The sequence below is a fragment of the Acinetobacter sp. SwsAc5 genome, assembly GCF_013391485.1.
Classification (GTDB): domain Bacteria; phylum Pseudomonadota; class Gammaproteobacteria; order Pseudomonadales; family Moraxellaceae; genus Acinetobacter; species Acinetobacter towneri.
On sequence record NZ_JACAXD010000022.1, the window covers coordinates 1 to 49,053 of the forward strand.

Sequence of the window (49,053 nt, forward strand, 5' to 3'; positions counted from 1 at the left end):
TAGCAAGAGTGAACCACCTGATCCCTTCCCGAACTCAGAAGTGAAACCTCTTCGCGCTGATGGTAGTGTGGGGTTACCCATGTGAGAGTAAGTCATCGCCAGCTCATTATTCTAAACACCCTCAACTCACGTTGAGGGTGTTTTTTATTCGGGAAAGAAAATATTAAGAAGAAAAGTAGAAAAAGAAAGGAAAATAAAACCATCTGAGGATGGCTTTAATTCAACGGATATTGGCTACTTTATTAAGCTAGTAAGTCAAAATTAAAGTGCATCTTTTAAGTTTTTTTGGTGCTGTTTGACTTGTTTCGCGTAGCGTTTACCTTGCTTTTTCATTTTTCGATTACTATTGTAGCCAGTAGGTCCCACATTGTAATAGGCCAAAGCTTTAGGCCATTTACCCGACTGATTTTTATAATGATTTAAAATAAATGTACCACAGTTGATATTGGTATGTTCATGGAATAAATCGCCAGGACAAGTCTGCTGCCAATAACGTGGAATAATTTGTGTGAACCCAACTGCACCTGAAGGTGAAACAGCATAGGCACGATAATTCGATTCTTGTCTAATAACTGCAGCGACAAGCAGAGGATCAACATTATGTTGTTCTGCACTTTGTACAATGATTGGTGCTACACGATTTGCTGTATCAGGATGCACAGCATAAGCCTTTTGGATCCCTGTAGAAAGTTTAGCTGAGCGTTTTGCAAGAGAGCCACCTCCTAGTGGAGAGCAGGCTGCTAACGTTAAAACAGTACAACCAATACTGAATATTTTTATAGATGGATATTTTCTAAATGCATTAAAAATCATATTAAAACTATATCTGTCATTTTGGCGTATGTGAGTATATATACTGATTTTGAGGTGAGCGATTGGTTCAGTCAAGTGAACTGAAGATTTGAATTGTATCGTGTCAGCATAATACAGAGGTTTCGTTTTGTTTTATCGAATGATTGGATAAACCAATGGAGTCTGATCTATCCTTAGGTTTTAATAATATGTCAAATTGATGACAAGTTTTTTATTTAATATAAACTATTGGAATAGAACAAATAAACTGCAATTTTAAGATAAAAGTACGTACAATATCGGCTTTTTAGCACTTTGAAAATTGCTTATTGCACAGGGAGTAAGTGTGTTAGAAGTCTTTGTACAATTATGTGGTGGTATTGGCCTATTTTTGATTGGTATGACCATGATGACGGACAGCTTAAAAGATATGGCAGGGGAAACCTTGCGTATTTGGTTGTCTAAGTTCACAGGTTCACCCATTAAAGCTGTGCTTTCAGGCATCGGTTTAACTTTAATTGTACAGTCTTCTACGGCAACAACTTTAGCCACGATTGGTTTTGTTAGTGCGGGGATTCTTACTTTTGCTCAGGCAATTGGTGTCATTATTGGTGCGAATATTGGCACAACCAGTACGGGTTGGATGGTGGCATTTTTAGGTGTTAAATTTTCCATCACCAGTTTTGCATTACCTTTGCTGGGTTTGGGTGCAATGCTCAAATTATTTAGTCAGGGGCGAGTTGCATTATTTGGAATGACATTGGCAGGTTTTAGTCTGATTTTCCTTGGCATTGATATGTTGCAAGTTGCCATGTCAGGTTTTGCTGAACGTGTCGATTTATCAGTATTTTCAAGTAGATCTTTGATTGCGCAACTCAGTTTGGTTTTGGTCGGTATTATTATGACCATTCTGTTGCAATCTTCAAGTGCTGCAATTACCGCGACCTTAGCAGCATTGGCCAGTGGTGCGATTGATTTGCAACAGGCTTTAGGTTTGGTGATTGGACAGAATATTGGTACGGTGGCGACAGCCATTATTGCTGCAATTGGTTCAACTGCAAATGCCAAACGTACTGTAGCGGTTCATGTGATTTTTAACATCATTTCAGCCATTTTTGCTTTTATTATTTTAAAACCGTTATTTCTTGAGCTAACACAAAATCAACGTCTTATGGCAACATGGGACAATGTGGTGATTGTTGCTGCATTTCATACAGCATTCAGTATTTCTGGTACTTTGATTATTTTGCCTTTTATCCGTCAGTTCGAAAAACTGATTATGAAAATTATCCCCGATCAAACTCAATCGGTTTTATGTTATCTCGATCAAGCGAGTTTATCTGTGCCCGCCTTGGCTATTCATGCTGCATCAAAGGTGATTTACCATAGTTTGTATGACGTTTTGGTGATGCTAAAACTGGCTATCCAAGAGGGAAGATTACCTTCAAAAGTACGTTTATTACAGCTAGATGAAGTACTCATTCAAGTCCAACGCTATTTGGAAGAAATGTCGATTTCAGAAAATGAAGCCGATCAACAGCGTTTAATGGCGATGCTTCGTTTGATGGTGTATTTACGTGTTTTACGAAGTGATTTGGAAAATATTACTTTAGCAAAAGAAATACGCACCCAACCTGCAATTTATCAAGTTGGCTTAGATTTTGTACAAATTCTTGATGAACATCTAAAAGAAAAGGATGATTTTGATGTGCATAAACATGTACTAAGTCTAAATACCGAATTATCTAATTTGAAAAAATGGACAGAAGATCAACGTGCCGAAAACCGTGAAAAAATGCTGCAATATATTGCCGTGAATCAGCTCAATGCTGCGACAGGTTTAGAGTTGTTGGCGGCACAACGTTGGTTGGATCGCGTGATTGCGCATGCACAGCGCTTAGCTAACGTGTTGGTTGAAAATTCACGTAAACCAAGTTAATGATTTTAGGCTATTTTTTCGATAGTTACTTTTATATTTAAAAATGGCCTAAGCGAATTCACTTTTAATCTCAATCAAGCGTATAATTTGAGCATCGTTTTTTACAGTATTTTTTCAATGACTCCAGCAGCTAAACTTTTAAAAGCCAAGAAAATTCAATTTTCTATGCATGAATATGAACATGATCATAATGCTAAAAGTTTTGGTTTAGAAGCTGCGGAGAAGTTAGGCTTAGATGTCACAGAAGTATTTAAAACTTTATTGGTCAGTGATGATAAGCATTATTTTGTGGCGATTTTACCTGTCCATTACCAATTAAATCTTAAAAAAGTTGCGGCTGCTTTTCAGTGTAAAAAAGTACACATGGCTGATCCTAAAGATGCTGAGCGTTTGACAGGTTATTTGGTTGGGGGCATTAGTCCAATTGGGCAGAAGAAACAACTGAAAACAGTGATTGATGCATCCGCTCAACAGCTTGCAACTATGTATGTGAGTGGAGGGAAGCGGGGATTAGATATTGGTTTAACACCAAGCGATTTGGCAAAAGTTTTAAATGCTAATTTTGTAGATATTGTAGATGCATGATATGTTGAACTTTATATTGTTTTGAGTCCAAAGCACACAGATGCTTGTTCTTGTATGAATGTAGCAACTATTCCTATTCGTTTCATCTCAGTGATTCTTGTTCCAAGCGACCATTTAATAACAAAAAAAGTTATCTTTAAGCAATAAATAGGGTAATTAAAAACTCGTATTGATGATTTTTTAACAAACTAAATTTTATGTTATATTAGTGAAAGTTAAGAAATTCTGAGAGGTGCAGTATGGGTAAGCGTCTTAAAGACTACACAATCGAAGATCGAAAAGCTCGTCCAATGTGTCCAGCTAAACCTATTGACTTTGGTGATGATGAGACTACCAATCGCATTATGTTAGATGCTGCTAAACGTGTAATTCGTCGGCATAAAAAAGAACTTATTGCGCTTGCTCACAAATGAGTCTAATGCCCTCAACTTTTGTCGTTGCTGTCTATTTTGATATATCTTTATTACGTTATGAGGCAGTCATTTAGAATGACTAAATTTTCTGCCTTATGACTTAATATCAGCCAAAAACTTGCGAAATCTCTCTCACATCGCAAACATAGACGAATAGTCAGATGAAGTTTACAAAACTTACAAGAGAATAGTTGAATAATAATTACAATAATATATTATAAAAACATATATTGTTTTGGGTGTTCAAAATGCATGATTATCTGCTGGCATTAATCGGTGGTGGATTGCTTGGTCTTGCAGTCGTGGGCTATTTATATGTTCATGGTCGTATTGCAGGCATTAGTGGTTTACTGGCTCAAGTATTAAATCCGCAAACGCTGTTCAAAACGCCTGCATTGTGGTTTGTGTTAGGTATTTTCATTGTGCCTTTTTTCTATGGCATCGTGGCTCAACCTAAAGTTGAATTGAATGCAAGCCCATTGATGATGATTGTGGCGGGATTGTTGGTTGGTTTCGGTACTCGTTTGGGTTCGGGTTGTACCAGTGGACATGGTATTTGTGGCATGAGTCGTTTATCTAAGCGCTCCATTGCAGCAACAGCTACCTTTATGTTAGCTGGCTTTATTACCGTTTATGTTATCCGCCATATCACAGGAGCATTCTAAATGAAAAATTTCTTAGCCTTTGTTTTCGGTGGTATTTTTTCAGCTGGATTGATTCTTTCTGGTATGTCGAATCCTGAAAAAGTTTTAAACTTCCTCGATCTTTTCGGTACATGGGATGCAAGTCTGGCATTTGTTATGATGGGTGCAATTGCGGTTGCCTTTATTCCATTCCAAAGAATTATGCGCCAAGCTGAACCAAAAACCATTTTAAATGAACCAATTGATTTGCCTAAACAAACTCAAATTGACTCTAAACTGATCACAGGTAGTTTTATTTTTGGTATCGGTTGGGGCGTTGCAGGAATTTGTCCAGCGCCAAGTCTAACCTTGATTGGTTTAGGTTATTATCAAGCAATCTATTTCATTGTTGCAATGTTGGTGGGGATTCTCATTCATCGTAAGGTTGCAGGAGCATAAGATGCACGCAGATATTCAGCATTTTTTTGATGAAAATACTAATACATTCAGTTATGTGGTAAGTGATCCTGTAACGCGTCAATGTGCCATTATTGACAGCGTGTTGGATTATGACCCTGCATCTGCGACTACTTCAACAATTCATGCCGATGAAATCATTGCTTACATCCAAAAAAATGAATTAACGGTTGAATGGATTTTAGAAACGCATGTGCATGCCGATCACCTGACAGCTTCTCAATATTTAAAAGAGCAGTTGGGTGGTAAAATTGCCATGAGCCATAAAATTTCGATTGTGCAAGAAACATTTAGTGCTATCTATAACTTGGATATCAAGTATTTCAATTCACATCAATCATTTGATTATCTGTTTGACGATCATGAAACTTTTACGATTGGTGAATTACAAGCCTATAACATCCCTACACCGGGGCATACGCCTGCTTGTTTAAGCTATGTGATCGGTGATGCTGTATTTGTAGGTGATACTTTGTTTATGCCTGATTATGGTACGGCACGTTGTGATTTCCCGAAAGGCAGTGCAGGGCAGTTGTACGATTCTGTGCAAACGCTATACGCATTGCCTGAAGAAACACGAGTGTTCTTATGCCATGATTATCTACCAGAATCACGTGAACAATATGAACATGAAACACTGCTCAAAACTCAAAAAGAGCAGAATATTCATATTCATACAGGGGTAAGCAAAGCTGAATTTATTGAGATGAGAACTCAGCGTGATGCTACTTTAACGATGCCTAAATTGATTCTGCCATCAATTCAAATCAATATGGACGCAGGTAAGTTCCCACAACCTGAGGCCAACGGCATTCGTTATTTGAAGTTGCCTTTGAATTATTTTAAATAAAATTTTAAGAAAAGTTCATCTTGTATGTTATTGCTTAGGTTTATACAAATAGCCTAAGCAATATTATAAGTTTCACGATAAAAAGCACATATAAAATTTGATTTATAAACTCAAAACTCATTAAATAGATTAATCATTTGTATTCAAGTTTAGAGTCTATTTTATGTTATTAAATTATCAAATCACGCAAAATCAGCCTGAATCTACGTTGCCATCTTTGGTTTTTATTCATGGTTTATTTGGTAGTTTGAGTAATTTAGGCATGCTCGCACGTGCATTTCAAGAACAGCGCACCGTAATTCAATTAGATGTGCGCAATCATGGTAAGTCTGCGCATTGTGATGACATGAATTATGCAGCAATGGCACAAGATGTTTTAGAAACACTGAACAGCTTGAATATCGAACAGTTTTCTGTGGTTGGGCATTCAATGGGCGGTAAAGTTGCAATGACTTTAGCTCCTCTGGCTGCTGGGCGTTTACAGCAATTGGTTTTATTGGATATTTGTCCTTTTGCTTATCCTGAAAATCGTCACGATCAAATTTTTACAGCTTTGTTTGCTGTGCAAGATGCACAAGTTGAAAGTCGCCAAGCGGCGATGGAAATTATGCGTGAGCATCTTCAAGAAGAAATGGTCGTGCAATTTTTGATGAAGTCATTTAGCAAAGGGCAATGGTTATTTAACTTAAATGCATTACGTGAACATTATGCAGAAATTTTGTCATGGCAGACGGTGCAGAGTAATGTAGATACTTTGTTTATTCGTGGTGGTAATTCGCCTTACATTGAAGCGCCTGAGCATTATGCCGCTATTCAAGCACAGTTTCCTCACGCAAAAGTTGAAACAGTTGCTCATGCAGGGCATTGGTTGCATGCTGAAAAAACCGCAGAAGTATTGGCATTCATGACTGAGTTTTTAGATTAATCTTGTCTAGTATTTTGCATCATTCGATGATCTAAAATGATCTCAGTTTTTAAATCAATTTTTAAACCAATACTCCATTTGGAGTATTGGTTTTTTATTCATACTGATCTGCATAGATTAACGGTTTAGCTTTTATTCTCAACAATAAAAAAGAGCTGACGTTGAATCATCAGCTCTTTATTTTAAACTTAAGCAACCTTAATTACTTATGCTTTTTCTTCTTCATTGCCAGCAAGTTGCTTTAGCAAATGCTTTTCAAGATAGTGAATATCCATTGCTTGTTTGCAGAAGTTTTTATCTTGCAGAATCAAGTCTTTGTGCAAAGGAATGTTGGTTTTAATTCCTGTTAAGATAGTTTCATCCAAGGCTTGACGCATACGCGCAATACTGGTTTCACGATCTTTACCATGCACAATCAGTTTAGCAATCATTGAGTCGTAATACGGCGGAATGCTATAACCTTCGTAGATGTGTGAATCTACACGAACACCTGCACCACCTGGGGCATAGAAGTGTTCAATTTTACCTGGTGAAGGTACGAAGGTGGTTGGGTCTTCTGCGTTAATACGACATTCGATTGCGTGACCACGAATTTCAACCTGATCTTGCTCAATGTCTAAACCTAGACCTGCAGCAATACGCAATTGTTGTTCAATGATGTCAATGCCTGTCACCATTTCAGTTACAGGATGCTCAACCTGAACACGTGTATTCATTTCAATGAAGAAGTATTCATCATCTTCAAATAAGAATTCGAAAGTACCTGCACCACGGTATTGCATTAATTTACATGCATTAACACACGCTTCTAAAATATCGGCACGTGCTTGTTCTGGTAAGTTAGGTGCTGGCGCTTCTTCAAGAACTTTTTGGTGACGACGTTGTAAAGAACAGTCGCGGTCATAAAGGTGAATCGCGTGACCATTACCATCAGCCAATACTTGTACTTCTACGTGACGTGGCTTTTGTAAGAAACGTTCCATATAGACCGTGTCATCACCAAACCACATTTCTGCATCACGTTGAGCCGCTTGAACTGATTCAAGCAGGGTGTCTACGCGCTCTACAATACGCATACCACGACCACCACCACCAGCAGCCGCTTTTACAATGAGCGGGAAACCAATTTCTTTGGCTTCAGCTAAAGCATTGTGTGGTGTAACGGCGTGTGCTGAACCCGGTACAGTTGGTACGCCAGCTTTACGCATTGCAGTAATTGCAGAAACTTTGTTACCCATTAAGCGAATATGCTCAGGGCGTGGACCAATGAAAATGAAACCTGAACTTTCTACAATTTCAGCAAATTCGGCATTTTCGGCAAGGAAACCATAACCAGGGTGAATGGCATCTGCACCTGTAATTTCTGCTGCAGTAATAATTGCAGGAATATTCAGGTAACTTTCACTGCTCGCACCCGGACCAATACACACGGCTTCATCACAAAAGCGTAAGTGCATCAGGTCTTTATCGGCATCTGAATAGATACCCACGGTTTTGATCCCTAAAGTTTTGCAAGCTCGGGTGATGCGCAGGGCAATCTCACCACGGTTTGCAATTAAAACTTTTTGCAACATTGTGAATCCCCGAGGTCTTAAGCGCGGTAGCGGAAGAGTGGTTGACCAAATTGAATCACTTCGCCATTTTTAACTAGAATTTCTTCAATCACGCCACTTTGAGTTGCTTCAATTGGGTTCATGATTTTCATTGCTTCAATAATGCCAAGCGTTTCACCAGCAGAAACAGTTTGACCCACTTTAATAAATGGTGCTTCACCTGGGCTTGGTGCTGCATAGAACACGCCAACCATTGGAGAAGTTTCAACAGCACCACGTGGTGAAGATTTAGGTGCAGATGGTACTTCTGCAGAAGGTGCAGGCATTGCAGGAACTGCTGCCGCTACTACTGGACTGCGACGAGTTAATGCAATCGACTGATCGCCTTCTTTAACTTCAATCGCTTGTAAGTCAGATTCAATCATCAAGTCGATGAGTTTCTTGATTTTACGAATATCCATGGACAGTATTCCTAGTTTAAGATTGTGTAGTAGGTTGAATTTTTTCAAGAACAAAGTCGAGTGCTGCGGCATAGCCTTTTGCGCCTAAACCGCAAATCACACCAATGGCTTTGTCTGATAAATATGAATGATGTCTAAACGCCTCACGTGCATGCACATTCGACAAATGGACTTCAAGAAATGGAATAGCGACCCCTAACAAGGCATCACGTACCGCAACAGAGGTATGCGTTAATGCAGCAGGGTTAATAATGATATATTGTGTGCCATCTAACGCGGCTTGATGAATTCGGTCTACAATTGCGCCTTCCCAATTACTTTGGAAAGTATCTATAGAAATTGATGCTTTTTGCGCTTGTGAAATGAGCTGTTGATTTATATCCTCAAGAGTGAGGTAACCATAAACTTCGGGTTCACGCTTTCCTAGCAAATTTAGATTCGGTCCATGAATAACCAAAATGGTCGAACTCATTCCGCTTGCTCCAATAAATAATTGCAATAATACTTTGCAAGATGTCTGCAAAGTTTGCTAATTATGGCATAAAATTCCACATTTTTTTTGTAATTTGTTTAATTTGACGTAGAAAGCGTGTGCCAAAATGAGGCTCTATAATGAAAACTTTGCAGGGAATTCGCAATGTTAAAAAATTACATTTTTAGTTTTTTTTGCTGATTTTTATATTCTAAAACAACTGACCAAATCTATTCATTTGTTTTCTGTAACGACTGATCAAGCGAGTGACTTGAACTGGTTTGATTCGGAATGTCAAAGCCAGAAAACAACCAACATCAATATCGCATTTCTTTATAGCATGATATTTCGTTGCTGTTTATAAAAAATGGCGATTCCATTTTTTCAGTTCATTCAAAGTAGATGACCACACAAACTGCAGTGGATCATCTAATACGTTTTGTGATCATCGTTCAAGTGGTTATGGATTCGATAGAAAGATCATTTCGATAATAAGATATTTTAAAAATTCAACTTTATTTAAATAAAACATGAGCTTAAATGGAATGCTTTGATTGATATATTTATCTATATTTTAGTCTGGAATAGATGCTCCTACGCTGCGTATTATATTTTGAGTGGGGTGCTGTTGGTTTTATGTACACTTTAATTAAGTTGTAGATTGATCACAAGACCAAGCACATGCACGATCTGCACGGATATCTACCTCATTTAAAAATATGACGTGGTATCGAACAAAAAAACGGTGATGAAAGTTTCAGCAATTTTTTTCTAGCCAATGTTCTTCTACTCAATAGCCCGCAGCATCTACATCATAGATAAAATTTTAGAACGCATTGACCTTTTATTTCAAAAATCACCTTAAAAATGGCGTTATCGTAAAGTAGAGCAATATGTTCGGTATTGGCAAAAGTTAAGTGATCTTGTTCTGAATCTTGCTTTATTTGCTGTTAAAGCTCAGAAAAGCTTAATCCGGCTGTTGTTTCTCTGTTGCAGAAGGTGCTGCATCAAAACTGACAATCACTTTTAAACCTTGCGGTTGGTTAGCCTGAAATTGAAGTAGGTAGCCATATTGCTCTAATAATACTTTGACTAGAGTTAGACCTAAGCCATAGCCTTGTTTATGCGCAGATTTACGCCAAAAACGCTGAGTCAGAATGGTAAAATCATCTTCATTCAGGCTTTTGCCTTGGTCTGCAATGATCAATTGCAGGTCTTGCATATAAATTTGAATGTTTGGCGCATCCTCTGCATGCAAATAAGCATTTTGAATCAAGTTTTTCAGTACCATGTGCAACGCAGGCGCTGGAATATTAATGTGTTGTGCTACCAAACTCGCCCAATCAATCTGTAATTTCGCTGATAAATTGGGATATTCCACAGTCAGTTCCGACAAGACTGTTTCTAATACGCTACGCATATCTGCATGGCTATGTGCCGCTTGAATACCTGCTTCAGTTTGACTGAGCAATAACAGTTGTTCCAAAAGTTGTTGATAACGTTGGATGCTGCGTTCTGCGTGTTTTAAATTGTCGATGACTTTGGCTGTATCTTGGGCAGATGCGGTTTGATTCAACATCAATTGGCTCAGTTGCACATGCGTTTTAATAGCCGTTAACGGCGTGCGCAGTTCATGCGCAGCAAATGCACTAAAGTTTTTTTCGTGTTCCAGACTTTTATGTAGGCGTTCAATCAGCATCAATAAGTTATCGACAAAAGGCTGAATTTCTTTAGGAATTTTTTGTGATCTCAGTTCAATTAAATAACGAGAAGCTTCATCTAAAGATTGTTTTTTCTGAATTAAGTGGCGGGTGATGTGATCGAGCGGTAAAAACTCCAGACGGATAATCCACAAAATTAGCAAAATACAAATAATCAAAGTAAGCAGTAAAGGAATCAGTACCGACTGTAAAATTTGTTTAAGTAGGTTTTGCCGTAACTGAATTTTTTCAGCCACCACCACCTGAACTTCACCTTCACGCAGTACATAACTACGCCATTGCAGTCCATTTTCTGTCCATGTGCTGAAACCGACTTGTTGGTTTTTTAAATTTTTCGGTGCGCCTTGAGTGCGTGCAATCACATGCTGTGGTAATGAAACATCGGCACGGAAAATAGAGACTTCACAAGCAATTAAACTATGTAGCAAGGCATTTTCTGATTCGGCATGCAAACTTTCTGTGAGTTGTTCTAGGGGCAGTTGCTGAATCAGGCGGGCGACCATACGGGCTGAGGTAGAAAGTCGTTCATCCAGCGTATTTTGTAAGCGTTGTTCCAAGTCATGGTAGAGCCATGCAAAGACAATCACCCACAGCAAAATAAATGCACAGCTGATGGTCGATACCAAACGCCATTTCAGACTGTAGTTTTTCATGTCAGCAGCTCAGGTTTAAAGATGTAGCCGACACCACGCACCGTTTGAATAAAATCGGGGTGGATTTTATGCCGTAAATGGTAGATATGCACATTTAAGGCATTGCTTTCGATACTGTCTTGAAAGCCATACACTTTATCTATCAGTTCTTCATTTTTTAAGATTTGGTTCGGATGCCGTAAAAAGGTTTCCAATAGGCTATATTCACGGCGTGAAAGCTGAATGTTTTGTGAATGCCAACTGACTTCTTGTGTATCGAGGTTCATGTGTAACTGACCACTTTGCAGTTGGTTCGATGAATAACCACGATGACGGCGGCTTAATGCATATACACGGGCAATCAGTTCATTTAATTCAAAAGGTTTAGTTAGGTAGTCATCTGCTCCTAAGTTGAGCGCCTGTACGCAGTCTTGAGTATGATTCCGCGCGGTTAATACCAATACTGGAATATGAATGGCATCTTTACGCCAGTTTTCGAGTAACTGTAAACCATCTTGGTCAGGCAGACCTAAATCGAGCAGGCACAGATCTACCGCACTATGACGTATGAAGTAATCGGCATCGCGCGCGTTATTCACGTGTTCGACTGAAATACTTAAAAATTCGAGTGCTGCCACAATACTTTGGGCAATATAAGGATCATCTTCCACCAAAACGACGAACATATTTGCTCCTATACCACAGTCAGCCCAATATATGACACATCTCGATCACGCCACAAATTTAGATTAGGCACCTACAATGCTCAAGTTTACAAAGAAAAATCTTTATTAATGTTCTCTTAATCTACACTTACCGATAATACAGTCAGTTTTTTAATTTTTAGTATAAATACATGATTTTTATTCGCGTCATTGCTTATTTTGTGTTGAGTCTGTGTGCGGTGTGGGTCAATGCTGCCAATGAATTTTTAGCGTCCGATCAAGCTTTTAAGTTTCAGGCGACGTCATTGTCTGAACAAACGGTTGAACTGAAATGGGATGTCGCACCGCATTACTATTTATATCACGATCAATTCAAAGTCAGTCAGGCTCAAAAGCCGCTTGCTTTTAAATTGCCTGCAGGGCAGGAAAAAGATGATCCGACTTTCGGGCTGACACGTGTGCATTATGGGCAAGTGACAACACAGATTCAGGTGAAGCCTAATCAGCAATATCAAATTACTTGGCAAGGCTGCGCTGAAGATGGTTTGTGTTATCCCGTACAGCGTAAAACGATTCAAACCGATGCCGATGGTTTATTGCCACAGCATAATTTAAGTGCGGGCAAAGGTAATTTACTTCAGCAACTCAATCAGAATAATCAGGCTGCTTTAAACACTAACTTAAATGATGCAGATAAGCATCAAGCCAATGGTTCTAGTACACAAAAACAAGTTACGACAACTGCAAATACTGTAACGACAAAAGAACTCAAACTTGAACAGCAAACGCTAGAAAACAAAGCACAGCTTGCTGAAAATGCGGTTGCTGTAACACAAGCTGATCCTAAACTTACCCCTGAATCAGTAGAAAACGTTGATTTAGCAAATTCCTTAGAGATTGAAAATACAGATACGGCATTGACAGACAATACATTCGCTGCATCAGCCAATTCAAGCAATACGGAAACAGCCAGTAGTACGAGTCTGAATCAGCAATGGAACAATGATCAATTTTTCCTGAATTTATTGTCTGGGCAAGGGTTGTTACTGAATGCGTTTATCTTTTTAGGTTTTGGGGTATTACTGGCTTTTTTACCGTGTTCATTGCCGCTGATTCCAATTCTTTCTGGCATTTTGGTGCAGCGCAATACAGGCTATAAAGCGGCAGCAATTGCGATCACCTTTATCGTCAGTATGGCGCTAGTCTATGGCTTGATGGGCGTTGTTGCGTCACACATTGGTTATAGCGTACAGCGTTGGTTCCAAAATCCCGTAGTGATTGCAGTTTTTGCTATGTTGTTTGTGCTCTTTGCTTTAAACCTGTTTGGACTGTATCAGTTGTCATTACCACAAGCAGTGTTACAGCGTTTAGATCGTATTCAGCAATATCAAAAAGGCGGTACTTTATTGGGTGCGGGCGTTATGGGGGTGATTTCTGCACTGATTGTCGGGCCATGTATGAGTGCGCCTTTAGCGGGAGCATTGCTGTACGTCTCACATTTGGATCAAGCAGCATTGGGTGGTTTATATTTATTCCTGCTCGGTTTAGGTATGGGGATTCCTTTACTTATTGCCAGCGTGTTTGGCGCGAAATATTTGCCAAAGCCAGGTTTGTGGATGGAACGGCTAAAATTTAGCTTTGGTTTTATCATGTTGGCAATGGCTTTGTATTTTGCTCGTCCGCTATTTTCTGTGACTTGGTACTATGTTGCTTTTGCTGTGGTGTTATTTGCCTTCGCTGCATATTTAATTGCAATTTTGCGCCACGTGTTACATCGTCCACAGCGTTTTTCGTTATTGGCTTTGGCGGCAGTAATCGCCAGTAGTGGAATTTGGCATGTCAATCAGAGTATTGCCAGTGTCAATGCGCAGGTACAAGCAGACCAATTACAGCCATGGATCAAAGTACGCACAGAACAAGAGTTGAATGCAGCTTTGGCCGCACATGCTCATCAAAAGATTGTGATTGATGTCTATGCCGATTGGTGTGTGGCGTGTCAGCCGATTGAGCGTGATGTGATTCCTCGTACCGATGTGCAAGATGCTTTAAAGCATGTGGTGCGGATTAAACTCGACTTAACCGAACAGCATCCTTCACAAGATGCCTTATTGAAAAAATGGCAGATTTTAGGGCCGCCAACGTTGTTATTTTTGGCAGATCCACAACGGGAACAACGTGAATTGCGTCTAACAGGTGCTTATAACGCAGCGCAATTGATTCAAAATATTCATCAACTGCAAGAGGCTGCGCCATGATTCAATCCGCAGTCTTGCAGTTAGGCATGTTGATGATTCCATGGCCATTGGTGTTTTTATTGCTAGGACTGATTGTCGTCTTTGCAATGGGTAAATTTTTTCAGCGTCGTTATACATGGAATGCACAGACTTGGACAGGTTATCAGGATGCATTATGGAATGCGCTGTGGATTGGTGCTTTAGTTGGGCGGGCAGTTTTTGTGTTGCAGCATTATGAGCTGTACTTTGCCAACCCGATTGATATTTTAAAAATTCAGGACAAAGGCTTTCATCTGATTGCCGCAGTTATGGCAGGTGTGGCGTGGTTTGTCTGGAAAAATCGCGCTATTCAACGTGTTGTTCTGGCATGGGCAGTTGCGCTCTTTATTACAGTACAAGTTGTAGGTTGGAGTCTTATCCAACCTTTGCAGACGCAGCATGCCTATCCCAATCTAGTATTGCACAACCTAGCGCAACAACCTCAAGATTTAGCTCAATTTTCAGGGCAGCCCACGGTGATTAATCTCTGGGCGACTTGGTGTCCAGTTTGTCATCGTGAAATGCCTGTTATGCAACAAGCACAGCAAGATTTCCCTGAGGTCAATTTTGTATTTGCCAATCAAGGCGAATTTGCAGCAGAGATTCAAGCCTATTTACAGAAACATCGATTTCAGTTTGAACACGTGTTATTAGACCCTGCAGCTCGTTTAGGACAACACTTCAATATGTTCGGTTTGCCAAGTACTTTGTTTTTTAATGCACAAGGAGAATTGGTCGATCATCACATGGGTGAATTGACCAAGCCGATGCTGCAGCATTATCTGAAAAAAATACAAGCGAATCCATAAATGCGCTCTTAACGATTTGAAAGAAAACCCGCCGTGAAGCCAAAATTAAGGACAATCAATATGACATCAAACATCAAAAATAACATGCTGAAACTGGCGATAGGTATGAGTCTTGCCAGTAGTGTGACTATGCTGCAAGCACAGGACAACCTCAAACAGCACATTGAAAAAGAAGGTTTTAAGTTTGTGCAGCAAATTCAGGCACCTGAACAAATGACAGGTTGGGCAGGGCATATTGAACAAAGTCCTGCGACAGTGTTTATTTCCAATGATCAGAAATACTATATTGTAGGCACTTTGTTTGATGCACAAGGCAATAATTTAACAGTTGATGCCTTAGACCGTTATGTGAAAAAGTCGGTACTTGAAGATGTGTGGCAAAGTCTGGAACACGCTACTTGGATTCAGGATGGGCAAACCAGTGCTGAAAAAATTGTCTATGTGTTTTCAGACCCGAATTGTCCGTATTGTCATACCTTTTGGAAGCAGGCACGTCCGTGGGTAGAATCTGGCAAAGTTCAGTTAAGACATATTATTGTGGCGGTGATCCGACCTGAAAGCAAAGGGCAGGCCGCGACTTTATTAATGGCGAAAAACCCACAGCAGACCTTTAATGAGTTTCATCGTCAATACGGTCAAAAGAAATTAATTGAACAAAAAAATGTGCCTGTACATGTAGAAAAAACCTTAGAACAGAATCAGGCACTGATGGATAAATACGAGTTCTTTGCTACACCTGTTGTGCTTTGGAAAAATAAACAGGGCGAATTACAGTCGGTACAAGGAATGCCAAAATCTATGAAAGATGTGTTTGAGTGATTTTAAAAATTTCCGAGCAAATATCTAACTGAATATTCAAATCTAAAGCGCAAAAAAGCTTGCTCTAATTGCATTGGAGCAAGCTTTTTGATGTAAAAGATTCAGTCTTTTATTTCTGAATACGAATCGCAAATTGAATGACGTGGGATTTGCCCTGATGCAGTTTGCCTTCTGAGCGTTCTACATCGCCCACAAAGAAATGAATCAGATGATCGTGTTTAAAATGGCTTAAAAACTCGATAGGATCGTACAGCATTTCTACTGCACGTGGGCCGCCCGTTTTATATTCTAGCTGACGAGTAGAATACAGCTCACCAACAAATAAACCGCCGTTGACCAAAGTTTCGCGCACGCCATTTAACACTTTTTGCTGTGTTTCAGGGTTAAAGTGACCAAATACACAAATCACGTTGTCATATTGATTCGCTGGCCAATTCACCTGACTTAAATCTTGCTTTCGTGTATTTAAACTTAAACCACGTTGCTGTGCATAGCCTTGGGCCTTATCTAAAGCAACTTGCGAGTAGTCCCACAAATCTGCTTCAAATGCTTGCTCATTGGCTTGTGCCACAGCTGCCAAATATAACAAGTTACGACCTTCACCTTCGGCCAAGCCCAAAGTTTTGCCGTGAATAGGCAGTTTTTGCGTAATGTCCTGAATGAACGCATTGGCTTGTTCACCATAAATATGGTCATGTTGGCTATAGCGTTCATCCCATTCATTATGGATATTTGACATAGTTTCGACTCGGTAAATAATTTGATGCTGTTATTCGGCTGTAGATGGAGAAAACTCTTTAAATGCTGCCACGGCGTTTGCGGCATACATGAGTGATGGGCCACCGCCCATATAAACAGCAATACCTAAAATTTCATTCAATTCTTCAAAAGTCATACCCATTTTGACCAAAGTTCTGACGTGAAAACCGATACAACCATCACAGCGTTGTGCTACGCCAATTGCCAGTGCAATAAATTCTTTGGTTTTGGCATCAATTACGCCATCTTTCATCGCAACTTGTGACAGGGCATTAAAACTTTTAAGTAAATCGGGAGATTGTTCTTTAATGGATTTGATATTAGACGAAATTTCAGCAGTGAGTTCGGTATATTTCATGTTGTTTCACCATCAAGCAGATTAGAACCTAAAGATAATATAACATATATTTAAATATATTATGTTTATATGTATTAATTAGCAGCTTTGCTTAAATTCAGTAAATCTGTATTTATAGCATTATCAATTCACCTAAATCACTTTATAATGTTGTCGCATATTCTGGAGTCGCTATTATACCGTTGCGATGACTTCAAACCTCATTTTTAAGTCTTATTCTCCCTCTTGATTCGGCTTATAAATCAATATTTTATAATTTTGTGTCTGAGTAGGCACATACAATAGGTGCCTGCATGGAAATTAAAGTCAATTATTTAGACAACTTGCGTCTTGAAGCTAAATTTGACGATTTTACCGTCATTGCCGATCAGCCCATCCGTTATAAAGGCGATGGTTCTGCGCCAGGCCCATTTGATTATTTCCTTGCGTCATCTGCATTGTGTGCTGCGTATTTCGTGAAGGTTTATTGCCAATCACGTGATATTCCAACCGATAATATCCGCTTATCTCAAAACAATATTGTCGATCCTGAAAACCGCTATAAGCAGATTTTTAAAATTCAGGTGGAATTGCCTGCAGATATTTCTGAAAAAGACCGTCAGGGGATTTTACGTTCTATTGACCGTTGTACCGTAAAGAAAGTCGTGCAAACAGGCCCTGAGTTTGTGATTGAGCAAGTCGAAAGCATTGATGCCGATGCACAAGCTTTGCTGATGCCGAACTTGACTTCATCTCAAGCGACCTTTATTGCAGGTAAAGATTTACCGCTTGAAGAAACCATTGCCAATATGTCAGGTATTTTGGCAGGTTTGGGCATGAAAATTGAGATTGCCTCATGGCGTAATATCGTGCCAAATGTCTGGTCATTACATATTCGTAATGCGCAATCGCCAATGTGTTTTACCAATGGTAAAGGCGCAACCAAAGAAAGTGCATTAGCATCTGCTTTGGGTGAATTCATTGAACGTTTGAACTGTAACTTCTTCTATAACGATCAGTTCTGGGGTGAAGAGATTGCCAATGCCGAATTTGTGCATTATCCAAATGAAAAATGGTTTAAGCCTGGCCCAAATGGTGAATTGCCTAAAGAAATTTTAGATGAATATTGCTTAGAAATTTATGATCCTGAAGATGAGTTGCTGGGCACACATCTATATGACACCAACTCAGGCAATACCGAACGTGGTATTTGTTCATTGCCTTTTGTCCGTCAGTCAGATGGCGAGACCGTATATTTCCCATCAAATTTAATTGAAAACTTATATTTAAGTAACGGGATGAGTGCAGGCAACACGCTGGCAGAAGCGCAAGTACAGTGTTTATCTGAAATTTTTGAACGTGCAGTGAAGCGTGAAATTATTCAGGAAGAAATGAGTCTGCCTGATGTACCGCAAGAAATTTTGGCAAAATATCCAAGCATTGTGGCAGGTATTCAGGCTTTAGAAGAACAAGGTTTTCCAGTATTGGTGAAAGATGCGTCTTTAGGCGGTCAATTCCCTGTCATGTGTGTGACCTTAATGAACCCACGCACAGGCGGTGTCTTTGCGTCATTTGGTGCGCATCCAAACTTTAAAGTCGCTTTAGAGCGTAGCTTAACTGAGTTATTGCAAGGGCGTAGTTTTGAAGGTTTAAATGATTTACCTCAGCCGACCTTTAGCACGAATGCGGTAACTGAGCCGAATAACTATGTTGAACACTTTATTGATTCAAGTGGTGTAGTGTCTTGGCGTTTCTTTAGTGCGCAGGCAGACCATGAATTTGTAGAGTGGGATTTCACCAACAATGGTCAATATAGCAATGTCGAAGAAGCTGAGGCTTTATTTGCGATTTTAGAAGAAATGGGCAAAGAATCCTATATGGCGATTTATGAACATTTAGGTGCAACTGCTTGCCGAATATTAGTCCCTGATTATTCAGAAGTGTATTTGGTAGAAGACCTGATTTGGGATAATACCAATAAAGCTTTGCTGTACCGTGAAGACATTTTAAATCTGCACCGTTTGGATGATGAGCAACTTGAAGCTTTAGTTGAGCGTTTGGAAGAATGTGAGCTAGATGACTATACCGAAATCAAAACCTTAATTGGCATTGAATTTGATGACAATACCGTTTGGGGGCAGCTCACTATCCTCGAATTAAAATTGTTGATTTATTTGGCATTAGAACAGTTTGAAGAAGCGAAAGATTTAGTCGAAGCATTCTTACAATACAACACCAATACCGTAGAACGTGGCTTGTTCTATCAATGTATGAATGTCGTGCTTGAAGTTATTTTAGATGATGAAATGGATATTGCCGATTATGAGGTCAATTTCCGCCGTATGTTTGGCAATGAACGTATAGATGCAGTCATGGGTTCTGTTGAAGGCACAGTACGTTTCTATGGTCTAACCGAAACCAATATGCAGCTTGAAGGTTTAGATCGTCATTTACGTTTAATCGACAGCTACAAAAAACTGCATAAAGCACGTGCCAAGTTTGTTGGGCTGAATAAAGACTAATCTTGCAGAAGTAGAACGCTGTTCTGATTTGAATCACCGTCCAAGAAAAAGACTCGGCTTTAAAAGTCCGAGTCAGGTATTATGGCAACAACATGGTGTTGCATTTCAAATGCTATCTAAGATTTGCTGTTGCTATAGGAAAGGCAAAATAATAACCCTCGTTGTTGAGGGCTATTTCATTTAAGCGAGATGGTCACGAACAAATTGAGGATCTAAAATAAACAATTTAATCAGTGATTGAGCTGCTCCTGAAGGTCTTCTAACACCTTGCTCCCAAGATTCCAATGTACGTTTAGAGATACCTAAAATTTTAGCAAATTGATCTTGAGTGAGTTCAGACTTTCTTCGTGCTAAAGCAACATCTGTTTCATTGATCACAGTTTTTCTTGCTGCGTTATTAGCAAGCATTTGTTTAACGCCTTCTAATAATTCAACATTTAAGTCTCGTTTTGCTTCTCGAGCTTCCAATTCTTTGTCACTTAATAAACGACTCATTTCAGTAACTCCGCTAATTGTCTAAGTGTCTTTTTCTCAAGTTGGGTAATTGTGTCTTTACTATATAAGGTCAATAACCAAATTTCGCCATTTGCTAAACGGTTGTAATAAATTACACGAACACCACCTTGTTTACCTTTACTCTTTCCACCCCATCGAATTTTACGAACGCCGCCAGTACCAGGTTCTACATCTCCTGCTGTAGGGTTCTCGGCAATGAAAATTTTAAAGTCATTGTATTGTTCTTCAGTCCAATAGTAGGGATATTCATTGGTAAAAAAAGTAGTCTCACAGATGGTATACATCAAACACCTTTATACTACTTTGTAGTGTTTAATTGTATACTACTTTGTAGTACTTTTAAGCATTAAATTAGGTCTCATATTGTGAGCTTTTTTAGCCCAATCAAATCACTGCTAATCACCAAGCGCCAATAAACCTTCCCAGCTAAAATAATTCGGGCTTAAATGGCTGCGCTGCATCGCCCAAGTTCGATCTTGCAATTTACATGCTCCAATGGCGAGTTTTTGCACACCAAATTTATTTTTCACGGTATCCAACACTTGCTGTAATTGTTCCTGTTTTTCAATGGCGTCAGTATCTGTAAGCAGGTCGTGAATATAGCTTTGTTTGGGTTCAAGTCCCGTTAAAATCACACCACATTTTTTAAAGGCAATCCCTTCCTGAAATAGCGTTGTCACATGCTTCATCATGGCTTTGTTCATGAGCAAAGCAGAATCTGTTGGCTCATTGAAAGCAATAGTGACCGATTGATTGTAAAAAACTTGGCGCGGATCAAAACGGTTAGATTGCGCAAAAATGATCATACAACCACATAAACTTTTTTCAGCTCTGAGCCTTTGCACAGCAGATTGTAAATAATCGCTCAAAGCTTCTGAAAGCGCATGAATATCTGTTACACGCTGCCCAAAAGAACGTGAGCTGATGATTTGCTGCTTACTTACGGTATTGTGCTCCAGTTCAATACATGCTGTACCTGTGAGTTCAAGAATGGTTTTTTTCATCAAAATAGAAAATTGGCGCTCCATTTGGTCTGGATTGCTTGTTGCTAGATCAAATACAGAACGGATACCCAATGATTGTAATTTTTTAGCGTTTTTGCGTCCCACACCCCAGACTTCAGCGGCATCAATGTGTTGAAACAAGGCTTCTTTGCTGCATAAATCCATATCCAGTAAATTACATACGCCGTTGAAATAGCGGTTTCGCTTGGCAAGATGATTGGCCAGTTTGGCTTCAGTTTTACTTTGACCAATACCGACACAAACAGGGAGAGCCAGCCATTTCCACAAGGTTGTTTTAATTTCCTGTGCGAGTGCGTTTAAATCGCGCTGAGAATATGAACTCAACTCAATAAAAGTTTCATCAATCGAATAAATTTCAACATCTTTGGCACTGACAAATTCTTGAATAATATTATTAAAACGTCTGGACATTTCTGCATAGAGCGCATAATTACTTGAAAAGACCGCAACATCATGTTGTTGAATTAATTCTTGAACTTGGTAAAAGGGCACAGCCATTTTAATGCCAAGTCGTTTGGCTTCTTCGGAACGTGACACCACGCAGCCATCGTTATTGGAAAGCACCACCACAGGACGATGATTCAGGTGTGGTTGAAACAACCGCTCACAGCTCACATAACAATTATTAATGTCAATGAGCGCAAAAACTTGCTCTAAAGCTTTCATGACTATTTTACTTATTCGGCTTTTTTATGCATTATTGTGGTGTTTAAACCATCAGGTTTTTCAAATTCCACGTGACCACAGCAAACACTTCAAAAGTTTGCCCATCTTTCAGGTAAATGCTGTCGTAGTCGGGGCTTTCTGCCTTGAGCCAAGCTTCGGGCAAAGTGGCAGGGTCGTAGTCTTCACCAAAATGTTCAGCCAATTCACTTTTGGACATTTTGGCTGTAATCATCAGGCGTTTAATAGTCAGGTCTTTTTGGTCGATTAATGCAACCACAATGCTGCGGTGTTTGGCTTCTTTGCTACGATCTACCAATACAATATCGCCGTATTCAAGCCCTGCGTTTACCATAGAGGTGGTGCGTACCACATTTAAAAAGGTCGCATTTTCATTGGAAATGAGATATTCATTCAAATCAATATTTTTATCAATATAGTCTTGAGCAGGTGAAGGAAAACCTGCAGGAATGGATTCGACAGCAACCGGAAGCGGTAAAACGGTACGTTTGCAAACAGGCTGAAAGTCATATTCTTTCAGCAATTCTATCTGTTCTAGAATGGCATTCAAGGTTGGGCTAGGCTTACCATCCATACCCATGATTTTTTGTAATGACGCCCAAGCAGCATCAGAGAAGTAAATAGGTAACTTCTTAGACATGAGATTACTCCTACGCAACGAGGCGTGTTTGAAGTGAAATTTGATGTGTTGATAGCATAGCTGAAAATGTGAATAAGATTCAATCTGCCTGCATGCTTGATTGCTAGATATAGATAACACTCTACGATTACATAGCTATACAAACACAATCCTTTAGGTTGGGATTTTTCTATTGCAGCAGCATATTTAAAGATTGGCGTGCATGTTGTTGAAGATATTTATTTATCGAATGAAAAAGTTGAATCTTTGCTGTTGGGATTCATCAATGCACAACTTGAACCTGAGTTTTTGATGCAAGATTTCATTAAACATCAGGGCTGGTCTTTGGCTGAATGTTTTAAGCAAAATACTGAACATGAAATTGACTTTGCGCAAATCAGTTGCCCGATTAAAGTCAAAGCAGAATATCAAAATCATCGTTTAAAACGTCATTTTCTGGTTGAATTTCATCTGACCACGACGCTTTTTTTAATTATGAGCCAGAAGAAAATAGCGTGACTTATTTTCCTACATGATAAAAGATTTCATCTGACCGATAATATTTTTTATGATGCCTATATAGGTGAAAATTTGCAGGCTTGGTTGAAAAAAGATTCGTGATTTTACAAGCTAAACGTGAAATACAAGTGAACTCATTATCATGGTATGCAGATTATAATTTGCCTCAAGTCACACAAAATATTATGTCTTTTGTGAGTGAGGCTGCTTATTACACTGGTTTAGGGTTTAGATCAGATTGTAGATAAAGTGAATTTACATTTGCGACAAGCTAAGACCGTTAATTAAATAGCTCTGCATCCATCTAAAAATAATTGTTGGAGATGGATGACGGGGAATATATGACTACACAATGCTGATTAGATTTACACAATGCTGATTAGGTTAAGGAATATTGAAAATGACCACAATCACACCTAATTTAGGTCATGGCATGGGCAGTGACTGGGAAAATAAAGATTGGGTTCATATTACAGTTCCAGAATTACACCACCTGCAACCTTATTATCCATGTTTGCAAGGGAGTGTTCAGATTCTGTGGTGTAGTCCACGCCCATTTTCTTCGGCAGTGTTGGTTGAAGTCATGCAGGCTTTAGCCAGTACAGGCCAAACAAATCTTCACTCATATTTTATTAAGCGTAGCCATCGTTCATTTCGTCGTGCCCAAGATATTTTACAAGAGCATGCCTTCCTGCAACATTTAGCCAGTAAAAATATTCCTGTTGCGACATTAATTAGCTCTAATTGCGGACAAACCGCTTTAGAAGTGGGCGATTGGACTTATGAGGTTTATGAAAAAGCAGCTGGCTTTGATTTATATATCGATCAGCAATCGTGGACGCCTTTTTTCTATACAGAACATGCCGCTAAAGTGGGGAGTTTGCTTGCGAAACTGCATATCGCCATGCAGGATTTTCCTGAGTTACACGGCAGATCGACTCGTTATTTGGTCTCGAATCAGCAGCTTTTAGAAAGTGAAAGTATTGTAACGGCTATTCAGCAACGTATTGATAATAGCCCTGAATTGAGTCGTTATTTTGCCGATAAAAACTTAGATGCTGTTTTTTTAGAGCGCATATTCCAGACGCATCGTAAAATTAAGCATGTATTGCAGCAGGCGACTAAAATTTGGACGCATAATGATTTGCATGCTTCCAATTTGTTTTGGTCTACGCAAGGTGCCGATGCCAATATTACAGCGGTGATTGATTTTGGCTTATCGGATCGAAATTCAGCGCTGTATGACCTTGCGATAACGATTGAGCGTAACTTTATAGATTGGCTGGCTTTAGAACATACGTCACAAATTAATGTTGATGAAGCGGGTTTAAGCGCGTTTTTACAAGCGTATTGTGCAGAAATACACCCACAACAAGACTTTAGTATTTTGCCAGAACTGCTAAAAATTGTGCATTTGGATTTCGCATTTTCAGAACTTGAATATTTTGTCGGGATTACCCAAAACCTGAAACATGCCGATGCTGCTTATTATGATTGGATTGTTGGACATGTAAATTGGTTTTTTACAGAGCAAGGACAGCAATTTACCCAGACTTTTACTCGATTACTTCAACGCGAATTGTCATAATCTGTACAACTAAATGCCTCAAGCATCACCACTTTTTTAATGCAAGATTTTGTATGTACAATTGTAAATTCAAACAGAATATATTCACTGCGCCTTTAAAAATCTTCATTCTGTCATCGCTGTGTTGGGTACCTTGGGTTGATGCAGAAAATGGTATTCAATAATTTGATACGATTGTCATCACAGCCAATGAAACCACGCCGTATTTTAGTTTTACAGTAAAGACTGAGGGTTTGCGTACAGATTGTTTACAAAAAGCGCCTGCCTCTATTTATGTTATTACTGCAGATGCGATTGTCGATCAATTTAATTTATGGTTTGAATGTACAACATAGCTCTGCTGCTGGAACAGGAGTACATTTAGAAATATTTCAACTGCCAATCATCACTATAACTGCTGAAAAGCAGGATGAACGTCATTCTCCATCTCAAGCGATTACACAGTTCAACCACAATTGACTAGGTCTTAATTGAGAAGTGTCCGTTTTAATTGGGGGCTATTACACAACATCAATTCACTGACAACCTAAGTGTTAATGCTAACTGAACCGTACTGGGTTTACAACAGGCATTCAGCTAAATAAAACGTTAAATCTAAAAGACCCAAAATTTTTCTGGGTCTTTTTTTATGAGAATAGATAATATTTTAAACAACGGTCACTTCTTGCTGATAAATACAGGATTGCGCAATCTGTTTTTTTTTGGCTGCGGTCATTTCAATATTTTCCCATTTATCCATCTGCTGCAGGAGCCAGATAAAATCATCGACTTTCGGTTCGGCACTTTCCCCACCAAAATTCCGGATGATATTCTTAATCTTGTAAAAGTCATAGACATGCCGCTGGGCGGAACATTCAAACTGAATAATCTGATAGTCTACCAGCATGTCCCATACTTCTGATAAATCACTGCACTGCTTTAAATCATCCTGCGCTTTTTGTACTGCCTTGACCACTGCCTCTACAGTAAATGGATGCTGTTCTGCCCATTCCTGGGTCATGGCCAAGACTTTATCGGCAACTTTTGGAATGACATTCTGGCTTGCCGCGACGATAAAACTATAGCCTTCAAGTTTGGCCTGAATATTCCAGGGTTCTCCCACGCAAAAGCCATCAAATACCTGTTCTGCGATTCCTTTTACCATGGAAGGCGGTGGAGAGGTCATCAGCTGGATATTCTTGGCCAGTTGTGGATCAGTCAGCGCCAGCCATTCTTTTAAACAGTAATGGTGAATCGAATATTTATAAACATAGGCCAGATTGATGGAATGATTCTGTTGTAAAGCCTGTACCAGTTTCTTTGAGGTATTCTGTTCATCATCCCCAGGCTGGATGCCGAGTTCATAGCACAAATCCTGGCGCAGGCTAATAAAAGCCTGATTCACGCTCAGTACTAGAGGGGTTTGCAAAGCCACCTGTAACTGGTCTGTACCCAGGGCAGCAGCGGGCAGCATGGCAGACAAGCAATGTGCAGCATCCAGAAAGCCATAGGCCAGACGGTCACGCAAACTAGACCAGGAGGCTTCACGGATTAAATTGATGGTTAATCCTTGCTCAGCAAAATACCCCTGTTTTTCGGCCCAGAGAATGGCAACACAATCAAGTAAAGGAATATAGCCAATATTGAGTTCAGTTTTTTCTAATGTGGACATATGCTTTTCCTTATTGGCCCAATAACAGCTTCTGTGCATCCAGTAAGCGTCTGGCCATTTCACCAATGGTAATCCGGTGACTCATGGCATTTTTACGCAATAAAGCAAAAGCTTGCTCTTCCGTTAATGCATGCAGCTGGATGAGCAACGCTTTGGCTTTATCGATATCTTTACGGTCAATCAGTTTGTCCTGGGTTTCTTTTAAATCATTCAGCAGCTTTTTATGTTTGCGGAATTGTTCAATTGAAATTTCCAGAATGCTTTCTAGTTTGGTGGGATCAATACCATCGACAATATAAGCCGTGATTCCGGCATCAATCGCACTTTTGATGGTGTCTTTATTGGAGTTCTGGGTAAACAGCACGGTCGGAAGTTCATATTGGCTGACACAGCTTTCAATAATATCCCGATGCGGATGATCCATATTCAGCAGGATCACATCTGCATGAATACCCTTAACATGTACCATATTCAGGTCATTCAGGATTAAACAGGCCACCACCTGAAAATCATGTGAAAGTAAGGATTCCTGGATGAATTGGGCGCGCTCCAGATCATCATCAATAAGAGCAATTCGTAATTTGGACATGGAATATTTTCAAGTAAGGCCTAAGGAATATTCAAGCAGGAGTAAAGCAAAAAACATGCCATTAAATTGGTGCATAAAATTTCGTTTTTCTGTTCAATTTAGTGCATAGCTTTAGGGATTTCAGCTGATGGCTGATCAAAATGAAGCGTTTAGGTAGATCATCTGCCTGAAACAAGGCATTTTTCTATTAAAAAAGTTGGCACGGTTTCTGCATTTATTAAATCGTCAAAGATGACTTTCAATACTAACAACGGCCAACGATGTCCGTTCTGATCGTAATTGCACTTTCAAGGAGTGTGATTGGTATTTCGTTCAGCACAGGATAAATGACATGGTCAGTTGTTCAGCAATACAAAACGCACAAGCGTTTCAACCCTTCCTGCAGCATTACAAAGCGCTGGGTTGCGGTATTTACAACATATTCAATCAGCAGACATATCAATGCCTAGACGTGATATGCGGCTTTTTATCATCTTTAAAAAAACAATAGTTGGAGTGCAGATATGAAAATTCTCATGATTGGGCATGGCATGGTGGGGCATAAATTCATCGAATCTGTACTGGAACAGGCCGGTGATGACATTGAGCTGACCATTTTGGCAGAAGAGCCACATTTAGCTTATGACCGGGTACATTTGACCGAATATTTCAGCGGCAAGTCGGTCAAGGATCTGAGTCTGTGTCGTAGTGATTTTGCCGATGCTTATGGCATTGATTTGCGACTTAATACTAAAGCGGTTGAAATTGATCAGCTCCATAAAACCGTCACCACCAGCCAGGGTGATGTGCTGAGTTTTGACAAGTTGATTCTCGCTACCGGTTCTTATGCCTTTGTGCCACCAATCCCGGGCAATGACCGTCAGAATTGCTTTGTTTATCGTACCATTGAAGATCTGGATGCCATTCGTGCAGCCAGTCTGAATGCCAAAACTGGCGTAGTGATTGGCGGCGGCTTGCTAGGGCTGGAAGCAGCGAAAGCCCTGCGAGATCTGAATCTGGAAACCCATGTCGTAGAATTTGCTCCGCGTCTGATGGCGGTGCAGATTGATGATCTGGGCGGCCGGGTACTGCGCTCTAAAATTGAAGACCTGGGTGTCAAGGTACATACTCAAAAGGCCACATCAAGCATTGAAGATGGTGACAGCGCTCAGCATGTAATGAAGTTCGGAGATGGTTCGGTACTTGAAACCGATATCATCCTGTTCTCGGCCGGTATTCGTCCGCGTGATGAAGTGGCGCGCCAGAGCGGTCTGTTGATTGGTGAGCGTGGCGGCATCATCATTAATGATTATTGTCAGACCTCACATCCGGATATTTATGCCATTGGTGAATGTGCACTTTGGGATAATAAAATTTATGGTCTGGTTGCACCGGGCTATGACATGGCGCGTATCGCGGCAAAACATGTCCTGGGCCAAGAAAGTCATGCATTCGCTGGTGCAGACATGAGTACCAAGCTCAAACTGATGGGCGTGGATGTTGCTTCTATTGGTGATGCACACGCCATGTCCCCTGGTGTCTTGAGCTATTTCTATGCTGATGAAGCTGCGCAGATTTATAAAAAAATCGTGGTGTCAGCAGATAAGACCAAACTGCTGGGCGCGGTGCTGGTGGGATGTGCCAAAGAATATAGTGATCTTCTACAAATGATGCTGAATGGTCTGGCTGTACCGGAGCAACCGGAAAGCCTGATCATGCCGGGCTTTGATCAGTCAACCTCCAAATCAGGTGGCAGTGGCATCGATTTATTGCCTGACAGTGCGACCATCTGTTCATGTAATAACGTTTCTAAAGCTGATATCTGTTCAGCCATTGATGGCGGTGCAACTTCATTGGGTGCATTGAAAAAATGCACGCAGGCTGCAACAGCGTGCGGTGGCTGTGCGCCACTGGTAACGCAGGTTCTCAAATCTGAATTACAGCGTCAGGGTGTCACGGTGAACAATCACCTGTGTGAACACTTTGCCTATTCACGTCAGGAACTGTATCACCTGGTACGCGTGTATGAGATCAAGACATTCTCTGACCTGATTCAGCAACATGGGCACGGCATGGGCTGTGATATCTGTAAACCGACTGTAGCCAATATTCTGGCATCCTGTTGGAATGACTTTGTCCTAAAACCTAGCCATGCCGGTTTGCAGGATAGCAACGACTACTATCTCGGCAATATCCAGAAAGATGGTTCTTATTCGATTGTGCCACGTGTGGCAGGCGGCGAAATTACCCCGGATGGCCTGATTACCATCGGTCAGATCGCCAAAGATTATGGTCTATATACCAAAATCACAGGCGGACAACGAATTGACATGTTTGGTGCACAGGTACATCAGCTGCCTGAAATCTGGGAAAAACTGATCAATGCCGGTTTCGAGTCCGGACATGCCTACGGCAAATCCTTACGTACGGTGAAATCTTGTGTGGGCAGTACCTGGTGCCGTTTCGGAGTCGATGATTCTGTCGGCTTGGCGATTTTCCTGGAGAATCGTTATAAAGGCCTGCGTTCACCACATAAAACCAAAATGGCAGTATCTGGCTGTACCCGTGAATGTGCAGAAGCACAGAGCAAGGATGTCGGTGTCATTGCCACCGAAAAAGGCTGGAATCTATATGTATGTGGCAATGGCGGTATGAAACCGCGCCATGCTGAACTACTTGCCTCGGATCTGGATACTTCCACACTGATCAAATATATCGACCGCTTCTTTATGTTCTATATCCAGACAGCAGATCGTCTGCAACGCACCAGCGTATGGCGTGACAATATGGAAGGTGGGCTGGACTATCTGAAAGATGTCATTGTGCATGATTCGCTCGGCATTGCCGCTGAACTGGAAAGCCGTATGCAGCATGTGATTGGCACTTATCAGGATGAATGGCGCACTGCGATTGAAGATCCTGAAGTGCGCAAACGCTTTAAGACTTTTATTAATGCCAAAGTAGCCGAGCAGAATGACCCGCATATTCAGTTTGCGCCTGTACGTGGCCAGATTCGTCCAAAGACAGAAGCTGAACGTGATTTAAACCGTATTCCAGTGGTTGAAGCCTAAATACCACAGTCAGGGAGAATGAAAATGACAATTTTAAAAGACATGAACGAACTGAACTGGTACGAAGTCTGCAATCTGGATGAGATCACTCCGAATACCGGTGTGGCAGCCCTGATTGAAGATCAGCAGATTGCAATTTTTCGCGTGGGTCAGGAACAGCGGGTTTATGCACTCAGCAATCAGGATCCGTTTAGTCTGGCCAATGTCATGGCACGTGGCATTCTGGGTGATCTGCAAGGTGAGCGTGTAGTCGCATCCCCAATTTATAAGCAGCATTTCAGTCTGGTGACCGGTCGTTGTCTGGAAGAACAAGAGCAGAAATTACTGGTATTTCCAACCCGAATTGAAAATGGCAAAGTTCTGGTGAGTCCGACTCCACAAAAAACTTATATTTCCAGTAATGGTCAAAACACAGAGCGCTTAAAACTGGTACTGGTCGGAAATGGGCTGGCGGGTATGCGTTGTCTGGAAGACTTGCTGGATATGGCGCCAGATCGTTATGACATTACCGTGATTGGGGAGGAGCCATGGGGCAATTACAACCGGATCATGTTGTCACCGGTATTGTCTGGTGAGAAAAGCTTTGCCGAAATTATGCTGCATTCAGCCGACTGGTATGCTGAAAAAGGCATTCGATTCATTGCTGGGGATGCTGCCATCGCTATCGACCGTTCGCGTAAACAGGTCCACACCCAAAAAGGCGAAGTCGTTGCTTATGATCGTCTGATTCTCGCTACTGGTTCCAAACCCTTCATGCCACCTATTCCGGGTGCTGAACTTGAAGGCGTGATTAGCTTCCGGGATATTCAGGATGTTAACCGCATGCTGGATTACTGCAAAACCAAGCAAAACGCCGTCGTGATTGGAGGTGGGTTGCTGGGTCTAGAAGCAGCTTATGGACTGAAGCAGCAGGGGATGAATGTAACTGTGCTGCATCTGATGGACCGTATTATGGATCGTCAACTGGATATGAAAGCCAGTCAAATGCTGAAAAAATCAATTGAAGATAAAGGCATCCGAATCATCACTGAAGCCAACACCGAAGAGCTGCTCGGTATAGACGGCCACGTGACTCAACTGCGTTTAAAAGACGGGACAGTGCTGGATGCTGATTTGGTAGTTTTTGCCGTCGGGATTCGACCAAATAAAACTCTGGCTGAACAGGCTGGCTTGCGCTGCAATCGTGGAGTACTGGTGAATGACACCATGCAAACCTATGACCCGAGTATTTATGCAGTGGGTGAATGTATTGAGCATCGTGGTCAGACTTTTGGATTGGTTGAACCCTTATGGGGACAAGCCTTTATCTGTGCGACGCATCTGGCTGAACATGGCCGACTGACCTTTAAGGCACCGACTGTTCCGACCCAACTCAAGGTCAGTGGATGTGATGTCTTCTCGGCCGGAAATTTTGAACCTCAGGATGATTTTGAAGATATCGTGCTGAATGATGAAAAACGTCAAATCTATAAACGGATCATTATCCAGCAGGACAAGGTCATTGGTGCGGTGCTATTTGGCGATACCGAAGATGGAGCTTGGTATGCAGAACTGATTGCAGATCAGACACCGATTAGTAATATCCGCAGCAAACTGCTTTTTGGTCGGGATTTTGCATTAAAAAAGGCAGGGTAATCGGATCAATCTCCCAACCCCTCTTTAAACAAGAGGGGAACCTCTCTCCTTTATTAAAGGAGGGTTGGTGAGGATTAAAGCTTTTGAGACATAGAAAAAATTTAAATCAAACCTGTAAAAGCTAGATATCAGCGTTTTGGTGAAACAAGTGAATTTGGATGATTAAGGAGCGCAGCAGCAATGAATAGTATTCCGGTTATGGAACTACATAGCTCTACTGAATCCCAAATAAAAACCACTCAGACGACCTGTCCTTATTGTGGAGTAGGCTGTGGTGTCATCGCGCACGTAAGCCAAACCTCGATGGGTGAAAAGGTTCAGATTGAAGGCGATGTTCAGCATCCTGCGAACTTGGGCAAGTTGTGTATTAAAGGCAGTCATCTTGCCGATACACTTGGCTTAAAAACCCGGCTTCTACATCCGATAACAGGTCGAAAAGAGCAGCGGCAAATAAGCACTTGGGATCATGCCATTTCAAGTATTGCCAATAAATTTCAGCAATGTATTGATCAGTATGGACGTGACAGCATCGCCTTTTATGTCTCCGGCCAGCTTTTGACTGAAGACTATTATGTGGTGAACAAGTTTGTAAAAGGCTATCTGGGTACTGCCAATATTGATACCAATTCAAGACTGTGTATGTCTTCTGCTGTGGCGGCACATAAACGGGCTTTCGGCGAAGACTTGGTACCGGCCAGCTACACAGATTTTGAGCAGACAGAAATGGTGGTCTTGGTGGGTTCCAATACCGCCTGGTGCCATCCGGTGCTTTATCAGCGCATTATGAAAGCTAAAGAAGAGCGGGATTTATTTGTGGTGGTGATTGACCCGCGCTTTACTGCAACCTGTGAAGCGGCAGACTTACACTTGCCGATTTTACCGGGTCAGGATGTCGCGCTGTTTAATGGTTTGTTGCAGTATCTTCAGCAAAATGGTCATGCCGATCTGGATTTTGTTACCCAACATACTCAAGGTCTGGAGCAGGCGCTTGCCAGCAGCTCGACAGAGTCATCGATTGAAAGCGTGGCTCAACGAACCGGGATTACTATTGAAAAATTAACCTTATTTTTCAGAAATTTGCCCAGACCGAAAAAATCATGAGCCTGCTATGAGCTGCACTGGATTATCTGCCCATCTCAGTACACATCGTGCCGAACCGTATTGTGAAATTCATTCGAATGATGCATTGAAATACGGGATTCAGGATGGTGAGCTGGTCGAAGTTCGTTCTGAATGGGGACAATGTAATGGCCTGCACAACGTATCAACTTCTGAAGCGTTGTTGCTTTGTGAAAGGTGGCATTACGCCATTATGGGGTATGTCCTTCTATGACAGATGGCGCACTTGCGAAACAGTGTTTCTCATACCAAAATGCATTAGCAGAGCGGATTAATGGAATATTAAAGCAGGAGTTTTAACTACACGATGTCAAACCATGAAGGAGTTAGATCACTTAATTGCGGAATCTATCATGATTTATAATTGCTATAGACCACATTTAAGTTTAAATATGAACACCCCGAATCAGACGTATGAGCAAACTAAAACTGAGCTAATTGCTTAACTCGGTTTGAAGTGGAATACTGTCAATCTATTTCAGGACAAGACAAATTAATAGGTTTTATAAGGTAAAAACTTGCCAGACAATACGACATTTACCCGGTCACCATTCGGATTTTCTTCGCGTTGGATATCCATACTAAAATCAATAGCACTCATGATCCCATCTCCGAATTCTTCATGAATCAGTTCTTTAATGGTCGAACCATAAACACTCACTACTTCATACCAGCGATAAATTAAGGGATCAGTAGGCACGCTGGTCGGCAATGAACCTTTGTATGGCACGATTTGTAGCCATGCAACAGCTTCATTACTTAAGCCAAAAATCTGACCGATTTTTTCTGCCTGCTCTTTATTAAAAGCCATCTGACCTAAACATGCAGCGGTTACCCATTCTTTAGAAAGTTCTATTTCTTTGGCGACATCTGACCATTTAATTGATTTTAAAACTTTCGCTGAAATGATCATGTCAGTTACTTGTTGACGATGGGTAATCATAATCCTCTCCAAATGATTCTTAAACAAATTGTTATGCGGAGTAGATGATGCAGATATCATGCCAATCATCATTTTAAAATTTATGCTCAATAAGACAGTGAATAATTAAAAGATTAATAATTTTTTATGGCATAGCTTTTGCTTGTACTTTGAGATATATGGCAATGACGCCATTCACCTTTAACTGTTCAAGCATTTAAGGCAACGGCGCCTAAGGTCTTCATTGATCTTAGGCGTCTTTTTTTTAAAAACAGGTTTGTATATTGAAAAAGAGGACGACAACATGGCATATCTTGCTCCTGCAGAGTTTGCAAAAAAAGTGGTAGATGCGGGTGAATCCAAATTGCATATGGCAACCCGTGATGTATTGATTCGTGCCTTTATGGCAGGGGCCATTCTGGCCTTGGCAGCGGTATTTGCCATTACCATAGCCGTGCAAACAGGATCACCATTGATTGGTGCGCTCCTGTTTCCAGTTGGTTTTTGTATGTTGTATTTATTGGGCTATGACCTATTAACTGGGGTGTTTGTACTTACGCCGCTGGCATGGCTAGATAAACGCCCAGGGGTGACATGGGGACGTATTCTAAAAAACTGGGGCTTGGTGTTTGTAGGGAACTTTACAGGCTGTTTAGTCGTTGCGGTGCTCATGGCAGCGGTTTATACCATGGGTTTTGCAGCGGATCCAAACCCTGTCGGCGTAAAAATTGCGCATATTGGCGAGGAGCGGACATTAGGTTATGCCGAATACGGATTCGCCGGCTGGATGACTATTTTTATCCGTGGCATGCTGTGTAACTGGATGGTGTCATTAGGTGTCATTGGCGCGATGATGTCTACTACGGTGAGTGGCAAATTTATTGCCATGTGGATGCCAATTATGCTGTTCTTTGCCATGGGCTTTGAGCACTCTGTCGTGAACATGTTCCTGTTCCCATTTGCCATGATGATGGGCGGTGACTTCTCGATTGCTGACTACTTCCTATGGAATGAACTGCCGGTTGCTTTAGGTAATCTGGTGGGTGGTTTGGCATTAACAGGTCTGGCACTTTATACCACCCATGTCCGTACTGGTGTTAAAAAAGAATTTTAACATTCATCATTTTATAAAGGGATCATATAGATCCCTTTTTGAGCTTTCAGCATGAAAAAAACATTAAAAGTCAGTATTGGGCAATATTCTACTGCCGGAGTTAAACAACAGAACCAGGATTTCCATGGAGTATATCTGCCCGAAGGACATATGCTGAAACAGAAAGGTATTGCATGTGTTATAGCGGATGGAATCGGTAGCAGTAATGTCAGTCATCTTGCAGCAGAAACAGCCGTTGGTAGTTTTTTATCTGACTATTATTCTACTTCAGATGCCTGGAGTACACAGACTTCAGCAGAACGAGTGATCCGCGCGACCAATTCATGGCTTTATGCACAGACTCAACAAAGTCAAGGACGTTTTGATAAAGACCGAGGGTATGTCTGTACCTTATCTGCACTGATTTTAAAACAGCAACAAGCCCATGTTTTTCATGTTGGTGATAGTCGTATTTACCGCATTCGCGATCATGAAATTGAATTACTAACCCATGATCATCGTGTCTGGTTGTCTTCCAAAGAGCATTATCTTAGTCGAGCCTTAGGTGCGGATTATCGTATTGAAATTGATTATCGAAATATTGAACTTAAAGAAAAAGATATTTTTTTACTAATGACCGATGGGGTCTATGAATTTGTCACAGATCAACAATTATTAGATTTAACTTTAATAGATGCAGATTTAAATCAACTTGCCAAAGGATTAGTTGAAAAAGCTTTAGAACAGGGCAGTGATGATAACTTAAGTTTCCAGGTGATCCGTGTAGAACAGTTGCCTGAACTGAATCAGTTTCATATTCAGCAGGATTATGTATTTCCACAACAGCTCAGTAAAGGTGAAGTTTTTGAAGGCTATGTGATTGATAAGATTTTGCACCAAAATCATCGCAGTTGCCTGTATTTGGCACACGATACTCAGCAGCAGCCTTTGGTTATAAAAACTTTGGGGGTAGATTTACAGCAAGATAAGTATGCCGTAGAGCAATTTCAACTCGAAGATTGGGTATCAAAACGTCTGAAGCATGACAACCTGATGCAGTGTTATCCACATAACACTGAGAAAAAATATTTATTCCAATGTTATGAATATTTACAGGGTGAAACTTTGGCTCAATGGCTGCATCGCCAGGAAAAGCCTTTAAATCTCGATGAGATTTTACCAATTTTGCAACAAACAGCTTTGGCTTTAAATGCAATGCACCGGCTGGAGATGCTGCATCAGGATATACGGCCAAAAAACATCATTGTTTTAAATACAGAAAGTGCCATGAAAATTAAACTGATTGATTATGGTTCAACAGCAGTAAGAGGCCTGGTCGAAATTAATCCTAAAAATGCGAATCGACCACTCGGAACCTTAGCATTTATGGCACCGGAGTATTTTATTGATCATTCGCCATCTGTACATTCAGACCAATTTTCTTTGGCGGTAATGGCCTATTATTTACTGACCAAACAATTACCTTATGGGACAGATTTAGCTCGCTGTAACAGTTTAAAGCAGCTTAAAAAAGTTCAATACTATTCCATCAGGAAATATCGGCCTGATTTACCTATATGGTTAGATAAAATTTTAGGCCAAGCGCTGAGTATTGAACCGACCCATCGTTTTGAGGCCTTATCTGAACTCATTCATAATCTAATGCATCCTTCCAAAGAATTATTAAACTCTAAACCACCAGCAATCATTGAACGAGATCCTTTGCGTTTTTGGCAAATTAGTTGCACCGTATTAGGGCTATTATTTTTACTGAGTATTGCATGGCCATTTATTTGAAAAGAGAGAATCAAACCATGCTTAAAATTGAAGGTACATAGATAAGTTTTTATTCAAACTAGACTATGAGATTGACTGTCAAAAGCGCAGCAATCAATCCACAACTAGATAAAACAAGAACCCTATAGTGAACCGTACCAGGTTTGTCGGAGACTCAATATTCTGAGATGAGATAGCGTCTTGGTAGTCAATCAGGTTTTGATATTATTCGACCAATAAATAATCTCTTTGATAGGCAGTCTGATGTTTTAAAACGCCATAACACAGATGTATAAGCTTGCGCATTGCAGCACCTAAAGCACACATTTTATTTTTAACCTGGCTTAATAATCGTTGATATAAAGCTTCAATGTGTGGATTATATTTAATCGCTGTTAATGCTGACATAACCAACCTAATGGCTAAAAGAAGTAAATGAGCCGAATAACCTGTATATTTGGCTCACTATATGAGCTGTTTAAGCCAATTATTCGGCTCACAATCTAGGTTTTATTAGGTCAATCGTCATAAATGAGCTGAATAACTGAATTAATAGCTCACTAAATGAGCCGAATAGGTGTTACAATCGGCTCATACAGTAGGGGGAATGCTTATGAAAAAATGGGTATGGCAAAAAGCAAACTGGACTAAATTTAAATGGGATGAAGCACTTGTCACAGTAAAATTACGTTTAATTCATAAGAAGATAGGTCAATTAGTCGGAGAGAGCAAAGTATCACCAGAAGCTGAGGCATTACCATTAGATACACTGCTCACAAATCTAGTCGCATCCTCACTCATTGAAGATGAGAAGTTGAATGTTCGTTCACTCAAATCCTCATTAGCTCGGCGTTTAGGGGTAACAGAAGAAAATCCTGCACCCATTAAAGATAAAAATGAAGGTTTAGCCAATATCATGATGGATGCAGTGAGCAATCATAATGCGCCATTAACAATGGAGCGCTTATTACAATGGCATAACTGGCTTTTTCAAACTATAGAACGCTTTGATTATGCTGCGCAAAAAATCAAAGTAGGAGAAATTCGTGATAACGAGGCACCAATGCAGGTTGTTGGTGGTTCTCTTTATGGTACTACTACCAAGGTTTACTTTGAAGCACCTGAGGGTGGAGAGCATTTACAGGGACTAATGAATGAATTTATAGAATGGTTCAATAGTTCTAGAGAAGATGTAATGCTTGATCCGTTATTGCGAGCTGCACTTGCTCATTTTTGGTTTGTGACATTACATCCATTTGAAGATGGTAATGGTCGTATTACGCGTGTTATTACAGATTTAGCATTAGCTCAAATGGATCACCAAAGTATCCGTTTATATGCTATGTCCGTGGCCATTCATGAAAATCGTAGTAGTTATTATGAGGTCCTTGAGAAATGCCAGAATGATACTTATACAATCAATGAGTGGTTGGTCTGGTTTTTAAACACCTTAGAAAAAAGTATCGATAGGTCTTTACTACGACTTGATCGAACGATCACTAAAGCGAAATTTTGGAGCACTTATTCTCATATCGAATTCAATGAAGCCCAGAATAAAGTTTTAAATCGTTTACTCAATGGCGAAGAGAATGATTTCCCTCTCGGAATTAATGCTTCACAGTATCAAAAGCTCACTGGAGTAAGTAAGGCTACAGCAACACGTCACCTAACCGAGCTTTTGGAAAACGATGTGCTGTATAAACTGGAAGGTGGTGGGCGTAATACCCGCTACGTGCTGAAAATTGATAAAGAAAAGTTTACTCAAAAAGAGGTGGTCTCACTTGTTTGAACAACTAAAAGCTTATTTATAAGCTTTATAAGCGATATTCTGTATTAGTTCAGACTTGATCGTACATTCTCATTAAAGGAGTATGAAAATCAAGCTTCCTTTTCAATCTGTTTCACAATAAAACTTTAGAATTGAAGCAACAGATCAAATCTAAATCAGATTTGAAAAATAATTACGGTGGATACTGTCCTGTGGTAATAACTCTAATAAACGCTGTACAGCATCAATTCGGTCATGTGTCTGCCCAATAATTCTTAATAACTGATCGATATCCTTTATTTGATAGATCAACTGGCTCAAACGGGCATCAAAACAATGTCTCCAAGTGCTGAGTAAAGGGCTTTCTGATTTAGAGAGAAAGCTACCTTTATATAGTGAGAATGTACTGGAAATAAGATTTGCATTTAATGATTGTTCAGCACTTAAAAAATCACATTGGACTTCACAGCTAAGCCTATAAATCCGAGGCTCAATTGAATGAGGTAATAGGCTACGAAGTTGTGAAAGCTCAGCCTTTAGGGTTTTTAAGCTGACACTACGCTCACCATAAAGGGCATAGTGTAACTCTTCTAAACCAATGCCATGGGGGTGCAAAGCTAAAATGCAAAGTATTTCAATTTGACGGTGACTCAAGTTCAAGGTATGCCCATTAAATTGAACCCAAGGCGAGCCTAGCGCCTTAATGTATAAAAAATTCTGCTGTTCAAACTTTATGGCTCGTTGTATTAAATCTGCACAGCGTTCAACTGCAAGCAGCCCCAAAGGAGTATGTTTTTTATATTTTGTGGAAAGGTTAATAATGCCATGAAATTGCCCTGATGTCGGATCCCAGATCGGCGCGGCATAACAAACCCAATCTCGAACACTGTCCATTTGGTTTTCATGAGAATAGACACAACTTGATATTTGGCTGTTTAAAGTCATACCTATCGCATTGGTCCCAACAGCCTGTGTAGACCAATGCCCACCCTCAATAAAATGAACCTGTTCGGCAGAAGAAAGCATTGCAGAACTACTCCATGTCCATAACAGAGTACCTTGATGATCTGTGAGACCAATCGCCATATCTGAATCATCAGCTATTTTGAGTAAGTCGGCATAATTATGTTGGATAGAGCGGCGAAATAAAGACGTTTTATCTTCTGGAGGTAAGGCTAAAACAGGAGCCGCATGTACAGTATGTTGATTAATTAAATGGGTTGTTTGCAGATTTTTTGCAGATGCGGTATTGAACAGGTTCATATCATATTCCTTTATGATCAGACTGTAATATTTTTAAATTTTAGAAATGAGTTTCCAAATTTATAGTCATTTACGTCATTTCTTCTTGCTTCAATTTTAAATGCTTTTATCTTTGCTTGGTTAAATCATATCTTATGGCTTTACCAGTCCTTGAGTTACTTTAAAAGTGTTCTTATGAGCTGAAAATGGCTATTTCCATCTGAAATGTTAATAAACGTAAATAGGATGAAAATTCATTCGCTCATGTAAGGGCTAGGCACAGCTTCACCATGATACTGACGGTCTGCAAAATAACTTGATCGTACTAATGGCGCACTCCAAATATTTTTAAACGCTAAGCGCTCTCCATGTGTTTGATAATGCTTAAACTCTTGCAACGTAACAAAACGATGAATTGGCGCATGAGACTTAGATGGCTGTAAGTATTGACCGATTGTGACATAGTCAACGTGGTAATCTTTCAAATCATTTAATAAGACAATAACCTCAGCCTCGACTTCTCCTAAACCGACCATCAAACCGCATTTGGTTGGAATATCGGGACAGTAGTGTTTAAATTTCTTGAGTAAATCCAATGAGTGCTTATAGTAGCGCCTGGTCGCATGGCTTTATACAGACGTGGCACGGTTTCAATATTATGATTAAAAACATCAGGTGGGTTTTGGCTCAGAATCTTCAGGGCAATATCTGCACGACCACGAAAATCAGGAACCAAAATTTCTATCAGAGTCTCTGGACTGGTTTGACGAATTTCTCGAATGCAATCTGCAAAATGCTGTGCACCACCATCTTTTAAGTCGTCTCGATCAACAGAAGTAATCACGACATACTTTAAGTTTAGATTCTTGACTGTTTCAGCCAGATGCTTTGGCTCATTAGGATCTAGGATATTAGGACGACCATGTGCGACATCACAGAATGGGCAGCGTCGAGTACAAATATCTCCCATGATCATAAACGTTGCAGTCCCTCCGCTAAAGCATTGTGGCAAATTGGGGCAGGCCGCTTCTTCACAAACCGTATGTAGTTCCTGTTGTCGTAATAAATCCTTAATGATTTGAACTTCCTCAGGTTGACTAATTTTAGTCCGAATCCATTCTGGCTTTTTCGGTGTCGTTTCCGTTGGAACAACTTTAATTGGAATACGCGCCATTTTTTCAGCGCCACGTAGCTTCTTTCCAGTTAATACTGTGTTATTTAAATCCATTACAAACACTCCATCATTTAAAATAATTAAGATATACCCTGATATTAAATAAACTGATTTAAATGGATTAATAATATTAAAACAGGGCAAAAAACTTATCATATAAAACAAAGGTTGGTTAAAGGTTTGTTTTTGTATGTGATTGAACTATTGTAAAATTTTACAAAAATTTTTAATTTCATAACCTTCTGTTTTTAATATTTATCTCATCTTTTTATGGATTATATTTTTTTAGTCTAATATGAAATTAAGTAAAAATATTCTTATATAAATATACGATTTAAAAATCCAATTATTCAATTTTGGATTTTCTTTTAAGCGTAGTAAATAAGGAACAAAGATATGCAATTAACGGAAGAGCAATTGCTAGCAGCATACAAAAGAATGCGCGACATTCGTGAATTTGAGGATCGACTTCACGATGAAAACAATACAGGTGATATCCCAGGTTTCATCCATCTCTATAGCGGTGAGGAAGCTGTTGCAGTAGGGATTTGCGAAAATTTAACAGATAAGGACTTCATTACATCAACACACCGTGGACATGGACATTGTATTGCTAAGGGCTGTGACATTCACGCCATGATGCTAGAAATTTTTGGTAAAGATGATGGTTTGTGTCGTGGTAAAGGCGGCTCAATGCACATTGCGGATTTAGATAAAGGCATGCTCGGTGCAAACGGTATTGTGGGTGGTGGTCCACCTTTGGCTATTGGGGCAGCTTTAAGTGCTAAAACACTCAAAAATGGTGGGATTGGTCTATCTTTTACCGGTGATGGCGGTTCAAATCAGGGCTTAACTTTTGAAGCCATTAATATGGCTGTTGTGTTAAAGCTTCCTGTCATTTTTGTTTTTGAAAATAACGGTTTTGGTGAAGGTACTGCACATGATTATGCCGTAGGCAGTAAAGATATTGCAGGCCGAGCAGCAGGTTTTGGCTTACCCGCTGAAAAAGTAGATGGAACAGACTTTTTTGCTGTGTATGAAGTTGCACAAAAAGCCATTGAACGTGCCCGCCGTGGTGAAGGTCCGAGTGTGATTGAAACGGTAACCAACCGATTTTATGGACATTTTGAAGGTGATCCAGGGCTTATCCGTTCTAAAGAAGAACTGGATTATGTCAAAGAACATAAAGATCCATTGAAAATATTCCGCGAAAAAGTCAAAGACAAAATTGACGAAGCCAAGCTCGATGCGATTGACGCTCAGTCTAAAGCCAATGTAGACGATGCCGTTGCAAAGGCACGTGCAGCTAAGTACCCAGAAGTTTCTCAGTTACTTACCGATGTATACGTCTCTTACTAAAGGAATAGTAGAAAAATGCCAAATAAAAGTTATCGAAACGCGATTAAAGAAGCAATTGAATTAGAAATGCGCCGAGACCCAAGTGTCATTGTGGTCGGTGAAGATGTTCGTGGTGGACATGGTGGTAAAAATACCGATGATAATAAGCTGGAAGGTTTTGGCGGTGTACTTGGTGTAACCAAAGGCTTATGGACTGAATTTGGTTCTGAACGAGTCATTGATACTCCAATTACAGAATCAGCGATTATTGGTATGGCGGCAGGTGCTGCTGCAACGGGTTTAAGACCTGTGGCAGATTTAATGTTCATGGATTTTTACGGCGTGTGTTATGACATGCTGTATAACCAAGCAGCTAAATTTCGCTACATGTTTGGCGGCAAAGCCAAAGCGCCACTCGTTGTACGTGGCATGATTGGTGCAGGTTTTTCCGCAGCAGCGCAGCATTCTCAGTCGCCATATAACGTGTTTGCCTCAGTGCCTGGTTTAAAAGTGGTGGTGCCTTCAAGTGCCTATGATGTAAAAGGGTTGTTGATTCAAGCCATTCGAGATGACGACCCAGTAGTCTTTTGTGAACACAAGTTGTTGTACGACATTAAGGGCGAAGTGCCAGATGAGTCCTACACTATTCCTTTTGGTGTCGCAAATTACACCCGTGAAGGCACAGATATCACCATTATTGCCTTAAGTTTGATGGTGCATCGTGCCAATGAAGTCGCTGATAAGCTCGCAAAAGAAGGCATTTCGGTTGAAGTGGTTGACCCTAGAACCATTTCACCATTAGACGAAGATGGCATTTTAGAGTCAGTAGCTTCAACAGGTCGTGTGGTGATTGTAGATGAATCAGCAGCACGTTGTGGTTTCGGACATGATGTGGCTGCGCTTATTGCCCAGAAAGGCTTTCATTATCTTAAAGCACCAATCGAGTTAGTCACTCCACCACACTCACCCGTACCATTTTCGCCAGTATTAGAAAAAGAATGGCTACCCAGTGTAGAACGCATCGAACAGGCTGTACGTAAGACGTTGGAGGCTTAGGATGAGCGAAATTAAAACCTTAGAAATCCCAAAATGGGGTTTGTCCATGGAAGAGGGCACGATTGCCCAATGGCTGATTCAGGAAGGTACCCAATTTAGTAAAGGACAGGAAATTTGTGAAATTGAAACCACAAAAATCGTCAATGTATTGGAGGCACCTTTTGATGGCCTGCTACGAAAAATTATTGCTAACGATGGTGACACACTGGTCGTAGGTGGAATCATTGCAATTTGTGCAGACGCTCAAGTTTCCGATGCAGAAGTTGAAGCATTTGCACAGTCTTTAGGTGGAACACCTGCTGTAACTGAAAATAAAGCGGTAGCAGCGGTTCCTGAAAAAGTCGATGTGGCTCAAGTTGAAACCAAAGTACAAGCTGCTCCTAAACAGAACAGTGTGGGTAATGGATCAAAAGCGGTGACTCAGGGCGGATATTCTATTCCTGATGAGTTACAAGGCTACCAACAAAGCGATGATATTTTTGCAACGCCACATGCCTTGAAATTGGCTGAAAAGCATAATGTAAACTTGGCTCAGATTACGGGTTCTGGACGTGAAGGCCGTATCAGTGTTCAAGATATTCAGGCCGCAGTTCAAGCTGCTGGTGGTTCTTGGCCAGATGTACGTCATCAAGCCAGCACGAAAGCCGCGAAATCTAAAGCAGATTACAGTTATGTTCTAGCGACACCTGTTGCCCGCCGTTTGGCAAAACAATGGGGCATTAATTTGCATGATTGTCGTGCATCGGGTTCACGTGGACGAGTCTGTAAGGAAGATGTTGAAGCTGTATATCAACGGGAAAATCCTGTACAAGCTCAACATACTGAGTATGCGCATCCAACAGAGTCTGCAAAATTCACCACCGTAGCTATGAATGGTATGCGTAAAGCAATCGCTGCACGGCTACAAGCGGCAAAACGCAATGCACCACATTTTCGCTTAACGATAGACTTAAATGTTGAGTCGGTTCAGGTTTTGCGTCAGCAAATTAACAGTACTGTACCGCAAGTCAAACTGTCCATTAACGATATGCTGATTAAAGCTGCTGCTGCTGCACTGATTAAAGTTCCACAAGTTAATGTTCAGTTTGATGAAGAGAATCAGCAGATTTTACAGTTTGAACAGGCTGATATTTCGGTTGCTGTAGCCATCGAAAATGGACTGATCACGCCAATTATTAAAGCAGCGAACCGTAAATCTTTGGCGCAAATTTCCAATGATATGCGTGATCTGGCGACACGTGCCAAAACTGGAAAATTGGCACCTGATGAGTTTCAAGGGGGCAGTTTCAGTATTTCCAATTTAGGCATGCTTGGTATTCAACAGTTTGATGCCATTATTAACCCGCCTCAAGGTGCAATTCTAGCCTTAGGTGCAGCAGAGAAACGTGCTGTCGTTGAAAATGATGAGATTGTTGTTCGTGAAATGGTGACCGCAACATTGTCTTGTGATCATCGTGTCATTGATGGTGCGTTGGGTGCTCAATTCTTATCGGCATTTAAGCAGTTTGTCGAAAATCCTGCATTAATTTTGGTGTAGGAGGAATAGTCATGTCAGATACACAATTTGATCTTGTGGTTATTGGTGCTGGTCCTGGAGGATATGTCGCTGCGATTCGCGCAGCGCAACTGGGATTAAAAACGGCAATCATTGAAAAACAACACTTAGGCGGAGTATGTCTTAATTGGGGATGCATTCCAACCAAGGCTTTATTGAGCGGAGCTGCGCTTGCGCAGCAGTTCAAACATGCAGGGCAGTTTGGCTTTACGCTTAACGCGATTGATTTTGACATTCAAAAACTGGTCCATCATAGCAGACAGGTTTCTGAGCAACTGGTGCAAGGTATCGGTCAACTATTGAAAAAAAATCAAATCACTGTTTTTAACGCAGCAGCCCAGTTTATTGCCAAAGAGCAATTAGAGCTTACAGATGCGAATGGTCAAAAACAGCAGATTTCTGCACCGCATATTATTGTCGCAACAGGCGCACGTGCGGCCAATTTGCCTCATATTCCTGTAGATGGCCATCAGGTCTGGAGTTATAAAGAGGCTTTAGTTCCAGAACAATTACCAAAATCTTTACTAGTCATTGGTTCGGGTGCTATAGGCAGTGAGTTTGCAAGCCTATACCAAGACTTAGGCTGCCAAGTCACCTTGGTTGATATTGCAAAGCAGATTCTTCCTAGCGAAGACATTGAGGTTGCGAAGTATGTACAAAAGCAATTTGAACAGCAGGGTATGCAGGTTTTAACCGAAGCGACTGTAAAAAAAATAGAAACTGATCAGGCTCAAGTACATTGTCATATTGAAACTGCCACAGGTGTACAAATCATTACTGTTGAAAAGGTGCTTTCAGCTATTGGCGTGAAACCAAATGCTGAAAATCTTGGCCTAGAAGCTTTGGGAATTGAATTTGAGAATGGTTTTATTAAAGTCGACTCATGGTGTAAAACCAATGTAGTGGGCATTTATGCAATTGGTGATGTCGCAGGCGCACCGTGTTTGGCACACAAAGCCAGTCATGAAGCCATTCTTTGTGTGGAGAAAATTGCAGGCCTAAGTCATGTACATGCTTTAGATCGTACACAAATTCCGGGCTGTATTTTTACCCATCCGCAAGTGGCCAGTATTGGTTTGACAGAACAGAAAGCGAAAGCTGCGGGCTTGAATATCAATGTGGGTAAGTTTCCTTTGCAAGCCAATGGTAAGGCATTGGCTTTGGGCGATAGCGCAGGATTTATTAAAACCATTTTTAGTCAGGAAACGGGTGAATTGTTGGGTGCTCACATGGTTGGACATGAAGTCACCGAACACATTCAAGGTTTTGCTATCGCGAAATACCTAGAAGCTACCGATGAAAGCTTAGCGCAGGTCATTTTCCCTCATCCTACTTTGTCTGAGGCGATGCATGAGTCGGTCTTGTCGGCGATGCAACGTGCAATCCATATTTAAGGAGTCGCAACATGCCTAGAGGTTTAAACAACAAAGTTGCTTTAATTACGGGTGCGGCACAAGGCATTGGACGTGGTATTGCCTTACGTTTAGCACAAGAAGGTGTTCATATTGCCTTGGTCGATCTTCATCAAGAAAAGTTAAATAGTGTTCAAAAAGAGGTTGAAGCCTTTGGCGTAAAAGCCACCACATTTATTGCGGATATTTCAGATCCAATACAAATCAGTGACGCTATTAATCATGCAGAATCGACACTTAATGGTTTTGATATCATGATTAATAATGCAGGTATTGCACAAGTCAAAGCTTTGGCAGAAGTAACGCCGAGTGAATTTACCCAAATTATGAACATCAATGTCGGTGGTGTACTTTGGGGGATTCAAGCCGCAGCAAATAAATTTAAACAACGCCAACAGGCTGGAAAAATTATTAATGCATGCTCAATAGCAGGTCATGAAGGTTTTGCTTTGCTCGGTGTTTATTCGGCAACTAAATTTGCAGTTCGTGCATTGACGCAAGCTGCGGCTAAAGAATATGCCAGTGCTAAAATTACGGTAAACAGCTATTGTCCGGGTGTTGTTGGTACAGACATGTGGGTCGAAATAGATCAGCGGTTCTCTGAAATTACAGGTGCACCAATTGGTCAAACGTATAAAAAATATGTAGATGGTATTGCTTTAGGACGTGCTGAAACACCAGATGACGTGGCTGCATTAGTTGTATTTTTAGCCAGCGAGGATGCAAACTATATTACAGGTCAGTCTATTTTGACAGATGGTGGAATGGTTTACCGTTAATATCAACATAAGGAATACACAATGAAAGCAGCTCGTTTTTATGATCGAGGGGATATTCGAATTGAAGATATCCCTGAACCGAAAGTACTTCCAGGCACAGTTGGAATTCAAGTTGCATGGTGCGGTATTTGCGGTACAGATTTACATGAATTCATGGAAGGCCCTATTTTTATTCCACCTTGTGGTCATCCACATCCAATTTCGGGAGAATCTGCACCTGTAACAATGGGACATGAATTTTCAGGCGTAGTTTATGCAGTTGGTGAGGGTGTAGACGATATCCAAATTGGACAACATGTCGTAGTTGAACCCTATATTATTGCGGATGATGTCCCGACTGGCCCCAATGATAAGTATCATTTATCAAAAAATATGAACTTTATTGGTTTAGGCGGACGCGGTGGTGGTCTTTCTGAAAAAATTGCAGTTCAGCGGCGTTGGGTTCATCCTATTTCAAATGATATTCCTTTAGACCAAGCAGCATTGATAGAACCTTTATCTGTCGGTCATCATGCCTATGTCAGAAGTGGCGCAAAAGCTGGCGATATCGCACTGGTTGGTGGAGCAGGCCCAATAGGCTTACTTTTATCTGCTATTTTAAAGGCTAAAGGTCTCACGGTCATCATTACTGAACTGAGTGCAAAACGTAAAGAAAAAGCGATAGAAGCGGGTGTTGCCGATTATGTACTAGACCCATCTAAGGTTGATGTAGTTGCTGAGGTAATGAAAATTACAGAAGACCGCGGTGTAGATGTCGCTTTTGAATGTAGTAGTGTCAATAAAGTCATGGATACACTCGTTGCAGCAATGAAACCAACTGGTGTAGTCGTTATCGTTTCTATTTGGAGCCATCCTGCCACAATTAATGTACATAGTGTGGTGATGAAAGAGCTAGATATTCGTGGCACGATTGCTTATGTAAATGATCATCAGGAAACTATCCGTTTAGTCGAGCAAGGTAAGATTAATCTAGAACCTTTTATTACCCAACGTATTGCATTAGATGATCTTGTTTCTAAAGGCTTTGAAACGTTGATTCATAATAATGAATCGGCTGTAAAAATTATTGTTCATCCATAGTAAAGCCTAATTTGAACGACTAATTTGAATAAACTAGAAATAAACTCTATGTAGCTATTTCTAATATCTTTATAGATAGGGAATGAGTCTGTACGTACAGATTCATTCTCAAATTTACAGTGTTGAGTGCCAGTATGATTTTGATCATACAGTCTAGTAAAGATAGAAAATAAGTTTTTAAATAAACCATAGGGATATAGACTAAATTTTGCCAGGAGAGTGGTGGCAGTCTACCACTAATTGAAAGGTATCTACAAAATCATTGGCTATTCAATAAGTTTAGTTTTCTGTTTGGTATAAAATATTATGCTGAGTTTTGATAGCTACGATTTTTGTTTGGCTTTTTGACGTAAGACATACAAATATAAGCTTTCAACTTTTTCACGTGCCAATGGTGTGGTACGTAAAACCGTAATGATGACTTAACACTTGGATCTATACAAAAACATCTAATTTCAATTTTACGACTTAAGCCATCAAAGCCACATCAGAAATAATGAACAAAATGACAGGTGTTATTTATTTAACATAAAATGAAGTTATGCGACTTCAGAATGACTAAGATCGAAAATGATTGACATACTAACTTTAATTGTTGCACTTACATCACTGATCGTTGCTTATATTGTTTATTACAATAATTCTATTGGTGATGTTGTTGTTTATGCAAAAGTAGATTTAACAAGACCTACAATGATTAATCTTGTTATTCATAATATCGGTAAGGGAATTGCTAGAGATATTAAATTTTCTAGTCCTACTGGTATTCCTGAGAAAGCTTATGGCATAACAGGTTTAAGAGATCCTAAGAAAAATTATGAATCAGGTGCTTTAATTAGTGGTTTATCAATATTATTCCCTGATGAAAAAATAGTTTATTCATGGGGGCAGTTTGGTGGACTGAAAGAGGCTTTAGATAATAAGCCTTTGGAAGTAGAGATTACTTTTTATAGCCGTACAGCCCTACAACTTTGTAAAAGAAAGATAGTTAATAAAGTCATTATTAATCCTATGGAGTTTTCAGATGTTGATATAAGTGAATCTACTTTCCAGCGTGAAATTAAAGAATCACTAAAAGAAATATCATCTTCTCTGAAAAAAATGTCCCAATAAAAAAGAGTCCACGTTATCTAATGGTGGACTCTAGTCCCAAATTTGAGACTAATAGGGTATCTGTGTTCTATTAGTTACATATAATTACAAATTATAAAAAATTAGCATTTCAGCTTTAATATA

Annotated in this window: 43 protein-coding genes, 1 rRNA gene and 5 pseudogenes; 30 read left to right on the forward strand and 19 right to left on the reverse strand. The window is 40.3% G+C overall.

What is annotated here, in order from left to right; genetic code table 11:
* Positions 1-104 (forward strand): 5S ribosomal RNA (gene rrf, locus HYG89_RS11900); the annotation flags it as partial.
* A 157-nt stretch (positions 105-261) separates the two neighbouring features.
* On the opposite strand, the gene HYG89_RS11905 is transcribed toward rrf, so the two are convergent.
* A complete protein-coding gene (locus tag HYG89_RS11905; protein WP_004973862.1) occupies positions 262-813 on the reverse strand; it encodes a lytic transglycosylase domain-containing protein in 552 nt (183 codons plus the stop codon).
* A gap of 325 nt (positions 814-1,138) precedes the next feature.
* On the opposite strand from HYG89_RS11905, the gene HYG89_RS11910 reads away from it, so the two are divergent.
* The 7 genes from HYG89_RS11910 to HYG89_RS11940 all read left to right on the forward strand — a co-directional run bounded on the left by HYG89_RS11910 (position 1,139) and on the right by HYG89_RS11940 (position 6,604).
* Positions 1,139-2,731: a Na/Pi symporter gene (locus tag HYG89_RS11910; RefSeq protein WP_178867704.1), complete on the forward strand. Its 1,593-nt coding sequence runs from the start codon at positions 1,139-1,141 to the stop codon at positions 2,729-2,731.
* Positions 2,732-2,848: 117 nt separating this feature from the next.
* Positions 2,849-3,316, forward strand: a complete 468-nt coding sequence (ybaK, locus tag HYG89_RS11915) for a Cys-tRNA(Pro) deacylase (protein ID WP_004973860.1) — start codon at positions 2,849-2,851, stop codon at positions 3,314-3,316.
* 239 nt (positions 3,317-3,555) lie between these two features.
* A complete protein-coding gene (locus HYG89_RS11920) occupies positions 3,556-3,729 on the forward strand; it encodes a hypothetical protein (RefSeq protein WP_004973856.1) in 174 nt (57 codons plus the stop codon).
* Positions 3,730-3,977: 248 nt separating this feature from the next.
* Complete coding sequence (locus HYG89_RS11925; protein WP_004973854.1) at positions 3,978-4,394, forward strand: YeeE/YedE family protein; 417 nt, start codon at positions 3,978-3,980, stop codon at positions 4,392-4,394.
* Positions 4,395-4,811: a DUF6691 family protein gene (locus HYG89_RS11930; RefSeq protein ID WP_004973852.1), complete on the forward strand. Its 417-nt coding sequence runs from the start codon at positions 4,395-4,397 to the stop codon at positions 4,809-4,811.
* A 1-nt stretch (position 4,812) separates the two neighbouring features.
* Positions 4,813-5,679: an MBL fold metallo-hydrolase gene (locus tag HYG89_RS11935; protein ID WP_004973849.1), complete on the forward strand. Its 867-nt coding sequence runs from the start codon at positions 4,813-4,815 to the stop codon at positions 5,677-5,679.
* A 163-nt stretch (positions 5,680-5,842) separates the two neighbouring features.
* Positions 5,843-6,604: an alpha/beta fold hydrolase gene (locus HYG89_RS11940; protein WP_178867706.1), complete on the forward strand. Its 762-nt coding sequence runs from the start codon at positions 5,843-5,845 to the stop codon at positions 6,602-6,604.
* Between the two features lie 206 nt (positions 6,605-6,810).
* Here HYG89_RS11940 and accC read toward each other — a convergent pair whose 3' ends face one another.
* From accC to HYG89_RS11965, 5 genes are all read right to left on the reverse strand, one after another.
* On the reverse strand, positions 6,811-8,178 hold the full coding sequence (gene accC, locus HYG89_RS11945) for an acetyl-CoA carboxylase biotin carboxylase subunit (protein ID WP_004973841.1): 1,368 nt from the start codon (positions 8,176-8,178) through the stop codon (positions 6,811-6,813).
* Between the two features lie 17 nt (positions 8,179-8,195).
* Complete coding sequence (gene accB, locus HYG89_RS11950; protein WP_004973838.1) at positions 8,196-8,618, reverse strand: acetyl-CoA carboxylase biotin carboxyl carrier protein; 423 nt, start codon at positions 8,616-8,618, stop codon at positions 8,196-8,198.
* 16 nt (positions 8,619-8,634) lie between these two features.
* Positions 8,635-9,090: a type II 3-dehydroquinate dehydratase gene (gene aroQ, locus HYG89_RS11955; RefSeq protein ID WP_096902340.1), complete on the reverse strand. Its 456-nt coding sequence runs from the start codon at positions 9,088-9,090 to the stop codon at positions 8,635-8,637.
* Positions 9,091-10,057: 967 nt separating this feature from the next.
* Positions 10,058-11,464, reverse strand: coding sequence for an ATP-binding protein (locus tag HYG89_RS11960; protein ID WP_178867708.1), 1,407 nt, complete (start codon positions 11,462-11,464; stop codon positions 10,058-10,060).
* A complete protein-coding gene (locus tag HYG89_RS11965; RefSeq protein WP_104851944.1) occupies positions 11,461-12,129 on the reverse strand; it encodes a response regulator transcription factor in 669 nt (222 codons plus the stop codon). The genes HYG89_RS11960 and HYG89_RS11965 overlap by 4 nt, the downstream gene beginning before the upstream one ends.
* 170 nt (positions 12,130-12,299) lie before the next feature.
* Between HYG89_RS11965 and dsbD the strand changes: the two genes are divergently transcribed.
* The 3 genes from dsbD to dsbG are packed head-to-tail and all read left to right on the forward strand — an operon-like array spanning position 12,300 to position 16,009.
* Entirely contained in the window at positions 12,300-14,363 is a 2,064-nt protein-coding gene (gene dsbD / locus HYG89_RS11970) for a protein-disulfide reductase DsbD (RefSeq protein ID WP_131261988.1), read from the forward strand.
* Positions 14,360-15,190, forward strand: a complete 831-nt coding sequence (locus HYG89_RS11975; protein ID WP_104851946.1) for a TlpA disulfide reductase family protein — start codon at positions 14,360-14,362, stop codon at positions 15,188-15,190. Before dsbD ends, HYG89_RS11975 begins: the two co-directional genes overlap by 4 nt.
* Positions 15,191-15,250: 60 nt before the next feature.
* Positions 15,251-16,009 (forward strand): thiol:disulfide interchange protein DsbG, encoded by a 759-nt coding sequence (gene dsbG / locus HYG89_RS11980; RefSeq protein ID WP_178867710.1) that lies wholly within the window; start codon positions 15,251-15,253, stop codon positions 16,007-16,009.
* 109 nt (positions 16,010-16,118) lie between these two features.
* On the opposite strand, the gene HYG89_RS11985 is transcribed toward dsbG, so the two are convergent.
* On the reverse strand, positions 16,119-16,748 hold the full coding sequence (locus HYG89_RS11985; RefSeq protein WP_178867712.1) for a class I SAM-dependent methyltransferase: 630 nt from the start codon (positions 16,746-16,748) through the stop codon (positions 16,119-16,121).
* A gap of 30 nt (positions 16,749-16,778) precedes the next feature.
* Positions 16,779-17,126, reverse strand: a complete 348-nt coding sequence (locus HYG89_RS11990; protein WP_004973824.1) for a carboxymuconolactone decarboxylase family protein — start codon at positions 17,124-17,126, stop codon at positions 16,779-16,781.
* Between the two features lie 293 nt (positions 17,127-17,419).
* Here HYG89_RS11990 and HYG89_RS11995 point away from each other — a divergent pair, with 293 nt between their 5' ends.
* Positions 17,420-19,627, forward strand: coding sequence for an OsmC domain/YcaO domain-containing protein (locus HYG89_RS11995; protein ID WP_178867714.1), 2,208 nt, complete (start codon positions 17,420-17,422; stop codon positions 19,625-19,627).
* 180 nt (positions 19,628-19,807) lie between these two features.
* On the opposite strand, the gene HYG89_RS12000 is transcribed toward HYG89_RS11995, so the two are convergent.
* The 4 genes from HYG89_RS12000 to umuD all read right to left on the reverse strand — a co-directional run bounded on the left by HYG89_RS12000 (position 19,808) and on the right by umuD (position 22,492).
* Positions 19,808-20,122, reverse strand: a complete 315-nt coding sequence (locus HYG89_RS12000; protein WP_004973819.1) for a DNA-binding transcriptional regulator — start codon at positions 20,120-20,122, stop codon at positions 19,808-19,810.
* Positions 20,119-20,427, reverse strand: coding sequence for a transcriptional regulator (locus HYG89_RS12005; RefSeq protein ID WP_096902348.1), 309 nt, complete (start codon positions 20,425-20,427; stop codon positions 20,119-20,121). The genes HYG89_RS12000 and HYG89_RS12005 overlap by 4 nt, the downstream gene beginning before the upstream one ends.
* Before the next feature lie 111 nt (positions 20,428-20,538).
* Positions 20,539-21,834, reverse strand: a complete 1,296-nt coding sequence (locus HYG89_RS12010) for a Y-family DNA polymerase (RefSeq protein ID WP_167846009.1) — start codon at positions 21,832-21,834, stop codon at positions 20,539-20,541.
* A 43-nt stretch (positions 21,835-21,877) separates the two neighbouring features.
* The gene (gene umuD, locus HYG89_RS12015) at positions 21,878-22,492 is read right to left on the reverse strand and encodes a translesion error-prone DNA polymerase V autoproteolytic subunit (protein ID WP_178867716.1); all 615 of its coding nucleotides are present in this window, start codon (positions 22,490-22,492) and stop codon (positions 21,878-21,880) included.
* Positions 22,493-22,690: 198 nt separating this feature from the next.
* Between umuD and HYG89_RS12020 the strand changes: the two genes are divergently transcribed.
* The 3 genes from HYG89_RS12020 to HYG89_RS12030 all read left to right on the forward strand — a co-directional run bounded on the left by HYG89_RS12020 (position 22,691) and on the right by HYG89_RS12030 (position 25,037).
* Entirely contained in the window at positions 22,691-22,990 is a 300-nt protein-coding gene (locus tag HYG89_RS12020) for a hypothetical protein (protein ID WP_178867718.1), read from the forward strand.
* Between the two features lie 400 nt (positions 22,991-23,390).
* Positions 23,391-24,578 carry a phosphotransferase enzyme family protein gene (locus HYG89_RS12025; protein WP_178867720.1) on the forward strand — a complete coding sequence of 396 codons (1,188 nt, stop codon included), beginning with the start codon at positions 23,391-23,393 and terminating at the stop codon, positions 24,576-24,578.
* Positions 24,579-24,872: 294 nt separating this feature from the next.
* On the forward strand, positions 24,873-25,037 hold the full coding sequence (locus tag HYG89_RS12030) for a hypothetical protein (protein WP_178867722.1): 165 nt from the start codon (positions 24,873-24,875) through the stop codon (positions 25,035-25,037).
* Between the two features lie 187 nt (positions 25,038-25,224).
* Here the strand turns inward: HYG89_RS12030 and HYG89_RS12035 are convergent, their stop codons facing one another.
* The gene (locus HYG89_RS12035; RefSeq protein WP_178867724.1) at positions 25,225-26,229 is read right to left on the reverse strand and encodes a CmpA/NrtA family ABC transporter substrate-binding protein; all 1,005 of its coding nucleotides are present in this window, start codon (positions 26,227-26,229) and stop codon (positions 25,225-25,227) included.
* Between the two features lie 10 nt (positions 26,230-26,239).
* Positions 26,240-26,818 carry an ANTAR domain-containing response regulator gene (locus HYG89_RS12040; protein WP_004280362.1) on the reverse strand — a complete coding sequence of 193 codons (579 nt, stop codon included), beginning with the start codon at positions 26,816-26,818 and terminating at the stop codon, positions 26,240-26,242.
* 503 nt (positions 26,819-27,321) lie between these two features.
* Here HYG89_RS12040 and nirB point away from each other — a divergent pair.
* The 5 genes and pseudogenes from nirB to HYG89_RS16035 all read left to right on the forward strand — a co-directional run.
* Positions 27,322-29,868, forward strand: a complete 2,547-nt coding sequence (nirB, locus tag HYG89_RS12045) for a nitrite reductase large subunit NirB (protein WP_218644959.1) — start codon at positions 27,322-27,324, stop codon at positions 29,866-29,868.
* Positions 29,869-29,892: 24 nt separating this feature from the next.
* Entirely contained in the window at positions 29,893-31,503 is a 1,611-nt protein-coding gene (gene nirD, locus HYG89_RS12050; protein ID WP_178867726.1) for a nitrite reductase small subunit NirD, read from the forward strand.
* Between the two features lie 180 nt (positions 31,504-31,683).
* Positions 31,684-32,609: pseudogene (locus HYG89_RS12055) on the forward strand (molybdopterin-dependent oxidoreductase); the annotation flags it as partial.
* Between the two features lie 2 nt (positions 32,610-32,611).
* A complete protein-coding gene (locus tag HYG89_RS12060; RefSeq protein ID WP_096902357.1) occupies positions 32,612-32,836 on the forward strand; it encodes a molybdopterin dinucleotide binding domain-containing protein in 225 nt (74 codons plus the stop codon).
* Positions 32,827-33,068 (forward strand): annotated as a pseudogene (locus tag HYG89_RS16035) (integrase core domain-containing protein); the annotation flags it as partial. The gene HYG89_RS12060 and the pseudogene HYG89_RS16035, both read left to right, overlap by 10 nt.
* A gap of 47 nt (positions 33,069-33,115) precedes the next feature.
* Here the strand turns inward: HYG89_RS16035 and cynS are convergent.
* A complete protein-coding gene (cynS, locus tag HYG89_RS12070; RefSeq protein ID WP_096902358.1) occupies positions 33,116-33,565 on the reverse strand; it encodes a cyanase in 450 nt (149 codons plus the stop codon).
* Between the two features lie 283 nt (positions 33,566-33,848).
* Here cynS and HYG89_RS12075 point away from each other — a divergent pair, with 283 nt between their 5' ends.
* Entirely contained in the window at positions 33,849-34,658 is an 810-nt protein-coding gene (locus HYG89_RS12075) for a formate/nitrite transporter family protein (protein ID WP_008303564.1), read from the forward strand.
* Between the two features lie 51 nt (positions 34,659-34,709).
* A complete protein-coding gene (locus tag HYG89_RS12080) occupies positions 34,710-36,434 on the forward strand; it encodes a bifunctional protein-serine/threonine kinase/phosphatase (RefSeq protein ID WP_178867728.1) in 1,725 nt (574 codons plus the stop codon).
* Positions 36,435-36,638: 204 nt separating this feature from the next.
* Here the strand turns inward: HYG89_RS12080 and HYG89_RS12085 are convergent.
* A pseudogene (locus tag HYG89_RS12085) lies at positions 36,639-36,827 on the reverse strand (IS110 family transposase); the annotation flags it as partial.
* A gap of 199 nt (positions 36,828-37,026) precedes the next feature.
* On the opposite strand from HYG89_RS12085, the gene HYG89_RS12090 reads away from it, so the two are divergent.
* Positions 37,027-38,202 (forward strand): Fic family protein, encoded by a 1,176-nt coding sequence (locus tag HYG89_RS12090; RefSeq protein WP_131261975.1) that lies wholly within the window; start codon positions 37,027-37,029, stop codon positions 38,200-38,202.
* Positions 38,203-38,352: 150 nt separating this feature from the next.
* Here the strand turns inward: HYG89_RS12090 and HYG89_RS12095 are convergent, their stop codons facing one another.
* Entirely contained in the window at positions 38,353-39,444 is a 1,092-nt protein-coding gene (locus HYG89_RS12095; RefSeq protein ID WP_136143940.1) for a transcriptional regulator, read from the reverse strand.
* 233 nt (positions 39,445-39,677) lie between these two features.
* Positions 39,678-40,651 (reverse strand): annotated as a pseudogene (gene lipA / locus HYG89_RS12100) (lipoyl synthase).
* A gap of 342 nt (positions 40,652-40,993) precedes the next feature.
* Between lipA and HYG89_RS12105 the strand changes: the two are divergent.
* From HYG89_RS12105 to HYG89_RS12130, 6 genes are read left to right on the forward strand one after another with little or no spacing between them, the layout of a single operon-like run.
* The gene (locus HYG89_RS12105; protein ID WP_075166713.1) at positions 40,994-41,956 is read left to right on the forward strand and encodes a thiamine pyrophosphate-dependent dehydrogenase E1 component subunit alpha; all 963 of its coding nucleotides are present in this window, start codon (positions 40,994-40,996) and stop codon (positions 41,954-41,956) included.
* Between the two features lie 15 nt (positions 41,957-41,971).
* Positions 41,972-42,991, forward strand: a complete 1,020-nt coding sequence (locus tag HYG89_RS12110) for an alpha-ketoacid dehydrogenase subunit beta (RefSeq protein WP_048881927.1) — start codon at positions 41,972-41,974, stop codon at positions 42,989-42,991.
* Position 42,992: 1 nt separating this feature from the next.
* Positions 42,993-44,528, forward strand: a complete 1,536-nt coding sequence (locus HYG89_RS12115) for a 2-oxo acid dehydrogenase subunit E2 (protein ID WP_178867730.1) — start codon at positions 42,993-42,995, stop codon at positions 44,526-44,528.
* Positions 44,529-44,539: 11 nt separating this feature from the next.
* The gene (gene lpdA / locus HYG89_RS12120; RefSeq protein ID WP_178867732.1) at positions 44,540-45,940 is read left to right on the forward strand and encodes a dihydrolipoyl dehydrogenase; all 1,401 of its coding nucleotides are present in this window, start codon (positions 44,540-44,542) and stop codon (positions 45,938-45,940) included.
* Positions 45,941-45,951: 11 nt separating this feature from the next.
* On the forward strand, positions 45,952-46,737 hold the full coding sequence (locus HYG89_RS12125; RefSeq protein WP_178867733.1) for an acetoin reductase: 786 nt from the start codon (positions 45,952-45,954) through the stop codon (positions 46,735-46,737).
* Positions 46,738-46,758: 21 nt separating this feature from the next.
* A complete protein-coding gene (locus HYG89_RS12130; protein ID WP_004281883.1) occupies positions 46,759-47,817 on the forward strand; it encodes a 2,3-butanediol dehydrogenase in 1,059 nt (352 codons plus the stop codon).
* Positions 47,818-48,140: 323 nt separating this feature from the next.
* Here the strand turns inward: HYG89_RS12130 and HYG89_RS12135 are convergent.
* Positions 48,141-48,301, reverse strand: a pseudogene (locus tag HYG89_RS12135) (VF530 family DNA-binding protein); the annotation flags it as partial.
* Between the two features lie 86 nt (positions 48,302-48,387).
* On the opposite strand from HYG89_RS12135, the gene HYG89_RS12140 reads away from it, so the two are divergent.
* A complete protein-coding gene (locus HYG89_RS12140) occupies positions 48,388-48,930 on the forward strand; it encodes a hypothetical protein (RefSeq protein ID WP_256734009.1) in 543 nt (180 codons plus the stop codon).
* Positions 48,931-49,053 lie beyond the last annotated feature (123 nt).

Coding starts and splice junctions, on each gene's coding strand:
- HYG89_RS12035 (WP_178867724.1), bottom strand. CDS start 26,229: ATGTCCACATTAGAAAAAACTGAACTCAATATTGGCTATATTCCTTTA.
- HYG89_RS11940 (WP_178867706.1), top strand. CDS start 5,843: ATGTTATTAAATTATCAAATCACGCAAAATCAGCCTGAATCTACGTTG.
- HYG89_RS12130 (WP_004281883.1), top strand. CDS start 46,759: ATGAAAGCAGCTCGTTTTTATGATCGAGGGGATATTCGAATTGAAGAT.
- HYG89_RS12125 (WP_178867733.1), top strand. CDS start 45,952: ATGCCTAGAGGTTTAAACAACAAAGTTGCTTTAATTACGGGTGCGGCA.
- HYG89_RS11920 (WP_004973856.1), top strand. CDS start 3,556: ATGGGTAAGCGTCTTAAAGACTACACAATCGAAGATCGAAAAGCTCGT.
- HYG89_RS12060 (WP_096902357.1), top strand. CDS start 32,612: ATGAGCTGCACTGGATTATCTGCCCATCTCAGTACACATCGTGCCGAA.
- HYG89_RS12140 (WP_256734009.1), top strand. CDS start 48,388: ATGATTGACATACTAACTTTAATTGTTGCACTTACATCACTGATCGTT.
- HYG89_RS12090 (WP_131261975.1), top strand. CDS start 37,027: ATGAAAAAATGGGTATGGCAAAAAGCAAACTGGACTAAATTTAAATGG.
- HYG89_RS11905 (WP_004973862.1), bottom strand. CDS start 813: ATGATTTTTAATGCATTTAGAAAATATCCATCTATAAAAATATTCAGT.
- nirD (WP_178867726.1), top strand. CDS start 29,893: ATGACAATTTTAAAAGACATGAACGAACTGAACTGGTACGAAGTCTGC.
- HYG89_RS12000 (WP_004973819.1), bottom strand. CDS start 20,122: ATGAGTCGTTTATTAAGTGACAAAGAATTGGAAGCTCGAGAAGCAAAA.
- ybaK (WP_004973860.1), top strand. CDS start 2,849: ATGACTCCAGCAGCTAAACTTTTAAAAGCCAAGAAAATTCAATTTTCT.
- HYG89_RS12025 (WP_178867720.1), top strand. CDS start 23,391: ATGACCACAATCACACCTAATTTAGGTCATGGCATGGGCAGTGACTGG.
- umuD (WP_178867716.1), bottom strand. CDS start 22,492: ATGTCTAAGAAGTTACCTATTTACTTCTCTGATGCTGCTTGGGCGTCA.
- HYG89_RS12105 (WP_075166713.1), top strand. CDS start 40,994: ATGCAATTAACGGAAGAGCAATTGCTAGCAGCATACAAAAGAATGCGC.
- dsbD (WP_131261988.1), top strand. CDS start 12,300: ATGATTTTTATTCGCGTCATTGCTTATTTTGTGTTGAGTCTGTGTGCG.
- HYG89_RS11990 (WP_004973824.1), bottom strand. CDS start 17,126: ATGAAATATACCGAACTCACTGCTGAAATTTCGTCTAATATCAAATCC.
- lpdA (WP_178867732.1), top strand. CDS start 44,540: ATGTCAGATACACAATTTGATCTTGTGGTTATTGGTGCTGGTCCTGGA.
- HYG89_RS11960 (WP_178867708.1), bottom strand. CDS start 11,464: ATGAAAAACTACAGTCTGAAATGGCGTTTGGTATCGACCATCAGCTGT.
- HYG89_RS12040 (WP_004280362.1), bottom strand. CDS start 26,818: ATGTCCAAATTACGAATTGCTCTTATTGATGATGATCTGGAGCGCGCC.
- HYG89_RS11965 (WP_104851944.1), bottom strand. CDS start 12,129: ATGTTCGTCGTTTTGGTGGAAGATGATCCTTATATTGCCCAAAGTATT.
- HYG89_RS12080 (WP_178867728.1), top strand. CDS start 34,710: ATGAAAAAAACATTAAAAGTCAGTATTGGGCAATATTCTACTGCCGGA.
- HYG89_RS11995 (WP_178867714.1), top strand. CDS start 17,420: ATGGAAATTAAAGTCAATTATTTAGACAACTTGCGTCTTGAAGCTAAA.
- HYG89_RS11930 (WP_004973852.1), top strand. CDS start 4,395: ATGAAAAATTTCTTAGCCTTTGTTTTCGGTGGTATTTTTTCAGCTGGA.
- aroQ (WP_096902340.1), bottom strand. CDS start 9,090: ATGAGTTCGACCATTTTGGTTATTCATGGACCGAATCTAAATTTGCTA.
- HYG89_RS12005 (WP_096902348.1), bottom strand. CDS start 20,427: ATGTATACCATCTGTGAGACTACTTTTTTTACCAATGAATATCCCTAC.
- HYG89_RS12075 (WP_008303564.1), top strand. CDS start 33,849: ATGGCATATCTTGCTCCTGCAGAGTTTGCAAAAAAAGTGGTAGATGCG.
- HYG89_RS12115 (WP_178867730.1), top strand. CDS start 42,993: ATGAGCGAAATTAAAACCTTAGAAATCCCAAAATGGGGTTTGTCCATG.
- HYG89_RS12110 (WP_048881927.1), top strand. CDS start 41,972: ATGCCAAATAAAAGTTATCGAAACGCGATTAAAGAAGCAATTGAATTA.
- accB (WP_004973838.1), bottom strand. CDS start 8,618: ATGGATATTCGTAAAATCAAGAAACTCATCGACTTGATGATTGAATCT.
- cynS (WP_096902358.1), bottom strand. CDS start 33,565: ATGATTACCCATCGTCAACAAGTAACTGACATGATCATTTCAGCGAAA.
- HYG89_RS11925 (WP_004973854.1), top strand. CDS start 3,978: ATGCATGATTATCTGCTGGCATTAATCGGTGGTGGATTGCTTGGTCTT.
- HYG89_RS12095 (WP_136143940.1), bottom strand. CDS start 39,444: ATGAACCTGTTCAATACCGCATCTGCAAAAAATCTGCAAACAACCCAT.
- HYG89_RS11935 (WP_004973849.1), top strand. CDS start 4,813: ATGCACGCAGATATTCAGCATTTTTTTGATGAAAATACTAATACATTC.
- HYG89_RS12010 (WP_167846009.1), bottom strand. CDS start 21,834: ATGAAAGCTTTAGAGCAAGTTTTTGCGCTCATTGACATTAATAATTGT.
- HYG89_RS11975 (WP_104851946.1), top strand. CDS start 14,360: ATGATTCAATCCGCAGTCTTGCAGTTAGGCATGTTGATGATTCCATGG.
- nirB (WP_218644959.1), top strand. CDS start 27,322: ATGAAAATTCTCATGATTGGGCATGGCATGGTGGGGCATAAATTCATC.
- HYG89_RS11985 (WP_178867712.1), bottom strand. CDS start 16,748: ATGTCAAATATCCATAATGAATGGGATGAACGCTATAGCCAACATGAC.
- accC (WP_004973841.1), bottom strand. CDS start 8,178: ATGTTGCAAAAAGTTTTAATTGCAAACCGTGGTGAGATTGCCCTGCGC.
- dsbG (WP_178867710.1), top strand. CDS start 15,251: ATGACATCAAACATCAAAAATAACATGCTGAAACTGGCGATAGGTATG.